Here is a 57,417-nt window from a genome sequence, read left to right as displayed (position 1 = left end):
GGGTACAACGCCGCGACGCGCGCGTCGGCCTCGGCCAGGCGCGCGTCGGCGGCGTCGTAGACGTCCTGGGACAGCCGCACTACTTGATCCGCTCGTACGCGGGCAGCGTCAGGAAGTCCGGGAAGCCGTCGGCCAGCGCGACCTGCTCGAACAGCTCGACGGCCGGCTCCAGCTGCTCCGGCTTGATCTCCGCGGCCAGCTCGCCGCGGACCTCGGCCAGCACGCCGCGCACCAGCTCGGACGTCACGACGTCGCCGGTGTCCAAAGTGGTCCCGTTCTTGACCCACTGCCAGACCTGCGAACGCGAGATCTCCGCCGTCGCCGCGTCTTCCATCAGGTTGTGGATCGCCGCCGCGCCGTTGCCGGACAGCCAGGACGCGATGTAGCGGATGCCGACGTCCACCGCCGCGCGCAGGCCGGCCGCCGTCGCGCCACCCGGCGTCGAGGCGACGTCGAGCAGCTGGTCGGCGGTGACGCTCACCTCGTCGCGGGTGCGGTCGAGCTGGTTCGGCTGGTCGCCGAGGACCTTGTCGAACTCCTCGCGGCAGATGTCGACCATGCCCGGGTGCGCGACCCAGGAGCCGTCGAAGCCGTCGCCGGCCTCGCGGCTCTTGTCGGCGCGGACCTTGTCGAGCGCGGCCTTGGTGACGTCGGGATCGTTGCGGTTCGGGATGAACGCGGCCATGCCGCCGATCGCGAACGCGCCGCGCTTGTGGCAGGTGCGCACGAGCAGCTCGGTGTAGGCACGCATGAACGGCGCGGTCATGGTGACGGAGTTGCGGTCCGGCAGCACGAACTTCTCGCCCGCGTCGCGGAAGTACTTGATCATGCTGAACAGGTAGTCCCAGCGGCCCGCGTTGAGGCCCGAGGCGTGCTCGCGCAGCTCGTAGAGGATCTCCTCCATCTCGAACGCGGCCGGGATGGTCTCGATCAGCACGGTCGCGCGGACGGTGCCGTGCTCGATGCCGAGCGTCTTCTCGGCGTGGGTGAAGACGTCGTTCCAGAGCCGCGCTTCGAGGTGGCTCTCCATCTTCGGGAGGTAGTAGTACGGGCCCTTGCCGCGGCTGAGCGACTCCTTCGCGTTGTGGAAGAAGTGCAGGCCGAAGTCGATCAGCGCGCCGACGGCCTGGCGCCCGCCGAAGGACAGGCCGCGCTCGTCGAGGTGCCAGCCGCGCGGGCGGACGACGATGGTGGCGTGCTCGACGTCGTCCTTCAGCGCGTAGCTCTTGCCGCCGCTCTCCAGCGTGATGTCCTCGCGGACGGCGTCGTACAGGTTGACCTGCCCGGACACCACGTTGGCCCAGTGCGGGGTGTTGGCGTCTTCGAGGTCGGCGAGCCAGACCTTCGCGCCGGAGTTGAGCGCGTTGATGGTCATCTTGCGGTCGGTCGGCCCGGTGATCTCGACACGGCGGTCGCGCAGCGCGGCCGGCGCCTCGGCGACCTGCCAGTCGCCCTCGCGGATCTCCTTCGTCTCCGGCAGGAAATCCAGCTTGCCGGTGGTGCGGGCCTCCTCGCGGCGCTTGCCGCGCGCCTGCAGCAGCTCGTCGCGGCGGCCGGCGAAGGCGTCGTGCAGGCCGGCGAGGAAGGCGAGCGCCTCCGGCGTCAGGATCTCGTCGCCGCGCTCGACCGGGTCGCCCAGCACCTGGACTTCAGAAGACATGTGGAACACCTCGAGGGTTCGGATCTTTGGATAACGGCCCTACGGTTTTCTACCAGCCGGACTATAGTTTCTGCATAGCGGAAGCTCAACGCAGACGTAAGGAGGACCACCGGTGGCAGCGGAGAAGAACGGGCGCGATGGCGGCGTCCAGTCCCTGCAGCGTGCCTTCGAGCTGCTGGAACACCTCGCGGACACCGGCGGTGAAGCCAGCTTGTCCGAGCTCGCGACGCTGTCCGGGCTGCCGATGCCGACGATCCACCGGCTCATCCGCACCCTGGTCGACCTGGGGTACGTCCGGCAGAACACCAACCGCCGGTACGCGCTGGGCGCGCGGCTGATCCGGCTCGGCGAGAACGCGAGCATGCAGTTCGGCGCCTGGGCGCGGCCGCTGCTGGCGGAGCTGGTCGAGGAGGTCGGCGAGACGGCGAACCTGGCGGTCCTGGAGCGCGACGAGGTCGTCTACGTGGCCCAGGTGCCCTCGAAGCACTCGATGCGCATGTTCACCGAGGTCGGCCGGCGGCTGCTGCCGCACGGCACCGGCGTCGGCAAGGCGATGCTGGCCCACCTGCCCGCGGACGACGTGCGGTCACTGCTCTCGCGGACCGGCATGCCGGCTTATACCGAGCACACGTTCACCGACGCGGACGCGCTGGCCGTGGAGCTGGCCCGGATCGCCACGCAGGGGTACGCGCTGGACGAGGCGGAGCAGGAGCTGGGGGTCCGTTGCGTCGCGGTGGCCGTGCCGGGCGCGCCGGTGCCGGCCGCGGTGTCGGTGTCCGGGCCGTCGGGCCGGCTGACCGCCGAGGCGGTGGCGCACATCGCCCCGGCGGTGCAACGGGTGGCGGACGCACTGGGTGCGAGCCTCTCCCAGGCCACGGTCACCGTGTGAGATGAGTGATCGCCGGTGACTCAGAGCTCATGGCGGCCGATACCCTGATCGACGTGTCCGATCCGTGCCGTACCGAGCCGAGCCGCCGAAATCCGGCGCATCTTGAGCTGCCACACCGCACTGCTGAATGACCTGCACGAAACGCAGATCGAACAGTGCAAGCAACTCGACAGCCTCGGCACCGACCTCGGCAGCCTTGGCACAACGATCGACAAAGGTTTTGCCGACCTCAACGCGAGGCTCGAAGGGATGATCCGGCTCCTGCAGCAGGTCGTCGACAAGGACTGACTCACCTCAGTTCCCCCGCCAGCATGTCCATGAGCAGGCCGTCGCGCCAGGTGCCGTCCGGGGCGCGCTCGTAGCGGCGCAGCACGCCGACCGGGCGGAAGCCCAGCTTCGTGTAGACCCGGATCGCCGTCTCGTTGGACGCCGCCGGGTCGATCGTCAGGCGGTGGTGGCCGTTGTCCAGCAGGTGGCGGGCCAGCGTGCGGAGGGCGTCCGTGCCGAGGCCGCGGCCGTGGAAGTCCGGATGCAGCGAGATGTCGATGCCCGCGTGGTGGTACTGCGGCTCCAGCTCCTCGCAGCTCTGGATGATCCCGACGACCAGGCCGTCGAGTTCGATCACGTAGCTGGTGTAGCCGGCCTCGACCTCGTACAGGCCGTCGACCTCGTGGGCCGCGTCGCCCCACCAGCGGGCGACCTCCGGGGTGGCGAGGATTTCGCGGACGCGGGCGCGATCTTTTGCCGAAATGGTACGCAAAAGTACCCGCGCACCGTGGATGATGGGCATGATTGGTCCTCTCTCGCAGCGAATGACGGCTTTGGGACGTCTGGGGCGAGGAGGGGCACGAGCGGACCTGCGTCAACCGGGCATGCCCGGATTCTCCTTCGGCGCGCACCCGCCCGTCATCCGATTTTCGCGGAAGGACGGCATGGACTCCCATACCGGCGGCGCGCTCGCCTGGCTCGCTCAGGGCGCCGCCTCGAACCTGCTCGACCGGCTCGTCGACCGCGCGCTCGACGGGCCGCCGCTACCGCCCTCCTGGCCGCCGCGCCCGGGTGGGTCGGTGCCGGGGACGGTCGAGATCTCGGTGCGGCACCAGCTGACGATCCGGACCCGGACACCGGTGATCCTCACGCTGCAGGAAGACGGCAGCCGCACGGGCACGGTCTTCTCGATCGTCCTCGGCCACACGACCCGCGTGAACCTGCCGGGCGGCGACTACTTCGGCGCCGCGATGATCGTCGACCCGTTGGCGCGCAAGCGCTCCGGCCAGACGCTGCAGGGCATCGGCTGGTCCCGCCTGACGGTCACCGCCCGCCGGACGTCACCCCTGATCATCCCGGCCCACCACCCGTCGGCGCCGGTGCTGCTGCAGCTGGGACTGCGGAAGGCGGACGGCACGCCGTTGTTCCGTTTACCGCCTTCCCGGCTCTAGCCGGTATCCGGCCGCCGTCTCGCGACTCTGAAGGAGAGCGAGAGGGGGCTCGACTTGGAACCGTTCACCGGATCACTCGTCTGGCTGGGTCAGGCCGCGGCTGCGGCGGTCGTCGGCAGGCTCGCCGAACGGGCCGTGGACCGGGCCTTCGACGGTTCACGGCGGGCTGTCACGCTGCCGGATCCCCGGCGCCACCGGATCGGCGACGTGACCAGCGACGTCGACATCGTCGTACGGCACGTGCCCGCCGGACGGCGTCCCGTGCTGCTGGCCTTCCAAACGGCCCCGGCCGGGACCGCCGGGGAACCGCACGGGGTGACGGTGCCGATGCTGCTCGGCGAGACCGCGCACCTGACCCTGGCACGCGACGACTACCTGATCAGCGCGCTGGTCCTCGACGCGCCCGCGCAGCTCGGCGGCAACCCGGTGCTGCACGGCGTCGGCTGGGTCCGCCACTGGGTGGCCAGCAACCGGACCGATCAGCTCGGCATCACCACCGAGGCGCCGACCAAGGAGCTGCTCGAACGGCTCGGCCTGCGCAAGCCGGACGGGACAAGCCCGTTCGAGCTGCCGCCGCGCCCCGACCGGCCGCAGCTGCCGGCCTCATGGGTTCGCGCGCGCCAAGCCGCGCTGCTCGCGGAGCAGCCGGCTGCCTTCACCGCCACGGCGAACGCGCGGTGCCGCGCGAGCGTGGTGCAGCGCGGCTCGCGCTGCACCATGGCGGTTTCCACCTTCAGCGCGAACGGACTGTGCATGCACCACGACAGCCACTTCAAGGCGGGTGGCACCGTCCACGACTGGGCCACCCGGAAACGGATCCGTTAGCCCAGCAACGCGTCCACGAACGCACCCGGCTCGAACGGCGCCAGGTCGTCCGGTCCCTCGCCAAGGCCCACGAGCTTCACCGGGACGCCCAGCTCGCGCTGGACCTGGAACACGATGCCGCCCTTGGCGGTACCGTCCAGCTTCGTCAAGACGATGCCCGTGACGTCGATGACCTCGGCGAACACCCGGGCCTGCATCAGGCCGTTCTGGCCCGTGGTCGCGTCCAGGACCAGCAGGACCTCGTCGACCTTCGCCTGCTTCTCGACGACTCGCTTGACCTTGCCCAGCTCGTCCATCAGGCCGGTCTTCGTGTGGAGCCGGCCCGCCGTGTCGATCAGGACCGCGTCGACGCCCGTGTCCACGCCGCGCTTGACCGCGTCGAACGCGACCGCCGCCGGGTCCGCGCCTTCCTTGCCGCGCACGACCTCCGCGCCGACGCGCTCGGCCCACGTCTGCAGCTGGTCGGCCGCCGCCGCGCGGAACGTGTCCGCCGCGCCCAGGACCACCGTGGCGCCCTGGGCGACCAGCACCCGCGCCAGCTTGCCCGTGGTCGTCGTCTTGCCCGTGCCGTTGACCCCCGCGACCAGCACCACCGCGGGCTGCTTCTGCCCGTCGACGGTGTGCGGCAGCGCGCGCACCGCGCGGTGGCCGTCGGTGGACAGCTCCGCCGTCAGCACCTCGTGCAGCACCTCGCGGGCCTCGGCCGAGTTCCGCACCGCGCGCCGGGACAGCTCGTCGCGCAGCCGCTCGACGATGTGGTTCGTGGTCGCCGCGCCGAGGTCGGCCATCAGCAGCGTGTCTTCGACGTCCTGCCAGGAGTCCTCGTCGAGGTCGCCGGCGCCGAGCAGGCCCAGCAGGCTCTGGCCGAACATCGAGCGGGACTTCGTCAGCCGCCCGCGCAGCCGCTCCAGCCGGCCGGCCGCGGGGTCGATCTCTTCGGCGACGGGCGCCGGCTCGACGACCTCGGTGTCCGGCGATGTGGCGTCGGGCAGCTTGACGTCCCGGACCGTGCGCTGGGCCGAGTCGCGCGGGACCGCGGCGTCGTCGCCGACGGCGGGCTGGCCGTCGGTCTCCGGGCGGTCGTCGACCGGGTGCTCAGCCGGCTCTTCGACCTCGGGCGCCGCGCCGCCGGGCGCGAGCGCGATGCCCCCGCTGGCCGCGTAGCTGCCGCCCTTCGGTTTCGCTTCGACCTCACGCTGGGCGTCCAGGCTGATGCGGCGCTTGCGCGCGATCAGCAGGCCGGTCACCAGCAGGGCGACCAGCACGACGACCGCGATGACTACGAAGATGAACCAGGAGCTCGACACCGCACCATCCTTTCATTGGCCCGCCGCCACCGCGGACCCGCCGTCCACGCAGGCAATTCGTAACGACGTACATCCCGATTGGGCCAAGACTTCACGGCGTGGGTTGCGTCACAGGCAACGCTGCACTAAACCCCTCCGGATGGGGAAACGCGCCAGCCACGGCTTCCGGGTGATCGGGTTGATTTCGGGCACGTCGGTCGACGGCATCGACGTCGCCGCGGCCGACCTGCTCGCCGAAGACGGCACCGTGGTACTGACGCCGCTCGGCGAGCTCGACGTCCCCTACCCCGAACCGCTGCGCGAAGGCCTGCTCGCCGCGCTGCCGCCGAACCCGTGCACCGCCGGGGAGCTGACGCGGCTCGACACCGGCGTCGGCCAGGCGTTCGCCGACGCCGCCCTGCGCGGGGCCGTCGAACTGGCGGGCGGCACCGCGGACCTCGTCGCCTCGCTGGGCCAGACGGTGTTCCACTGGGTCGAGGACGGCAGCGTCCGCGGCACCCTGCAGCTCGGCCAGCCCGCGTGGATCGCCGAACGCACCGGGCTGCCGGTGCTCGCCGACCTGCGCGCCCGGGACGTCGCCGCCGGCGGCCACGGCGCGCCCCTGGCCAGCACCTTCGACCAGCTCTGGTTGCGCGGCCTGGCCGAGGACAGCGGCCGTCCGGTCGCCGCGCTCAACCTCGGCGGGATCGCGAACATCACCGTCGTCGCCGCGGACGCGCCCGCGATCGCCTACGACACCGGGCCCGCCAACGCGCTGCTCGACCTCGCCGCCCACCGCGTCACCGGGCACCGCAGCGACCTCGACGGGCGGCTCGCGCTGAGCGGTTCGGTGCGCGCCGACCTGCTGGTGGCGCTGCTCGCCGACCCGTACTTCACCGCCCCGGCGCCGAAGTCCACCGGCAAGGAGTACTTCAACGCGGCCTACCTCGACGCCGCCCTGGCCGGCCTGCCGCCGGTAGCCGCGGCCGACCTGCTCGCGACGCTGACCGAGCTCACCGCCGTCACGGTCGCCGAGCAGTGCCACCACCACGGCGTGACGACGGTGATCGCGTCCGGCGGCGGCGTCGCCAACCCGGCGGTGATGACGGCGCTCGCGCGGAACCTGCCCTCGGCGGTGCTCAAGACCAGCGACGACCTCGGCCTGCCCGGCGCCGGCAAAGAGGCGTACCTGACGGCGCTGCTGGGCTGGCTCACCTGGTGCGGCGTGCCCGGTACGGTGCCGTCGGCGACCGGTGCGCGGGGACCGCGCCTGCTCGGCGCCCTCGTCCCGGGTGCCGGGCCCTTGACCCTTCCTGCCCCGCTGGGGGGCGCCGTGACGCGGTTGCGCGTCGCGGAGAAGGCCGGATGAGGAGTAGGAGAAGTCCATGCGGGGTGTTGATCTGGCCATCATCGTGGTCTATCTGGCGGCGATGCCGCTGATAGGCGTGCTGGTCGGGCGGAAACAACGGTCGGCCGCCGACTACTTCGTCGGAGAGCGCAGCCTGCCCTGGGGCGCGGTGATGCTGTCCGTGGTGGCGACCGAGACGTCGACGCTGACCGTGATCAGCACGCCGGGCCTGGTGTTCGGCAACGCGTTCCTGTTCCTGCAGCTGGCCTTCGGCTACATCATCGGCCGGGTCATCGCCGCGTTCGTGCTGCTGCCGCGGTACTTCCGCGGCAACCTCGTGAGCGCGTACGCCTTCCTGGGCAAGCGGTTCGGCTCGGGGCTGCAGGGCACCGCGTCGGTGACGTTCGTGGTGACGCGGCTGCTCGCCGAGGGCGTCCGGCTCTTCGCCGGCGCGATCCCGATCAAGGTGATCCTGGGGCACTACAACATCCACCTCGACTACTGGGTGATCGTGGTGATCCTGACCGCGCTCACGCTGATCTACGCCTACATCGGCGGGATCAAGGCGGTCGTCTGGGTCGACGTCATCCAGCTGACCCTGTACCTCGGCGGTGCCGCGGTGGCGGCGATCGTGCTGCTGAACAAGCTGCCGGGCGACTGGGTGAGCCAGGCGTCCGCGGACGGGAAGTTCGCGCTCGTCGACTTCACGAAGAACCTGCTGACCAGCCCGTACGCCTTCGTGACGGCGGTGCTCGGCGGCGCGGCGCTGTCGATGGCCTCGCACGGTGCCGACCAGCTGATCGCGCAGCGGCTGATGGCCACGCGCAGCCTGCGCGACGGCCAGAAGGCGCTCATCGGCAGCGGGCTCATCGTCACCGTGCAGTTCGCGCTGTTCCTGCTGGTCGGGGCGATGCTGTGGGTGTTCAACGGCCGGAAGTCGGTGGCGGAGCTCGGCCTGCAGAGCCCGGACGACGTGTTCTCGAAGTTCATCATCGACGACCTGCCGGTCGGGGTGTCGGGCCTGCTCATCGCCGGCGTGCTCGCCTCGACCATGGGCGCGCTCGCGTCGGCGCTCAACGCGCTCTCGACGTCGACGGTGGCCGACCTCTACCAGCGCTTCACCAAGAAGGCGCCCGAAGACTCGAAGCTGCTCAAGCACGGTCGCATGTGGACGCTGATCTGGGCCGTGGTGTTCGCGGTGTTCGCGTCGCTGTTCTCCACCACGAAGAACTCGGTGATCGAGCTCGGCCTGGCGATCACCGGCTACACCTACGGCGCGCTGCTCGGGGCGTTCCTGCTCGGCCTGCTGATCAAGAAGGCGCGGCAGGTGGACGCGATCGTCGCGTTCGTCGCGACGGTCGTGGTGATGGCGTTCGTGATCCTCGGCCTGAAGTTCAGCGCGAAGAGCGGTTCGCTGATCGGCGTCGACTTCAGCAAGGCGGCCGGCGACCGCGTCGCGCTCGCCTACCCCTGGTACACGCTGCTGGGCGTGGTGATCACGCTGGTCGTCGGCGGGTTGCTCTCGCTGCGCCACCGCACGCCCGACCCGAAGGCCGCGGAGGCCAACGCCGTGGGCGAAGAAGTCACTTCCGCCTGATTCTTCTGAACCGGTTCCGGCGGGCGCCCGTGTTGGTCAACGGGAGCCCGCCGGGAAGCGGCGGGAGGATTCGAAGGTGGGAACATGAAACGGATTTTGGTTGCGCTCGCGGTCGGCTCGCTGGCCCTCGGCGGCGCGGCGACGGCTTCGGCCGCCACGGCGACCCCGAAGGTCCCGGTGGCGATCCAGGTCCCGGACGGCAACCGGCCCCTCGCCACCTACTCCGGTGACGGCGTCCAGATCTACGGCTGCACGAACGGCGCCTGGGCGCTGATCCAGCCCGCGGCCGTGCTGTCGAAACACGGCCAGCCGGTGGCGATCCACAGCAAGGGTCCGGTGTGGACGTCCACTGTGGACGGAAGCACGGTCGGCGCGGCCGCGGCGGCGACCTCGCCGCGTGACGGCGCGATCCCGGAACTGCTCCTCAAGGCGAACCTCAACAGCGGCACCGGGGTGTTCGGCAAGGTCACCTACGTCCAGCGCCTGAACACCCGCGGCGGCGTCGCACCGGCCGGGGCGTGCACGGAAGGCGCGCAGACCGCGGTCCACTACACGGCCGACTACGCCTTCTGGGTGGCCCAGTAGCAAGAGCCCCAAGGCGGCCTCGGTTGCGTGAGACGCACCGAAGGCCGCCTTGGTTCGTTCAGGGCCCGGTGAAAGCTGAGCGCTAGCCGACCGCGACCGGTTCGTCGTCGGCGGTGCGCAGGCGCTGCGAGATCACCTTCGTGATGCCGTCGCCCTGCATGCTCACGCCGTAGAGCGCGTCAGCGATCTCCATCGTCGGCTTCTGGTGGGTGATGATGATCAGCTGGGACGAGTCGCGCAGCTGCTCCAGCAGGCCGATCAGCCGGCGCATGTTGGTGTCGTCCAGCGCCGCCTCGACCTCGTCCATGACGTAGAAGGGTGAGGGGCGGGCGCGGAAGATCGCGACCAGCATGCCCACCGCGACCAGCGACTTCTCGCCACCCGACAGCAGCGACAGCCGCTTGACCTTCTTGCCCGGCGGGCGCGCCTCGACATCGACGCCGGTGGCGAGCAGGTCGTCCGGCTGGGTGAGGACCATCCGGCCCTCGCCGCCGGGGAAGAGCACGCTGAACACCGTCTCGAACTCGCGCGCCACGTCCGCGTAGGCGCCGGCGAAGACCTCGAGGATCTTCTCGTCGACCTGCTTGATCACGGCCTCGAGGTCCTTGCGGGTGTCCCGGAGGTCCTCGAGCTGCGTGGAGAGGAACTTGTACCGCTCCTCCAGCGCCGCGAACTCCTCCAGCGCGAGCGGGTTCACCTTGCCCAGCAGGGAAAGGTCCTTCTCGGCGCGCTTGGCGCGGCGGGTCTGGGTGTCGCGGTCGAAGGGCATCGGCGGCGGCGGGGTGACGTCTTCGCCGCGCTCCTTGGCCGCCTCGTACTCGGCCATCTCGCCCGCGCTCGGCGGCACCGGGACGTCCGGGCCGTACTCCTGGACCAGGTCGGCGAGGCCGATGCCGAAGTCCTCGGCGATCTTGGCTTCCAGGGTCTCCAGCCGCAGCCGCTGCTCGGCGCGCTGGACCTCGTCGCGGTGGACGGCGTCGGTCAGCTTCTCCAGCTCGCCGGTCAGCTCGCGGACCTTGGCGCGGACGCCGGTCAGCGCGGATTCTCGGCTCTGACGGCGGGACTGGACCTGGTCACGTTCGGTGGCCGCGCGCTGGACCGAGCGCTCGATGCGTTCGAGCGCGATCTCACCGCCGTCGACGACGGCGTCGGCGATCCGCGCGCCGTGCTTGCGGGCCGCGGCGGCACGCTCGGCGCGTTCCCGGGCCTGCTGCTCGGCGTGGGCGGCGCGGCGGAGGCCTTCGGCGCGGCCCGCGATGCTGCGCGCCCGCTCCTCGGCGGTGCGCTGCGCGAGCCGCGCCTCCATCTCCTCCTGCCGGACGACGGCCAGCTCTTCGACGGCCTGGTCGCGCTCGGCGGTGTCCGGGTCGTCCTCGACGGGCTGCTCGGCGACGGCGGCGAGGCGTTCCTCCAGCTCGGCGAGCTGGGCCAGCGCCTGGATGCGGCTGTGCTCGACCTTCGCGCGCTGCCCGGTGAGGCGTTCGACCTCGGCCTGCGCGGAGCGGGCGGCCTGCTGCAGCCGGTTGAGCCGCTCCGACGAGCGGGCCTTGCGCACCTTGGCGTCGCCGAGGGCGTCCTTGGCCTGGGAGACCTCTTCGCGGCGGGCCTGCTGCTCGGCGCGGGCGCCTTCCAGCTCGGCCGTGTACTGCTCCACCTGGCGTTCGGCCGTGCGCAGCCGCACGGCGGCCTCGTCGACGGCGGCCTGGACCTCGATCACGCTCTCGCGGGCGCCGGAGCCGCCGATCGCCCAGCGGGCGCCGAAGACGTCACCCTCGGCGGTGACCGCGCGGACGTCCGGGTGCGCGGCGACCAGGTGCCGGGCCGACTCGAGGTCGCGGACCAGGGCGAGCTTGTCGAGCGCCTGCTCGACGGCGGGCCGCAGCTGGGCCGGCGCGGAGACGACCTCGCGGGCCCAGCGCGCGCCTTCCGGCAGCGCGGGCCAGGAGTAGGTGTCCACAGTGGATTCGGACGCGCCGAGCACGATGCCCGCGCGGCCGGAGTCCGTGTCCTTCAAGTACTTCAGGGCGCGCAGGGCGTCTTCGCCGCCGCTGACGGCGACCGCGTCGGCCACCGGGCCGAGCGCCGCGGCCAGCGCGACCTCGTGGCCGGGCTCGACGGTCAGCAGCGCGGCGACCGAGCCGAGCAGGCCCGGCAGCTCGTGGGACGCGCCGAGCAGCGCGCCCGCGCCGTCCTTGCGCTTGAGCCCCATGGACAGCGCCTCGACGCGGGCCTTCTCCGACGCGATCTCGCGCTCGGCGGTGCGTTCGGCCTTGACCAGCTCTTCGACGCGCGCCTTGGCCGCGTTGTTGGCCTCGACCGCGCGGTCGTGGTGGGCCATCAGGCCGGAGTCGTCGGACTCCTCGACGCCGCCCTCGGCCTTGGCCTCTTCGAGCTCTTCGTTGGCGAGTTCGGCGCGCTCGGCGGACTCTTCGATGGAGACGCTGAGCCGGTCGATCTCGTCGGTGGTCGCACCGTTCTTGCTGCGCAGCGCCTCGACCTGGCCGGTCAGCTTGGCCATGCCCTCGCGGCGGTCGGCGATGGCGCGGACGGCGGCCCAGTGCGCGCGCTCGGCGGCCTGGACGCGCTGTTCGAGGTCTTCGCGCCGCAGCACGGTCTGGGCCAGCAGCTCCCGGGCCTCCATGACGGCCTCGTTGAGCTCTTCCTCCTGCTCGGCGACGCGCTCGGCCTCTTCGAGCAGCTCTTCGGGGTCACGCCCGCCGGTGTGCGCGGCGACGTCGGCCGAGAGGTGCCGCTGCCGCTCGATGGCGAGGCGGACGGTGCCGCGCAGGCGCTCGGCCAGCGCGGACAGCCTGTACCAGGTCTCCTGGGCGCTCTGCAGCAGCGGCGCGTCCTCGGCCAGCGACGACTCCAGCTCGGTCTCCTCGGCGGAGACGATCTCGAGGGTCTGCTCGACCTCGGCGCGGCGCTGGCGCGCGACCTTCTCGTCGGCCTCTTCCCGCGCGATCGAGCCGCGCTGGCTGACCAGGTCGTCGGCGAACAGGCGCAGCCGGGAGTCGCGCAGCTCGGACTGGACGTACTGGGCCTTGCGGGCGATCTCGGCCTGCTTGCCCAGCGGCTTGAGCTGACGGCGCAACTCGGTGGTGAGGTCGCCGAGGCGGTCGAGGTTGCCCTGCATGTTGGCCAGCTTGCGCAGGGTCTGTTCCTTGCGCTTGCGGTGCTTGAGGACGCCGGCGGCCTCTTCGATGAAGGCGCGGCGCTCCTCGGGCTTGGACTCGAGGATCGCCGAGAGCTGGCCCTGCCCGACGATGACGTGCATCTCGCGGCCGATACCGGAGTCCGAGAGCAGCTCCTGGACGTCCATCAGGCGGCAGCGGTCGCCGTTGATCTCGTACTCGCTGGCGCCGTCGCGGAACATCCGGCGGGTGATCGACACCTCGCCGTACTCGATCGGCAGCGCGCCGTCGGCGTTGTCGATGGTGAGGGTGACCTCGGCGCGGCCGAGCGGGGCGCGGCCCGCAGTGCCGGCGAAGATGACGTCCTCCATCTTGCCGCCGCGCAGGTCCTTGGCGCCCTGGGTGCCCATGACCCAGCGCAAGGCGTCCAGCACGTTCGACTTGCCGGAGCCGTTCGGGCCGACCACGCAGGTGATGCCCGGTTCGAAGCGCAGCGTGGTGGCCGAGGCGAAGGACTTGAAGCCCTTGAGCGTCAGGCTTTTCAGGTGCACTGGGTGCTGACCCCTCTGGCTGCCGGTTCGGGCGTTTCAATCGTCCCAGGCTACCTGGGGGTGTCCCGGGACCGCGGGACGCGCCCCCTCTCCGGCGCGCCTTAGCACAGCGTGATCGGCGTCGGCAACCTCCTGCGTCACACCCGCCCCGGAAGTACCAAGGCCCGGGCTACCGCTCGGCGAAGCCGCTGAGCCCCCCTTTCGGGTCGGACCAGCGCTCGACGACCGTCTCCACACTTCCGGGTGATTCTCCGGAACGGAGAGCGGCCAACAGCCGCTCACAGTGGTCGCGATCACCCTCCGCTATGACCTCGACACGACCGTCGGGCATGTTGCGAGCACTGCCGACGAGCCCGAGCTCGAGCGCCCGGCTGCGCGTCCACCAGCGGAAACCGACGCCCTGCACCCGCCCGCGGACCCACGCCGTCATCCTGGTGTTCGTTTGTCCCTCACTCACACGTTCATCCTTTCCGGACAGTTTGACTGCGCTCAGTGATCACGCAGGCTCCCTACCTGGGCGAATGCGGCACTGACGGTGATAATCTCCCCGCCGAGGTCGCCCTCCCGGGTTCCCCCGCTCGGGCAAGCAGTGATCGTTCGACGACCTCGAGCCGCAGGTTTTGGAGTCACCCCGATCTTCTAGGAGCCTCTATGCCCCGCCCCGACGGGTCGGATTCGAGCTCACGCATCACCAGGATCGACACCACCGCACCGCCGAAGAGCAGCAAACCGAACCGCGCCGGGTACGTCGTGCTCGGGGTGGCCGGGCTGGTCGTCGCGACGGCGTTCGCGGCCGTCGCCGAGCTCGCCGGACCGGCCCCCGCGACCACCGCGGGCGGCACCGGCGCCCCGGGCGGCCAGGGCACCTCGCCCGCCGGCGTCCAGACGGTGTCGGGCACCCCGACCCCGGGCGGCCCGTCCACCCTCGGCGGCCCGCCGCCGCCGACGGAGACGCAGTCGTCGAGCGCACCGACCACGGTGGTCTCGGTCAGCCCGGACGGCAAGACGACCACCACGGTCGTCACCCAGGCCCCGCCGCCCCCGTACACACCCCCGCCGGGCGGCCCGGGCAGCACACCGCCACCGGTGACCAAGACGACGACTAAGACCCCGCCGCCGGTGACGACCACTCCGACGACGCCGCCGCCGACCACGACGTCGCCGCGGACCGACCCGCCGACCGACACGACCACGCCGGCCGGCGGCGGCGGCAGCTCGTCGGGCGCGCCGTCGGTGAGCACGACCGGCACGTCGCCGACGACCAAGTAAGCGCGAAGTCCCCGAAGGCCACCGCCACGGCGGTGGCCTTCGACGTTTCCGGCCTCCGCACGCACGGCTCACCTAGCTGCACCGGCCGGGGGTCGTGAGTGGCAATGAGGGTTAGAACCCTCATTGCCACTCACGACCTGCGCGTCAGGCCTCGAAGCGGTAGCCCATGCCCGGCTCCGTCAGCAGGTGGCGGGGCCGCGACGGTTCCGGCTCCAGCTTGCGCCGCAGCTGGGCCAGGTAGACCCGCAGGTAGTGGGACTCAGTCTCGTACGACGGGCCCCACACCTCGTGCAGCAGCTGCTTCTGCGCGACCAGCCGGCCGCGGTTGCGGACCAGCAGCTCCAGCACGCCCCACTCCGTCTTGGTCAGGTGGACCTCGTGGCCGTCGCGGCGGACCTTCTTCGCCGCCAAGTCGATGCTGAACGACGCCGTGTCCACCACCGCGTCCACGTCGTCGGCGCCCGCCACCGCCGAGCGGCGGACAGCGGCGCGCAGCCGCGCCAGCAGCTCGTCCATGCCGAACGGCTTGGTGACGTAGTCGTCGGCGCCCGCGTCGAGCGCCTGGACCTTGTCCGCCGAGTCGCCGCGGGCGGACAGGACGATGATCGGGACCGTCGTCCAGCCGCGCAGGCCGGCGATGACCTCGGTGCCGTCGAGGTCGGGCAGGCCGAGGTCGAGCACGACGACGTCCGGCTTCGTCTCGGCGACGGCCTTGAGCGCGGCCGTGCCGTCGTGGGCGGTGATCACCTTGTAGCCGCGCGCGGTGAGGTTGATCCGCAGTGCCCGCACGATCTGCGGCTCGTCGTCCACCACCAGCACGGTGGCCCCGATGTCGGTCATCGCACCCCCTCTTCGACTTTGTACGTGACGCTCTCAGCGGGCAGCGAGACGACGACCGTGAGCCCGCCGCCCGGGGTGTCCTCGGCGCGGATCGTGCCGCCCATCGCCTCGGTGAACCCCTTCGCCACCGACAGCCCGAGCCCGACCCCCGGCGTCGCGTCCCGGTCGCCGCCGAGCCGCTGGAACGGCGCGAACGCCGAGTCCGCCGTCCCCTTCCGCAGGCCCTTGCCGTGGTCGACGATCCGCAGCTCGACGTGGCCGGAGTGGGCGCTGGCCCGGGCCGACACCCGGCCCCCGCCGTGCCGCAGCGCGTTGTCCAGCACGTTCGCCACCACCCGTTCCAGCAGGCCCGGGTCGGCGAGCACCGACGGCAGCTGGTCGTCGACCGCGACGACCACCGCGTCCGAGGCGTCCACATTGGACAACGCGTGCGCGACGACCTCGTCGTAGCCGACCGGACGCAGGAGCGGCACCACCGCGCCGGTGGCCAGCCGCGACGAATCCAGCAGGTTGTCGATCAGCCCGGCCAGCCGGTCGGCGGACAGTTCGATGGCTTCCATCAGCTCCGCGGTGTCCTCTTCGGACAGTTGCAGGTCGGGTGCGCGCAGGCTGCCGATGGACGCCTTGATCGACGTCAACGGCGTCCGCAGGTCGTGCCCGACGGCCGAAAGCAACGTCGTGCGCAGCTCGGTGGCCTCGGCCTTGCGCTCGGCTTTCGCCGCGGCGTCGGCACTGCGCTGCTGCCGCAGCGAAAGCAGCGCTTGCCCGGCCACGGCCTCCAGCACCCGCCGGTCCGCCGCGGGCAGCGCGCGCCCCCGCAACGTGAGGTGGACGTCGGCGGTGACGGCGATGTCGACGTCGGCCTCGTCCGGGTCGGCGCACGGGTGCTCCCCCGCCGTCGCCACGCCCCGCCACTCGCCTTCGCGCTTTTCCAGCAGTGTCACCGAAGTCAGCGCGAAGTTCTCGCGGACCTTCTCCAGCAGCCGCTCGATCGGGTTCGCGTGGGTCAGCACGGTCCGCGCGTAGGAGGCGAGCAGCGCCGCCTCGGTCCGCGCCCGCGCCGCCTGCGTCGCCCGGCGCGCGGCCGCGTCGACGACCAGCGCGACGAGCACCGCGACCACGACCATCGCGATCAGCGTCACGAGGTTCTGCGGGGTGTGCACGGTGAGCGTGTACAGCGGCGGCGTGAAGAAGAAGTTGAGCAGCCCGGCCCCGAGCACGGCCGCGACCAGCGCCGGGCCGAGGCCGCCGACCAGAGCGACGACGACCGTGGCCAGCACGTAGGAGATGACGTCGGTGGCGAAGTCGAACCCGGTGCGCACGAATAGCCCGATGACCGTCACCAGCACCGGCAGCACGACGCTCAGCACCCAGCCCGCGACCAGCCGCGAGAACCCCAGCGGGCTCGCGCCGAGCCGGGCGCGCAGCCGGCCGCCGGCTTCGGCGTGGGTGACCATGTGGACGTCGATCGGACCGGACTGGCGGACCACCGTCGCGCCGATGCCCTCGTCGAACAGCCGCGCCACGCGCGAACGGCGTGACGTGCCGATCACCAGCTGGGTCGCGTTGACGCCACGGGCGAAGTCCAGCAGCGCGGTCGGGACGTCGTCGCCGACGACCGTGTGGAACGTCGCGCCGACCTCCTCGGCGAGGGTGCGGCAGCGGGCGATCGCGGTGGGGCCGAGCCCGGACAGGCCGTCGCCGCGCAGGATGTGCAGCACCTGCAGCTCGGCGCCGGCGCGGGTGGCGATCCGGCTGGCGCGGCGCATCAGCGTCTCGCTCTCCGGCCCGCCGGTGATGGAGACGACGACGCGTTCGCGCGTCTCCCACGTGTCGGTGATCTGCTGCTCGGCGCGGTAGCGCTGCAGCGCGACGTCGACCTGGTCGGCCACCCACAGCAGGGCCAGCTCGCGCAACGCCGTGAGGTTGCCGGGGCGGAAGTAGTTGCCGAGCGCGGCGTCGATCCGCTCGGCCGGGTAGACGTTGCCGTGCGCGAGCCGCCGCCGCAGCGCCTCGGGCGTGATGTCGACCAGCTCGAGCTGCTCGGCGCGGCGGACGACCTCGTCGGGCACGGTCTCCTGCTGCGTGACGCCGGTGATGCGCTCGACGACGTCGTTGAGGCTCTGCAGGTGCTGCACGTTGACCGTCGACAGCACATCGATGCCGGCTTCCAGGAGTTCCTCGACGTCCTGCCAGCGCTTGGCGTTGCGCGAGCCCGGCACGTTGGTGTGCGCCAGCTCGTCGACGACGGCGACCTCGGGCGCGCGGGCGAGGATGGCGTCGACGTCCATCTCCTCGAAGGCGCGACCGCGGTGCTCGGCGTGCCGGCGCGGCACGATCTCGAGGTCCTCGAGCAGCACCGCGGTCTTCTCGCGGCCGTGCGTCTCCACCAGCCCGGCGACGACGTCGGTGCCGCGGTCGAGCCGGCGCCGCGCCTCGCCGAGCATGGCGAAGGTCTTGCCGACGCCCGGAGCCGCGCCGAGGTAGATCCTCAGCTCCCCCCGGCGCGGCTTCTTCGTACTGGTCACGCTGTCAGTGTGCCCCTCCGGCCGCACCTTGCACGGCCAAGTTGAGCTGGAGCACATTCACCCCGGGGACACCGATCCCGGCGCCCGACGTGTTCGCTTCGACGAGCTGCTTCACCCGATCCGCCGGCAACCCCGTCACCCGGGCGACGCGGGCGATCTGGAGGTCGGCGTAGGCCACGCTGATCGCCGGGTCGAGCCCGGAACCCGACGCCGTCACCGCGTCCGGCGGTACCTGATCGGGTGACACGCCTTCCCACTTCGCGATGGCGTCCTTCCGCTCGCCGATGGTCTTCACGAGGTCCTCGTTGTACGGGCCCTTGTTGGACGCGCCGGACGTCGACGGGTCGCCGGGGCCGAGCGCGTCCTTCGAGAGCGCCGAAGGCCGGTTGTGGAACCACGGGTCCTTCGCCGGGTCGGCGGGCACCGGGTCGACGCCGATGAGCGACGACCCGACGGCCTGGCCGTTCTGCGTGACGACCGAGCCTTCGGCGTTGCCCTCCAGCCCCGGGATGCGGGCGATCGCCCACACGGCCAGGGGGTAGATCACCCCGAGCAGGACCGTCATCACGATCAGCACGCGCAGGCCGGCCCAGGTCTGCTTGACGAGAGTGTTCACGAGTTCACCCGATTCCAGGGATGAGGCGCACGAGCAGGTCGATCAGCCAGATCCCGAGGAAGGGGCTGACGATGCCGCCGAGGCCGTAGACGAGCAGGTTGCGGCGCAGCAGGGCCGAGGCCGACGACGGCTTGTACCGCACGCCGCGCAGGGCCAGCGGGATGAGCACGACGATGATCAGCGCGTTGAAGATGACGGCGGAGAGGATCGCCGACTTCGGTGTGGCCAGATGCATGATGTTCAACGCGCCGAGCTGGGCGAAGATGCCGGTGAACATCGCCGGCAGGATCGCGAAGTACTTCGCGAGGTCGTTCGCCACGCTGAACGTCGTCAGCGCGCCGCGGGTGATCAGCAGCTGCTTGCCGATCTCGACGATCTCGATCAGCTTCGTCGGGTCGCTGTCGAGGTCGACCATGTTGCCGGCCTCCTTCGCGGCCGACGTGCCGGTGTTCATCGCGACGCCGACGTCGGACTGCGCGAGCGCGGGCGCGTCGTTGGTGCCGTCGCCGGTCATCGCGACCAGGCGGCCGCCTTCCTGCTCCTTCTTGATGAGCGCCATCTTGTCTTCGGGCTTGGCCTCGGCGAGGTAGTCGTCGACGCCGGCGTCCGCCGCGATGGCCTTGGCGGTGAGCGGGTTGTCGCCGGTGATCATCACCGTCTTGATGCCCATTGCCCGCAGTTCCTTGAAGCGCTCCTTCATGCCCGGCTTGACGACGTCGGACAGCCGGATCACGCCGTGCACCACGGTGTCTTCGGCGACCACCAGCGGCGTGCCGCCCTGGGCGCTGATCTCGTCGACCACACGCTCGGTCTCGTCGGGGAACTGCCCGCCGTTGTCACGCACCCACGCGCGCACGGCACTCGCCGCACCCTTGCGGATCCGCCGGTCACCGACGTCGAGCCCGCTCATCCGGGTCTGCGCGGTGAAGGGCACGAACTCGCCGTGCACGTCGTCACCCGCGTGGGCCTCGGTCAGCTCGACGACGCTGCGTCCTTCGGGCGTTTCGTCGGCGAGGCTCGCCAGCCGGGCCGCGCGGGCGAGGTCGTCCGGAGTGGACGATCCCACCGGGATCAGCTCGGTGGCCCGGCGGTTGCCGAAGGTGATGGTGCCGGTCTTGTCGAGCAGCAGCGTCGAGACGTCGCCCGCGGCCTCGACCGCGCGGCCGGACGTCGCGAGGACGTTGCGCTGCACCAGCCGGTCCATCCCGGCGATGCCGATGGCGGACAGCAGCGCGCCGATCGTCGTCGGGATGAGGCAGACCAGCAACGCCGTCAGCACGATCACCGACTGCTCGGACCCGGAGTAGCCGGCCATCGGCTGCAGCGCCACGACGGCGAGCAGGAAGATGATGGTCAGCGTGGCCAGCAGGATGGTCAGCGCGATCTCGTTCGGCGTCTTCTGCCGGGAAGCGCCTTCCACCAAAGCGATCATGCGGTCCACAAAGGACTCGCCCGGCTTGGTCGTGATCTTCACGACGACCCGGTCGCTCAGCACGGTCGTCCCGCCGGTGACGGCGCTGCGGTCGCCGCCGGACTCGCGGATGACCGGCGCGGACTCGCCGGTGATGGCCGACTCGTCGACGGTCGCGATGCCCTCGACGACGTCGCCGTCACCCGGGATCACCTGGCCGGCCTCGACGACCACGAGGTCGCCGACGCGCAGTTCGGCGCCGGGCACCTGCTCCTCGTCGCCGTTCGCGGTGAGGCGCCGCGCGACGGTCTCCTTCTTCGACCGCCGCAGGCTTTCCGCCTGCGCCTTGCCGCGCCCTTCGGCGACGGCCTCGGCGAGGTTCGCGAAGATGACCGTGAACCACAGCCAGATCGCGATGAGGATGGTGAAGACGCTCGGGTCGGTGACGGCGAAGACGGTGGTCAGCGCCGAGCCGACCCACACCACGAACATCACCGGGTTGGCGAGCTGGTGCTTCGGGTTGAGCTTCTTGAAGGCATCCGGCAGCGACGTCCAGAGCTGGCGGGGGCTGAAGACCCCGGCGCCGACGCGACCGGTGTGCTCTTCGTGGGTCACCTGAGGTCGTTCTTCGGTGACGGTCATGCGAGTGCCTCCGCGATGGGCCCGAGCGCGAGCGCCGGGATGAACGTGAGGGCCGCGACGAGCACCACCGTGCCGGTGAGCATGGTGGCGAACAGCGGCCCGGTGGTGGGCAGCGTCCCCGCGGTCTCGGGGACCTTCCGCTGCGCGGCCAGGGATCCGGCCAGGCAGAGCACGGCGACGATCGGGATGAACCGGCCGAGCGCCATGGCGACGCCGAACGACGACTGGAACCAGTCGCTCGTCGCGGTCAGGCCGCCGAACGCACTGCCGTTGTTGTTGCCGGTCGAGGCGTAGCCGTAGAGGATTTCGGACAGCCCGTGCGCGCCGCTGTTGCCGAGCGCGCCCGCCGTGCCCGGCAGCATCAGGGCGATCCCGCTGCCCAGGAGCACGACCAGCGGCATGGCCAGCATCGAGATCGCCGCGCAGGTGACCTCGCGCTTGCCGAGCTTCTTGCCCAGGTACTCCGGCGTCCGCCCGACCATCAGGCCGGCCAGGAACATCGCGATGATCGCCATCACGAGGATGCCGTAGAGGCCGGTGCCGACGCCGCCCGGCGAGATCTCGCCGTAGAGCATGTTGAGCAGCGGACCGCCGCCGCCGAGGCCCGAGAGGCTGTCGTGGGCGCCGTTGATCGCGCCCGTGGACGTGCCGGTGGTGGTGTCGGCGAAGATCGACGTGCTCGAGATGCCGAACCGCTGTTCCTTGCCCTCCATGCTCGCCCCGGCGGCCAGCGCGGCCGGGTTGCTCGCCTTGGCCTCGGAGAACCAGATGATCGCCAGCGACGCGGCCCACAGCAGGCTCATCACGCCGAGCAGGACGTACCCCTGCTTGGGCTTGCCGACGAGCTTGCCGAACGTGCGGGTCAGGCTGACCGGGATCACCAGGATCAGGAACAGCTCGATCAGGTTCGTCCAGACGTTGGGGTTCTCGAACGGGTGCGCCGAGTTGGCGTTGAGGATGCCGCCGCCGTTGGTGCCGAGCTCCTTGATCGCCTCCTGGCTCGCCGCCGGGGCCAGCGCGATGGTGCTCTGGCTGCCGTCGGGGTTGGTGACGGCGACGCCCGCCTTGAGGCTCTGCACGACGCCGAGGGCGATCAGCACGAGCGCGAACACGAAGGCCATCGGCAGCAGGACGCGGACGGTGCCGCGCGTGAGGTCCACCCAGAAGTTGCCGAGCCGGTCGGTCCGCGAGCGGATGAACCCGCGGGTCAGCGCGATGGCGACGGCCAGCCCGACGCCCGCGGACAGGAAGTTCTGCACGGTCAGCCCGGCCATCTGCACGAAGTGGCCCATCGTCGTCTCGGGGACGTAGGACTGCCAGTTCGTGTTGGTGACGAAGGAGATCGCCGTGTTGAACGCGACGCCGGGGCTCACCGAGCCGCGGCCCAGGCTCCACGGCAGGATCGGCTGCAGCCGTTGCAGCAGGTAGAGCAGGACGACCGAGACGAACGAGAAGCCGAGCACGCCGGCGGCGTAGGTCGGCCACCGCTGCTCGGAGTCCGGGTTGACGCGGAACAGCTTGTAGAGGCCCTTCTCGAGCTTCAGGTGCTTCTCGGTGGAGAAGACGCGCGCCATGTAGTCGCCGAGTGGTTTGTAAACCACGGCGAGCGCGACGAGGAGGAGACCGAGCTGGACCAGCCCGGCCGCGGTGTCGGACATCAGAATTTCTCCGGCCTGATCAAGGCGACGAACAGGTAGACGAGAAGGCCCAGCGCCAGCAGTCCGCCGACGACGTTGGCCACGGTGCCCGCGCCGCTCACAGCTTCTCCAAGCCACGCAGCGCCAGCGCGATAACGACGAAAATGCCGATCAGGAGAACGGCGTACAGCAAGTCGGCCACTAGGCACCTCTCAGGACAGGTCACCGCTTTCGGTGACCAGGGACGAGGCCAACTGTGCGGCCGTTCCGGCCCGCCGCGGAGGGTGGCTGACGGCGCGTTAACGCCGTCCTGATGCGCATTTACGCCGTCTTTATGGCGGGTGGCGCCGGTCACGCAAGCGTTTGCCTTTACCTCGGCGCGACCGTGGTTGGTGAGTGACTCACGGCACACTGCGTGATCGAATGAGCGCGGAACGCGCAATTCGGGCAGACAAGATGTTCTCCCCGTGTTACACCTGTGTTACCGATAGTTGTACTAGCTAAGTAAAAGCTTGGAGGGGTCCGTATGTGCGGTATCGCCGGCTGGGTTTCCTACGACGCCGACCTCACGCGCCGGCAGGACGTCGTGGACGCCATGACGGAGACCATGGCCTGCCGTGGTCCGGACGGCGTCGGCACCTGGGTGCGCACGCACGTCGCGCTCGGCCACCGGCGCCTCGCCATCATCGACCTGCCCGGCGGCCGGCAGCCGATGTCCGTGCACACGCCGAACGGCGACGTCGCGATGGTCTACAGCGGCGAGGCGTACAACTTCACCGAGCTGAAGGACGAGCTCACGAAGCTCGGCCACAAGTGGGAGACCGACAGCGACACCGAAGTGGTGCTGCACGGCTACCTGCAGTGGGGCGACGCCGTCGTCGACCACCTCAACGGTATGTACGCCTTCGCGATCTGGGACGAGCGCGACGACCGGCTCGTGATGATCCGCGACCGGATGGGCATCAAGCCGTTCTACTACTACCCGACGGCCGACGGTGTGCTGTTCGGCTCCGAGCCGAAGGCGATCCTCGCGAACCCGCTCGCCCGCAAGGTGGTCGACACCGACGGCCTGCGCGAGCTGATGGCGTTCACCAAGCGCCCCGGCTGGTCGCTGTGGAAGGACATGGAGGAGGTCCAGCCCGGCACGATCGTCACCGTGTCGCGCGAGGGCATCCGCACCCGCACGTACTGGAAGCTCGACGCCAAGCAGCACACGGACGACCAGGAGACCACGGTCGAACGCGTCCGCGAGCTGATGACCGACATCGTGCACCGCCAGCTCGTCGCCGACGTCCCGCGTTGCGTGCTGCTGTCCGGCGGCCTGGACTCCAGCGCCGTCACCGGCCTCGCCGCGCCCCACCTCGCCGAGCAGGGCGAGCAGCTGCGGACGTTCTCCGTCGACTTCTTCGGCCAGGAGGAGAACTTCAAGCCGGACGAGATGCGCGACACCGCGGACTCGCCCTACATCCGCGACGTCGCCGACCTGGTCGGGTCCGCGCACCAGAACGTCATGCTGAACCCGGCGGAGCTGAGCGACCCGGCGGTGCGGCGCGCGGTGCTGAAGGCCCGTGACATCCCGGCCGGCCTCGGTGACATGGACACGTCGCTGTACCTGCTGTTCAAGGCCATCCGCGGCGAGTCGACGGTGGCCCTGTCGGGCGAGTCGGCCGACGAGGTGTTCGGCGGCTACCGCTGGTTCCACGACGAGAAGGCCGTCAACGCCGACACGTTCCCGTGGCTGGCGTTCCGGAACTCGATGATGGAGGACCGGGCGTCGCTCTACACGCCCGAGCTGGTGCGCAAGCTCAACCTCGAGACCTACATCGCGGACCAGTACGCGACGGCGGTCTCGTCGGTGGACCACCTCGACGGCGAGTCCGCGCAGGAAGCGCGGATGCGGACGATCTGCAACCTGCACCTGACGCGGTTCGTGCGGATGCTGCTCGACCGCAAGGACCGCGCGTCGATGGCGGTGGGCCTGGAGGTCCGCGTGCCGTTCTGCGACCACCGGCTGGTCGAGTACGTCTACAACACGCCGTGGTCGCTCAAGACGTTCGACGGCCGCGAGAAGAGCCTCCTGCGGCACGCGACCAAGCACGTCCTCCCGGAGTCGGTGGCTCAGCGGGTGAAGAGCCCGTACCCCTCGACGCAGGACCCGGGCTACGCGGCGGCGCTGCAGCAGCAGGTCAAGGAGGTCCTCGCGGAGCCGAACCACGCGGTGTTCGGCCTGGTCGACAAGGCCTGGGCGCACCGGGTGTCCGAAGTGGACTCGGCCACCATGGACCCGGGCGCCCGCATCGGCCTGGACCGGCTGCTCGACCTGTACCACTGGATCGAGATGTACTCCCCGGAGCTGCAGCTCGACTGAGGTCTTGACCTGGGTCTTGACCTCAAGCGCCCTTGAGGTTGGACGCTGGGCGGCATGAACGTGCTGCTGTTCGGCCGCAACCCGGCCACGGTCTCGAGGGTGACGGCGGCGCTGTCCGCGGCGGGTTTCGCCGCGGACGGCGTCGCTTCGGAGGAAGCGGCGCTGTCCCGCCTGGGCGTCGTGGACGCGCTGGTGCTGGGCGCCGGAGTGGTGGGCCCGCTGCGGGAGCGCCTCACGGCCGCGGCGGCCCGGCACGGGGTGCGGTGGGTGCAGGGGCCGCACATCCTCCCGGAGCGGGACGCCCTGGAGTACGTCCGCACGGAGATCCTGCCCCGGCTGAAGTCAGCTCAGCGGTAGTTCCGCCGCCACGTCGTCGCCTTCCGTGGCCAGGCTCGCGCCGATTCCGCTCAGCAGGGTCCGGGCTCCGCGGTTGTCCGCGGTGGTCGAGGCGACGAACCTCGTCGCGTCGCTGTCCTTCGCCAGGTCCAGCAGCGACGCCGTCACCTGCTTGCCGATCCCCCGGCCGCGGACGTCGCGGCTCAGCCAGATGCCCGCCTCCACCGCGTCGCCGTGACGTTCGAGGCGGGCCGCGCCGACCGCGGTTCCCTCGACGTCGACCACCCACGTGCGCTCCACCGCCGTCTCCGGGCGCAGCGACCTGGCCCGGTGGAACTCCAGGAACGCCGCGCGGCGCTGAGCCGTCCAGCCGGGCGGGCCGTCGGCCGGGGGCATCACCTCCAGCGGGTCCGCGCCGGCGACGGCGGCCTCCAGCAGCCGCGCCAGTGCGGGCTCGTCCAGTGGTGTCAGGATCACGCCCGGAGTGTGGCGGACGGCCGTGGCGACCGCGACCGGTTTCGGGCCAGTGCGCGCAGGAAACGGACGTAGCGCGACCACTTCACCGGCCGGGACACCCGGCCGGTCACGGCCAGTTCGGCGCGGTCCAGCAGTTGCTCCAGGAGCGCGTCATGCAGGGGGCGGAACACCAGTGGCCAGCTCAGGCGGGTCCAGCCGTGCAGGGTGCCTTCCAGGACGTGCGTCAGCGCGTCACCCGAAATCGTGAACTCGTGGTAGCCGTGCAGGCCTGTCGGCGCCGTGAAGCGGAACCGCAGGCGATCGGGCGCGACCTCTTCGAGGACGTACCGGACCGGGCCGTGACCGGCGGTCGTGCCCGGGACGGGCGGGCCGTCGAGGCGGGTGGGCGGCCAGTCGGCGACCGGCCAGAGACGGTCGTCGTCCGTGCCGAGCGTGGCCAGCAGCTCCGGCGGCACCGGCCGCGGGAACCTCCGGGTGTGGACGTTGCGGATCATGGCACAACCCTCCGTTCTGGAGACTGTCCTCCAGAACGTATCAGAGGATAGTCTCCAGAACCATGGGCCGGCCGGCGACGCACACCACAGCGCAGTTCCTCGACGCCGCGACGACGTTGTTCGCCGAGGGCGGTGCCCGCGCGGTCACGATGGCCGCGACGGCCAAGGCCGCGGGCGCGCCGAACGGCTCGATCTACCACCGCTTCCCGGACCGCCCGGCACTGCTGGCCGCGCTCTGGCTCCGCACCCTGCGCGACTTCCAGGACCTGTTCGTCGAGACCCTCGGCGACGCGGCCTCGGTGGACGCGGCGGTCGAGGCCGCGACGAGCGTCGTCCGCTGGTGCCGCAAGCACCCCGACGGCGCCCGGGTCCTCGACGCGGGCAAGCAGGCCTTCGGCCCCGCCGACTGGTCCCCCGAAGCCGCCACGGCTCTGACCGCCGCGGAGGAGGAACTCCGCACGGCCCTGAAACAGGCGACGCTCTCGCTGCCCCCGCTCACCGGCTGTACCGACGAGGACGTCGTGCTGGCCCTGGTCGAGATCCCGCGCGCGATCGTCCACCGCTACCTCTCGACCGGCCGCACTCCCCCGCCGAAGGCCGCCGACCTGGTGGAACGCACAGTCCGCAAGCTCCTCCGCCCGTGATCAGAAGGCCGGCACGCGTGATTGAGAGGTCAACTCGCGTGATTGAAGCGACGACACGACCAGCTCGCGGCGTGTCGTCCCCCCAATCACGCGTGTCGGCTTTGCAATCACGCGTGTCGGCTTTGCAATCACGCGTGTCGGCTCCTCCATCACAACGTCAGCGGCGGACCTCCGTCAGCTTCACCGGGCGGCGCTCGCGGCGCGAGACTTCGCACGCTTCGGCGATGTAGAACGCTTCGAGCGCGTCGGCCGCGACGCACGGTGATGGCGCGCGGCCGGCGACGACGTCGAGGAACGCGCGCAGTTCGGTTGTGTACGCGGGGCGGAAGCGTTCCATGAAGCCCGGGTACGCCGGACCGGGCAGCGGCGGGACCCCCGGCTCGACCGAGCGCAGCGGCGCCCGGTCGTCCAGGCCGACGACCACGCCGGAGACCGAACCGAGCGCCTCCAGGCGGACGTCGTAACCCGCGCCGTTGTAGCGGGTCAGGGACACCGTCGCCAAGGAGCCGTCGTCCAGGGTCAGGGTGGCCGCCGCCGTGTCGACGTCGCCCGCGTCGGCGAAGAACCGCTCGCCGCGGTTGGCGCCGATCGCGTAGACCTCCTCGATCTCGCGGCCGCTCACCCAGCGGATGATGTCGAAGTCGTGGACGCCGCAGTCGCGGAACAGCCCGCCCGAGTGCGCCACGTACTCCGCCGGCGGGGGCGCCGGGTCGAACGTCGTCGCGCGCAGCGTGTGCAGCCAGCCCAGCTCACCCGACGCGACGGCCGCCCGCGCCGCCGCGTAACCCGCGTCGAACCGGCGCTGGAAGCCGATCTGGACCGGGACGTCGGACGCGCCGATCCGGTCGATCACCGCCAGGGTGCCCGGGATGTCGGCCGCGACCGGCTTCTCGCAGAACACCGGCAGGCCCGCGTCGACGGCCGCGATGATCAGCCCCGGGTGGGCGTCGGTGGCCGCGGTGACGACCAGCCCGTCGAGGCCCGCGGCGAACAGCCCCTCGATGCTCGCCGCGACCTCCACTCCCAGCTTCGCGCCCGCGGCCTGAGCGCGCGCGGTGTCGACGTCGGCCACCAGGACCGACTCGACCTCGTCGAACCCCTTGAGCGTCTCCGCGTGCGCGGTGCCGATCCGCCCGGTGCCCGCCAATCCCAGCCTCATCGTCGTAAACCCTCCTGTGTGCGAAAGTCGGAAACTCAGCGGTGCGTCGGAAAGCCCAGGTCGACGCCCTGCGCTTGCCGCGGCCAGCGCGACGTCACGGCCTTCGCCCGCGTGTAGAACCGGACGCCCTCGGCGCCGTGGACGTGGGTGTCGCCGAACAGCGAGTCCTTCCAGCCGCCGAAGGAGTAGTAGGCCATCGGGACCGGGATCGGGACGTTGATGCCGACCATGCCCACCTGCACACGGCGCTCGAACTCGCGCGCGGCCTGGCCGTCGGTGGTGAAGATCGCCGTGCCGTTGCCGTACGGGTTGGCGTTCACCAGCGCGAGCGCCTCCTCGAAGGTGCCCGCGCGCACGACCACCAGCACCGGGCCGAAGATCTCGTCGGTGTAGACCGACATGTCGGTGGTCACGTGGTCGAACAGCGTCGGCCCGACCCAGAACCCGGCGCCGGGCCCCGCGAAGGTCCGGCCGTCGACGACCAGGGACGCGCCGGCCTGCTCGCCCGCGTCCACATAGGACACGATCCGGTCGCGCGCGGCGCCGGTGACGACCGGCCCCATCTGCGACGTCTCGTCGGTACCCGGCCCGGTCCTCAGCTCACGGGTCCGGGACGCGATCGCGGCGACCAGGTCGTCACCGCGGTCGCCGACCGCCACCACGACCGAGATCGCCATGCACCGCTCCCCCGCGCTGCCGTAGCCCGCGGACACCGCGGCGTCGGCCGCGCCGTCGAGATCCGCGTCCGGCAGCACGATCATGTGGTTCTTCGCGCCGCCGAGCGCCTGGACGCGCTTGCCCGCGGCCGTCCCGGTCTCGTAGACGTGCCGCGCGATCGGCGTCGAGCCGACGAACGACACCCCGGCGATGTCGGGGTGCACGAGCAGCGCGTTGACCGCCTCGGCGTCACCCTGGACGACGTTGAGCACGCCCGGCGGCAGCCCGGCCTCGGCGAACAGCTCGGCGAGGCGGACCGACGCCGACGGGTCGCGGTCGGACGGCTTGAGCACGAACGTGTTGCCGCAGGCGATGGCGATCGGGAACATCCACATCGGCACCATCACCGGGAAGTTGAACGGCGTGATGCCGGCGACGACGCCGAGCGGCTGGCGCAGCGAGTACGCGTCGATGCCGCGGGAGACCTGGTCGGAGTGCTCGCCCTTGAGCACCTGGGCGATGCCGCAGGCGAACTCGACGACCTCCAGGCCGCGCTGCACCTCGCCCGCGGCGTCCGACAGGACCTTGCCGTGCTCGGCGGTGATCAGCGCGGCCAGCTCGTCGCGGTGCGCGTCGACCAGCTCGCGGAACTTGAACAGGATGCGGGTGCGGGCGGACAGCGAGCTGTCCGACCAGTCGAGCGACGCCTTGACGGCCGACGCCACCGCGGCGTCCACATCGGACGGTCCGGCCAGGACGACCTGCCTGGCCACCTCCCCGGTCGCGGGCTGGTAGACGTCGCCGCGGCGGGACGACACCCCGGCCGTGCGGGCGCCGTCGATCCAGTGCTGGACGAGTTCGGACACGGAGTCTCCTATGCGTGTGCGGTGGTCGACCGGACCACCAGGGACGGGTGCAGCAGGTGCCGGACCGGCTCGGTGCGCTCCCCGCGCACGCGTTCGAGCAGGGCTTCGAAGGCCAGCCGCGCCATGTCCTTGCGCGGCTGGTCCACCGTGGTCAGGGAGAGGTGGCGCAACGCGGCGAGCGACGTGTTGTCGTAGCCGACGACCGACACGTCCTCCGGCACGCGCAGCCCGGCTTCCTCGAGGGCCGAAATCGCCCCCACGGCGTTGAAGTCGTTGCCGGCGACCAGCCCCGTCGGCAGTTCCGGGCGCGCGTACGCGGTGAGCAGCTCCCGCACGGCGTTCTCGCCGCCGATGTCGGTGTGTTCGCTGCGCACGACGATCGGCTCGAGACCGTGCCCCCGCATGGCGGCCTCGAAGCCGCGCCGCCGCTGCGCCGCCCCGGCCGCACCACCGCCGTCGAGGTGGGCGATGCGCCGGTGCCCCAGGCCGACCAGGTGGCCGACGGCCAGCGCGGAGCCCGCCTCGCCGTCGTCGTTCACCGTGTCCACTGTGGACGCGCGGGCGGTGCGCGAGACCAGCACGACCGGGCACTGCTTGGCCGCGACCTGGATCGCCGAGGCCGGCACGACCGGCGACAGCAGGACGATGCCCGCCGGCCGGAAGGAAAGCAGGTTGTGCAGGGCGTTCCACTCGCGCGTGGGACTGCGGCCGCCCGTGTTGAGGATGAGGTCGAAGCCCGCCGCCTGCGCGGCGCTGTCCAGCTCTTCGACGATGTCCGCGAAGAACGCGTTGCGCAGGTCGTTCACCATCACGCCGAGCACCGTCGAGGTCCGGCTGGCCAGCGACCGCGCCATGATGTGCGGCTGGTACCCGAGTTCCTCGGCCGCGCGCAGGACGGCGGTGCGCCGCGCGTCGGAGACCTTCGGTGAATTCCTCATCACCAGGGAGACCAGTGCGCGGGAAACCCCCGCTCGCGCGGCCACGTCCTCCATGGTCGGACGCACCATCGCCGCACCTCCCCGCCTGTGGGTTACGGGCCGGAAACAAGCCCTTGACTTTGCTGTGACGGACGCTACAAGATTAGAGCGCTCTAATCAATAGAGCGCTCCAACGGACCAACGGAGGCCCTCTGTGTCAGCGACGATCCGCGTCGCCGCCGCCCCGATCTCCTGGGGCGTCTGCGAAGTCCCGGGCTGGGGCCGCGTGCTGGACGCGCCGACCGTGCTGCGCGAGATGGCGGAACTCGGCGTCCAGGCAACGGAGCTGGGCCCGCCCGGGTACCTCCCCCGCGACCCGGCCGAGCTGCGCGCGCTGCTCGGGGAGCACGACCTGACGCTCGTGGGCGGGTTCCTCGCCGTCGTGCTGCACGCCGACCGGGAAAAAGCGCTCGCCGAAGCCGAGGAGTCCGCCGCGCTGTTCGCCGCGTGCGGGGGCGACGTCCTCGTGCTCGCCGCCGCGACCGGGCTCGACGGTTACGACGAACGCCCGGCGCTCACCGACACCGAATGGGCGACACTCGTCGACACCGCCGGCAGGATCCGGGACATCGCCGGTGGTCACGGCCTGCGCACCGTGCTGCACCCGCACATCGGGACGCACGTGGAGCAGCAGGCCGAGGTCGAGCGGTTCCTGCGCGACTCCGATCTGGGGTTGTGCCTCGACACCGGACACCTGATGATCGGCGGGACCGATCCGGTCGAGCTGGCGAAGCGGTTTCCCGAGCGGGTGGCGCACGTGCATCTGAAGGACGTCAAGGGGGACCTGGCCGCCGAGGTGCGCGCGGGGCGGCTCGGCTACACCGAAGCGGTCGGGCGGGGCCTCTACGTCCCGCTCGGCGAGGGGGACGTGGACGTGGCGTCGATGGTGCGCTCCGTCCAGGCGGCGGGTTACGACGGCTGGTACGTCCTCGAACAGGACACCGCCCTCGGCGAGGCGAGCCCCGACGACGTGCCTCGCCGCGACACCGAGCGCAGCCTCACGGAACTCGCGAAGATCGTGCAAGCCCTCTAACTGGTCCCAAAGGAGTGACTGTGTTTTCGTTCAAGAGAAGCTTCGCCGTGGTGGCGGCCGTCGCCGCCACCGGCCTGGTGCTCGCCGCCTGCAGCGGCCCCAGCGCCGACAACTCGACCAGCAGCTCCGGCGCCAACTCGTCCGCCGCGGCGCCGCCGAGTTCGAGCGGCCCGCTCCAGGTCGCCGTGGTCACCCACGGCAGCGCCGGTGACGCGTTCTGGAACGTCGTCAAGAACGGCGCCGAGCAGGCCGGCAAGGACCTCAACGTGGGCGTCGACTACTACTCCGACGGCGACCCCGGCAACCAGGCCAAGCTGATCGACAACGCCGTCGCGCAGAAGGTCGGCGGCCTGGTCGTGTCGATGGCGAACCCGCAGGCGCTGCAGACGTCGATCCAGAACGCCGTCAAGGCCGGCATCCCGGTCGTCACGATCAACTCGGGCGAGGACCAGAGCGCCGCGTTCGGCGCGATCGCGCACGTCGGGCAGAGCGAAGGCCTCGCCGGCCAGGGTGCCGGGCAGCGGCTCAAGGCGGCCGGCAAGACCAAGCTGCTCTGCGTGATCCACGAGGCCGGCAACATCGGCCAGAACCAGCGCTGTGACGGCGCGAAGCAGACCTTCGGCACCGTCTCGACACTGCAGGTCGACATCTCCAACCCGACCGACGCGCAGGCGCGGATCCGCGGCGCGCTGCAGGCCGACCCGTCGATCGACGCGGTCCTGGCGCTGAACTCGCAGGTCGCGGCCCGCGCGGTGGACGCGGCGAAGGAAGCCAGCTCGAAGGCGCAGGTGGCGACGTTCGACCTGAACGCCGACGTCGTGGCCGCCATCAAGGCGGGCACCATCCTCTTCGCCGTCGACCAGCAGCAGTACGAGCAGGGCTACCTGCCCATCGTGTTCCTCAAGCTCTACAAGGAGAACGGCAACACCATCGGTGGCGGCCACCCGGTGCAGACCGGTCCGGGCTTCGTCGACAAGACCAACATCGACACCGTGGCCCCGTACGCGCAGCGCGGCACCCGCTAAGGGGAGTGAAATGACCGCAGCGATCCAGGCAGAACCGGACGAACGAATAGCCAAGAAGAGCCTGACCGACCGGCTGGTCGTCCGGCCGGAGATCGGGGCGCTGCTGGGCGCCGTCCTGGTGTTCGTCTTCTTCTCGGTCGTCACCGGCCAGTTCCTCAGCCCGCTCGGCGTGGCGACCTGGCTCGACGACTCGTCGACGCTGGGCATCATGGCCGTGGTGGTCGCGCTGCTCATGGTCGGCGGCGAGTTCGACCTGTCGGCGGGCGTGATGACGGCGTCGACGTCGCTGGTCACCGCGATCCTGGCGACGCAGGCGGGCTGGAACGTCTGGCTCGCGCTGCTGGTCTCGCTGGTGTTCGCGCTCGGCGTCGGCGCGTTCAACGGGTGGCTGGTCATGAAGACCGGCCTGCCCAGCTTCATCGTCACGCTGGGGTCGTTCCTGGCGTTGCAGGGGCTGAACCTCGGCGTGACGCGGCTGGTCACCGACACCGTCCAGGTGTCGGGGATGCGCTCGGCCAGCGGGTACGAGTCGGCCGGCGGGTTGTTCGCGTCGACGTTCGACATCGGCGGCACGGAGTTCCAGTCGTCGATCGTGTGGTGGATCGTGGTGACGGCGATCGCCGCGTGGCTGCTGCTGCGGACCCGGTTCGGCAACTGGATCTTCGCGGTCGGCGGGTCGCAGGTGTCGGCCCGCTCGGTCGGCGTGCCGGTGGTGCGCACGAAGATCCTGCTGTTCATGGGCACCGCCGCCGGCGCGTGGCTGGTCGGCTCGATCAACATCCTGCGCTTCGCCAGCGTGCAGGCCAACCAGGGCATCGGGCTGGAGTTCCAGTTCATCATCGCCGCGGTGATCGGCGGCTGCCTGCTCACCGGCGGCTTCGGCTCGGCGGTGGGCGCGGCGATCGGCGCGCTGATCTTCGGCATGGCCCGCCAGGGCATCGTGTTCGCCCAGTGGAACAGCGACTGGTTCATGCTGTTCCTCGGGGTCATGCTGCTGGCCGCGGTCTTGGTCAACAACGCCTTCCGGCGGCGCGCGGAAAGGGTGCGGCGATGAGTCCTCTTCTCGAGGTACGGGACATCGGCAAGACCTACGGCAGCGTCATCGCCTTGCGCGATGTGTCCACTGTGGTCAACGCGGGCGAGGTCACCTGTGTGCTCGGCGACAACGGCGCCGGGAAGTCCACGCTGATCAAGATCCTGGCCGGGGTGCACCAGCACGACCGCGGCGAGTTCCTGGTCGAGGACACGCCGGTGAAGTTCGCTTCGCCGCGCGAGGCGCTGGACCACGGCATCGCGACCGTGTACCAGGACCTCGCGGTGGTGCCGCTGATGAGCGTCTGGCGGAACTTCTTCCTCGGCTCGGAGCCGACGGTCGGGTTCGGCCCGTTCAAGGCCCTGGACCGCAAGAAGGGCCGCGAGACGGCCAAGCAGGCGCTGTCCGACATGGGCATCGACCTGCGGGACGTCGAGCAGCCGGTCGGCACGCTCTCCGGCGGTGAGCGCCAGTGCGTCGCGATCGCGCGAGCGGTCTACTTCGGCGCGAAGGTGCTGATCCTCGACGAGCCGACGGCGGCCCTGGGTGTCAAGCAGGCCGGCGTGGTGCTCAAGTACGTCGCCCAGGCGCGCGATCGCGGCCTCGGCGTCGTGCTGATCACGCACAACCCGCACCACGCGTTCCCGGTCGCGGACCGGTTCCTGCTGCTCAAGCGGGGTGCGCCGCTCGGTTCGTACGAGAAGAAGGACATCGACATCAACGAGCTGACCCGGCAGATGGCGGGCGGTGCGGAACTGGAAGCGCTCGAACACGAACTGCGGCAGGTGGAGAAGAAGTGAGGCCCGCCGACGCACTCTTTCCCGCGGAGGCGAAATGACTATTGAAGCGTTGACGATCGGCCGGGTGGGCGTCGACCTCTACCCCGAGCAGAGCGGCGTCCCCCTGGCCGGCGTCAGTACCTTCGCCAAGTCGCTCGGCGGGACCGCGACCAACGTCGCGGTCGCCGCCGCGCGGCTCGGGCGGTCGGCGGCGGTGCTGACCAAGGTCGGCCCGGACGGCTTCGGCGACTACGTCCGGCAGGCCCTGAGCGGCTTCGGCGTCTCACCGTCCTATGTGGGCACTTCGCCGGACCTGCTGACGCCGGTGGTGTTCTGCGAGCTGAACCCGCCCGCGGACCCGCCGCTGCTGTTCTACCGCTCCCCCGTCGCGCCCGATCTCACGCTCACCGAGGCGGACGTGCCGTGGGACGTCGTGGAGTCGGTGCCGCTGCTGTGGGTCACCGGCACGGGCGTCTCGGTCGAACCGGCCCGGGCGACCCAGCGGAAGATCCTCGAAACCCGGGGCCGCCGCGAGCACACCGTGCTGGACCTGGACTACCGGCCGATGTTCTGGACGTCGGTCGAGCAGGCCCGCGAAGAGATCGGCTCAATGCTGGACCACGTCACGGTCGCGGTCGGCAACCGAACCGAGGTGGAGGTCGCCGTCGGCACCGCGGACCCGGACGAAGCGGCGGACCGGATGCTGGAGCGCGGGCTGCGGCTCGCGGTGATCAAGAAGGGCGCGGACGGCGTGCTGGTGGCCACCCCGGACGGCCGCTGGACCGTGCCGCCGCAGCGCATCGACGTCGTCTGCGGCCTCGGCGCGGGTGACGGCTTCGGCGGCGCCCTGATCCACGGGCTGCTGTCCGGCTGGGACCCGGTGCGGATCGCCGAGTACGCGAACGCGGCGGGCGCGCTGGTCGCGTCCCGGCTGGCGTGCGCCGACGCGATGCCGACCGCCGCCGAGATCGAGGAGCTGCTGTGACGACCTTGCTGACCGACGACCGCTGGCGCGAGCTGCTGCACACCCGGGCCACGAACCCGGGCGCGGTCCGCCAGGCCTACGCGACGCGCAAACGGCGTTCCAAGCTGCTGTCCGACACCGGGACGCTGTTCCTGGTCGCGGCCGACCACCCGGCCCGCGGCGCGCTCGGCGTCGGCGAGGACCCCCTCGCCATGGCCGACCGGCGGACGCTGCTGGACCGGCTGCTCGTCGCGCTGGCGAACCCGGCGGTCGACGGGCTGCTCGGCACCCCGGACGTCGTCGAGGAGCTGCTGCTGCTCGGCGCGCTGCACGACAAGGTCGTGATCGGCTCGATGAACCGCGGCGGCCTGGCCGGCGCGGACTGGGAGATCGACGACCGGTTCACCGGCTACGACGCCGCGAGCCTGATCGACTGCGGCCTCGACGGCGGCAAGATGCTGCTGCGGCTGGTCGACTCCGACCCGGGCACGATCCCGACACTGCAGGCGTGCGCGACCGCCGTCACCGAGCTGGCCGCGTACGGGCTGATGGCGATGGTCGAGCCGCTGCCCTACACCCGCGAAGGCGGGAAACTGGTGCTGCAGAAGGATCCCGCGTCGCTGGCCCGAGCGGTGACGGTCGCGTCCGGCATCGGGACGACGTCGGCGCACACCTGGCTGAAGCTGCCGTCCACCGACTCGCCCGAGGTCCTCGGCGCGACGACGCTCCCGGTCGTCATCCTCGGCGGCGTGCCGTCCGGTGATCCGGCCGGCGACCTGGCGTCGTGGGGCCGGACGCTGCGCCACGACGTCGTCCGCGGCCTGGTCGTCGGCCGTACCCTGCTCTACCCGCCCGGCGGCGACGTCGGCTCGGCCGTCGATGCCGCCGCGAAGGTTCTGGAGGCCGCGAAGTGAGCGCGTTGCACCGTCCACACGGGACACTGTCCGAGGACTCCGACCCGATCGTGCTGACGCCGGAAGCGGCGGGCTGGGCGTACACCGGGTTGCAGGTGCTCAAGATCGGCCGTCGGCTTCCCCGCACGATCGAGACCGGCGAGTTCGAGGCGTTCGTGCTGCCGCTGTCCGGCTCGCTCACGGTCCGCGTCGACGACGAGGAGTTCGAGCTGGAAGGCCGTGACTCGGTGTTCAGCCGCGTCACGGACTTCGCCTACGTCCCCCGCGACGCCGAGGTCGAGCTGACGTCGGCCACCGGCGCGGTGGTAGCCCTGCCGATGGCCCGCTGCACCCGCCGGCTCGAACCTAAGTACGGTCCGGCGGAAGACGTCCCGGTCGAGGTCCGCGGGAGCGGCCAGGCGACGCGGCAGGTGACCAACTTCGGCGTGCCCGGGGTGTGGGACCACGCGGACAAGCTCAACGCGTGCGAGCTGATCACGCCGGGCGGCAACTGGTCGTCGTACCCGCCGCACAAGCACGACGAGGCGTCCGAGTGCGAGGTCGTCAACGAAGAGATCTACTACTTCCGGATCGCCGGGCGGGACGGCGTGACACCATCACGCGAGGGCTTCGGCCTGCACCGGACGTACACCGCGGACGGCGAGCTGGACGAGGACGTCGCGGTCCGCGACGGCGACGTCTTCCTGATCCCGCGCGGTTATCACGGCCCGTGCGTCGCGGCGCCCGGTTACCCGATGTACTACCTGAACGTCCTCGCCGGACCGGCGGACGAGCGCTCGATGGCGTTCTGCGACGACCCGGCGCACAGCTGGATCCGCGACACCTGGAAGCCCGAGGACCTCGACCCGCGCTGCCCGGTCACCGACCACGAAGGGCGGGTCCGGTGAAGCTGACGACGGCTCAAGCGCTGGTCAAGTGGATCCTCGCGCAGCGTTCGGAAACCCTCGACGGCCGTGAAGTGCCGCTGTTCCCGGGGGTGTTCGCGATCTTCGGGCACGGCAACGTCCTCGGGCTCGGCACCGCGCTGGAGGAGCACCGCGGCGAGATCCCGGTCTGGCGCGGGCACACCGAGCAGGGCATGGCCCTGGCCGCGGTCGGCTACGCGAAGGCGACGCACCGGCGGCAGGTCGGCGTCGTGACGTCGTCGATCGGGCCGGGCGCGCTGAACATGGTCACCGCCGCCGGGGTCGCGCACGCGAACCGGCTGCCGGTCCTGCTGCTGCCGGGCGACACGTTCACCAGCCGCGCGCCGGACCCGGTGCTGCAGCAGATCGAGCCCTTCGGCGACGGCACCGCGACGGTCAACGACGCCTTCCGCGCGGTCAGCCGCTACTTCGACCGCATCACCCGGCCCGAGCAGCTGCTCTCGGCGTTGCCGCAGGTCGCGCGGGTGCTCACGGACCCGGCCGACGCGGGCCCGGTCGTCCTGGCGCTGCCGCAGGACGTCCAGGCGGAGACGTACGACTTCCCCGAGGCGCTGTTCGAGCCGGTCACGCACCGGCCGCTGCGGCCGCGCCCGGACCGCCGGGCCGTCACCGAGGCCGCGGGCGTGCTGCGCGCGTCCAAGCGGCCGCTGCTGGTGCTCGGCGGCGGCGTCCGGTACTCCGGCGCCGGGCGGCGCGCGCTGGACTTCGCCGAGCGGCACGGCATTCCCGTCACCGAGACCACCGCGGGTCGCACCCTGGTGCCGCACACGCACGACCTCAACGCCGGCCCGCTGGGCATCACCGGCTCGACGTCGGCGAACGTCGTCGCGGCCGAGGCGGACGTCGTCCTGGCCGTCGGCACCCGGCTGCAGGACTTCACCACGGCGTCCTGGACGGTCTTCTCCCCCGACGTCCGGCTGGTCACGCTGAACGCGGCGAGGTTCGACGCGGTCAAGCACGGCGCGCTGTCGGTGGTCGGCGACGCGGACGCGGGCCTGGCCGACCTCGGCGCGCAGCTGGAGAGCTGGCGGGTCGACCCGTCGTGGACGTCGCGAGCGGCGACCGAGCGCGCGAAGTGGGACGCGCACATCGACTCGCTGCGGTCGGCGGTGTCGGAGGTCCCGTCGTACGCCCAGGTCGTCGGCGTGGTGAACGACCTGTCCGCGGCGGATGACTACGTCATGACGGCGTCGGGCGGGATGCCGGGCGAGCTGATCGGCGGCTGGCGCGGGTCCGGCTCGGTGTCGATGGACGTCGAGTACGGCTTCTCGTGCATGGGCTACGAGCTGTCCGGCGCGTGGGGCGCGGCGATCGCCCACGACGGCCTGGTCACGACGTTGCTGGGCGACGGCTCGTACCTGATGCTGAACTCGGAGCTGTTCTCGGCGGCGTTCGCCGGGCACCCGTTCGTCGCGGTGGTGTGCGACAACGACGGCTACGCGGTGATCGCGCGGCTGCAGCAGGGACAGGGCGGGAAGCCGTTCAACAACTTCTACGCCGACTGCACGACTTCACACGCCTCACCCCCGCGCGTCGACTTCGCGCGCCACGCGGAGTCGTTGGGCTGCTCGGTCTTCACGGCGTCCACAGTGGACGACGTCCGCTCGGCGTACGCCCAAGCCCGCGAGGCCGCGGTGGCCGAGAAGCGCCCGGCGGTCGTGGTCGTCAAGACCCAGCCGTCGACGTGGACCGAAGCCGGGGCCTGGTGGGAGGTCGGCGTGCCCGAGCACCTCGCCGGGCGCGACGAGTTCGAGCGGTCCAAGGGCACGCAGGTGCGCTACCTGCGGTCCTGAGCCGGGACGAAGCTCACGCCGTCGCGGTCGCTCGATCCCGCACCCGGGGGCGCAAGGTGAAGCCGCTCGGCTTGAGCGTCAAGGATTCCACGATCTTGAGCTCGTACGCCGGGTCGGCCTCGAAGTCGTAGCGCTGCAACACCATGCCGAGGGCTAGGACGGCTTCGTGCAGCGCGAACTGGCGGCCGATGCAGGCGCGCTCGCCCGTCCCGAACGGCTTGTACGCCTGCGCCGGCCGCTTCTTCACGGCCGCGGGCTCGAAGCGGTCCGGGTCGAACGCCTCGGGGTCCGGGCCCCAGGCCGCCGGGTCGCGGTGCACCAGCGGCAGCGGCACGATCACCCAGTCGCCCTTGCGCAGCCGGTACTTCCCGCCGAGGACGACGTCTTCGCGGGCTTCGCGCGAGTAACCCGGCGCGGTCGGCCAGAGCCGCATCGCCTCGTCGAGCGCGCGGCGCACGTAACGCAGCTTCGCGACGTCGCCGAAGGCGGGCTCGCGGTCACCCCAGACGGCGTCGACCTCGGCGCGGGCCTTCTCCAGCAGCTCGGGGTGTCGCGTCAGGTAGTACAACGCGAACGAGAGCGCGCCCGACGTCGTTTCGTGGCCGGCGACGACGAACGTGATCGCCTGGTTGCGGATGTTGATCGGGTCCAGCCGCTCGCCGGTCGCCGGGTGACCCTCGGTGAGCATCAGGCCGAGCAGGTCGCGGCTCTCCTCACCGCTGGTCCGACGCCCTTCGATGACCTCGTCGACGAGGTCGGTCATCATGGCGATGTCGGCCAGGTTCTGCTCGGCCGTCCCGGCGAACGCGCGCCGGACGAACGGCAGCTTGACGTTCTGCAGCTGCGCGAACCGCAGCGAACGCAGCATCGCCGTGACGAACGGGTGCGGTTCGGCGCGCTCGAACGAGCCGAAGCGGTAGCCGAACCCGGCGAGGCCGATCGTCTCCAGCGTCAGCCGGGTCATGTCGGCGGCGACGTCGACCGGCCCGGTCGCGGCGTCCCAGCGCGCGACGAGCTCACGGGCGACGTCCAGCATGACGGGGTGGTAGCGGCGCATCGCCTCGGCGGAGAAGGCCGGCTGCAGGATGTCGTGCGCCAGCCGCCAGTTCGGCTCGTGGGTGTGGGCGGTGAACAGGCCGTCGCCGGCGACCGCGCGCAGGTTCTCGATGCCCATGCCGACGTGCTTGCCGAACTTCGTCTCGTCGTTCAGCTCGGTGACCAGGTCGACGCCGCCGACGAAGACGATCTCGAAGCCGAAGACCTTGCGCGTGAAGACCGGCCCGATCTTCCGGCCGATGCGCAGGGTGTCCTGCAGCGGCGTGCGCGGGTTGGCTCCGATCAGGTCGCCGATCACCGGCAGGCGGCCCGGCCGGTGCGGAATGCCGGTGGTGTCCACGACGTCCCCCTATTGAATTCGAATCCAATAACGTCACGATCCCCCGCTACTGAACCCGTGTCAAGTAAGCTCGCGGGATGCGGACGAGGCTGAGCACCGAACAGCGGCGCGAGCAGCTCCTGACGATCGGGGCCGGGTTGTTCGCGAAGCGGCCGTACGACGAGGTCTGGATCGAGGAGGTCGCCGAGATCGCGCAGGTCTCCCGCGGCCTGCTGTACCACTACTTCCCGACCAAGAAGGACTTCTTCGCCGAGATCGTCCGCGGCCAGCGCGACCAGCTGCTGGAGATGAGCGAGCCCGACCCGGCGCTGCCGGTGACCGAGCAGCTGCGGGCCGGGCTCGACGTCTACCTCGAGTTCGCGCGCACGCACCCGGACGGCTACCGGATCGTGCACCGCGCCACCGGCGGCGCCGACGGCGAGATCCGGGAGATCCGCGAAGCCGGGATGGCCGCGAACGCGTCGCGCATCCTGGACGCGCTCAGCCTGCTGACGCCGATCACCGAGACCACCCGCCTGGCCGTCCGCGGCTGGCTGACGTTCGTCGCGACGGTCATCCTCGACTGGCTCGACCAGCCGAAGGTCACCCAGGAGGAGCTGCGCGACCTGTGCGTGCGGACGCTGTTCGCGGCGGTCGACGTCACCCCGTGACGGCGGGCGAAGCGGCGTCCCCGACCAGCTTTTCCGGGCGCCCCGAGCCGTCCGCCGGGACCGCCCAGACGGCGCCGTCCAGCCCGTAGAGGACCCGGTCACCCAGCCAGAGCGCCTGGTCGTCGACGCTGCGCGGCTCCGCGAGTTCGGTCTCCTCCAGCGTCTTGAGGTCGAGCACGGACAACCGCCAGCCGCCGTCGCCGACCTTCTTCTTGAACGCGACCCGGGTGCCGTCCGGGGACAGCGACGGGCATTCGACGTTCTCGCGCAGGGTTTTGCCGCGGAAGCGCGCGTAGTCGGCTTCGACGAGGTACGTCTTGCCCTTGCTGCCGAGCGTCGCGTAGAAGCGGTTGCCGTCCGGGGCGAAGGTGATGCCCCAGTAGTTGACGTCGGCGGCGAAGTAGCGCTGCCCGTCGGCGAACACCGGCAGTTCCTCGATCGTCTTGACCAGCCGTCCGGTGTCGACCTCGTAGACGCCGACCCGGGTCGAGAAGCCGGTGGCCGCGTAGGAGTCGCCGGTGACGAAGACCGTCCAGTCGACGCGCTTGCCGTCCGACGACACCCGCGCGCGGCTCGGCGTGCCGGCCACGGCTTCGGAGTGCCGGACGGCGAGGTGGTCGTCGAGGACCAGGACGTCGGTCACCGGCGGGAGCGTCCCGGGCCGCACGGCCAGGCAGACGGCGGTGGTCCCGGCCACCGCGAACCGGTCGCATTTCAGGCCACTGACCTGCGGTTTCGCTCCCGGCTCGACCAGCGGGACGGCGGCGACGCGGCCGGTCGACACCTGCCGGAACAGCAGCTGACCGGGACCGAGCGTGAGCTGCGCGGCCGGTCCCGCCTCGGCGGCGCCGGGGCGGGCGTTGACGGTGTAGGTGACGGCCGCGGCGATCAGGAGCGCGGTGCCGGCCAGGGCGAGGACGAGTTTCTTCACGGCCGCACCGGCTTCGCGACCGCGGCCGCGAGGACGACGGCCACCAGGCAGCCCGCGGCGACGAGCACCGCGGGCCGCAGGTCCCAGAACGTCCAGGCGAGTCCGAAGAGGACGGACGAGAGCATCCGCGCCCCGGCCTGTCCGGTCTGCACGACGGCCAGCCCGGTCGCCCGGAGATCCCGCGGGATGAGCGGGCCGGCCGCGGCCATCAGGACGCCGTCGGTGGCCGCGTAGAACACACCGTGCAGGCCGAGCGCGACCACGGCGAAGAGCAGCGCGGCCGGCCCGCAGAGCAGGACCAGCGCCAGGCCCAGCGCGGCGTGCCCGCCGAGGAACACCGGCCATCGCCCGATCCGGTCGGCCAGCTTGCCGAGCGGAACGGCCAGGAGCAGGTAGACGCCGGCGGTGCCCAGCGGCAGGAGCGGGAAGTACGTCGCCGCGATGTCCCAGCGCCGTTGGAGCACGAGGTAGACGAACGAGTCGCCGATGGTCACCAAGCCGAGCAGCGCGGCCCAGAGCGTGACGCGCCGGAAGTCCGCGTCGCGCAGCAGACCCGTCGCGGCCCGCATCGACACGGCGGCGTGGTCCACCGTGCCGGGCCGGTCGCGAACGAACAAAGCCAGCACCAGCACGGCGATCGCGGCGATGCAGAAGCTGGTGAAGAACACGCTCGTGTAGCTGCCGAGGCTCAGCGCGAGCACGGCCATCGCGACGAGCGGGCCGAGGAACGCGCCGACGGTGTCGAGCGCGCGGTGCACCCCGAACGACCGGCCGAGCGTGCCGGGTTCGCTGCTCAGCGAGATGAGCGCGTCGCGCGGGGCGGTGCGCACGCCCTTGCCGGTGCGGTCCGCGGCGAGCACGACGCCGATCGCGGGGACCGAAGAACCGGCCGCCACCAGGCCGAGCTTGCACACCGCGGACAAGCCGTACCCGAACCCGGCGACCGCCTTGAGCCGCCGCCACCGGTCCGCGAGGTGCCCGCCGAGGACCCGCACGAGGGCGGTGGCGCCCGCGTAGAGGCCGTCGAGCAGCCCGAACTGCAGCGGGTTCAGGCCGAGGCCGAGCACCAGGTAGAGCGGGAGGACGGCGGTGACCATCTCCGAAGAGACGTCGGTGACCAGGCTGACCATGCCGAGAGCCACGACGTTGGCGGACACTCGTTTCAGCGCCGGCTTCGGGTGGGTGCCGGCCGCGAGGTCCGAGGTACGGCTTGCCGCGATGTACATGCCCGGTCCCCTTCTAGTGGCAGGTGTAGGTCGGGCTGCTGTCCAGGACCTTGCCGTCGACGCCGATCAGCTGCGTCTGGAACGACGTGTCCGTCATGGACAGCTTCAGGACGCCGAAGGTCTTCAACAGCTTCGCGGTCGTCGCGTGCGCCGGGCTCAGGTCGTAGAGGTTCGCGCCGCCCGAGCCGCCGACGATCTCGACGGGACCGTTCGCGTCGGCCTTGCCGTCGGCGTTCTGCGGCACGAACCGTTCGTAGTCGTGGTCGTGACCGTTGAGGACGAGGTCGACCTTGCTCGCCGTCATGATGTTCCACAGCTCGACGCTGTCCTTGTTGTCGCCGTGGTCGCCGGAGCTCCACCGCGGGTGGTGGTAGTACGCGGCGACGCAGCCCTTCTTGTTCTTGGCGAGGTCCTGCTTCAACCAGGTGATCTGCGGCGGCTCGGCGAAGTCGTCGTGGGTGACGAAGTCGTTGGAGTCCAGGGCGATGAAGTGCCAGTTGCCCATCTCCCAGCTGTAGTAGCGCTGACCCTGGGGCTTCGCGATGGCGCCGAAGTAGTCCTCGTAACCCTTGAACCTCGGCTCGTCGTACGACTCGTGGTTGCCCGGGATCGGGTGGGTGATGTTCTTGAACTTGCCCCAGGTCTTGTCGTAGTAGGCCTTGAAGTCGGCGAGGTGGGCGTCGTCGTACTGGTTGTCCCCCATGGTGATCACCGCGGCCGGCGCCATCTGCTCGACGAGTTTCGCGGTCTTGACGTGCGCGCAACCGGAGTCGCTCGCGGTGCAGCGTTCGGCGATGTCCCCGGCGGCGGCGAGGACGAAGCCGTTGGCACTGCCCGCTTTGGTCTTGACGGTGACGGGTGCGCTCGCCGGCGAGACGTTGCCCGCCGCGTCCCGGGCGCGGACGGTGTAGGTGTAGCCGGTGTCGGGCGAGAGCCCGGTGTCGGTGTAGGACGGCGTCGCACTGGTGGCGACGGCCCGGCCGTCACGCAGGACGTCGTACCCGGCGACCCCGACGTTGTCGGTCGCGGCGTTCCAGGTCAGGCCCACGCTGGTGGCCGTCGTGGTCGCGGGCGCGAGCCCGGCGGGGGTGCTCGGCGCCTGGGTGTCGCCGGCGGAGTCGGGCGTGCCGTAGGCCTGGAGCTCCCAGAGCGAGTAGCCGTACTTCGTGGCGCGCGTGACGCCGACGAAGCGCAGGAAACGGCCGTGGGCCTGGAGTCCGGTGAGGTCGTCGGTCTTGCCGTCGCCGTTGTCGACGTTCGTGACGGTGGTGAACTGCGTACCATCGTCGGAGACCTCGAGCCGGTACTTCTTGGCGTAGGCGGCTTCCCAGGTGAGCTTGACCTGGTGGACGGTGGAAGGTTGCCCGAGATCGACCCGCAGCCACTGCGGATCGGCACTGACAGCGCTGGCCCACCGCGTCTGCGTGTTCCCGTCGACGGCCTTGTCGCCGGTGAGCGACGAGCTTTCCGTAGTGGACGTGGCGACGGGCTTCCCTTGGGAGAGAAGGACATCGGCTTGGGCGGTAGTGGCGGCGGCGATCGCGGAAGGCAGCAGGACGACGACGGCGATCGGCGGCGCCAGCCGTGCGAATGGACGAAGACGGAAGGGGGACACGTCGCGCTCCTAGGGGCCGGACAGTGGCGGGTCTGCTCTGGGCTGGGCTGCGGCGTAGGTGTACTTTGTTCGAACAGTTAAGAAACTTTCCTAACTAAGAAGACTGTAGCGAGCCACGGTTTCGGCTGACAAGACTTGTCCCGTCCTTGAATCGGTCAAGAGGGTGAGATTGGCATTGTTCCCGCAGGTCAGATGATGTTTCACTGAGCGGCACATTGCTCCGACACCTGGGACTGCCCGAGTTTCGCTCGCACGCCACCCGGACTCGAGCGCCGTTTCCCCACCACCAAACCGTGCCCCGACCGGGTGCGCCGCGACACCAACTCCTCCGGCGACCAGCAGCGCGGTGCCACCGATCTCCGCTCGAATCGTCCGGCTCACACTGACGCCAATTCCGTTGCGTTCAGCGAATTCGCCCGCCATCACGGCACCCGATTCGACCACCGCCACCCGACCGGCACTGGCCGGACTTCGCCGCCGATCCGCCTCATCTCGCAAGGGGCACGACCTCACACGCGCCACGGCTTCCTCGCAAACCACCACACCGCGGAAGCACTCCCCCAGTCGCTCCCGTACCGATTTTGTCGGTCCCCACCGGTAGCCTGGAATTCGGGGGCTTCTCGCGCCCGCCGACAGCGATTTCCATTACACAGCAACAGAAATAGCACGCCGGTCCCGCGCCCAAGTTTCACCCGATTCAGCGATGATCTTCGCACGCGTGTTCGGTAACGTAAGGGCCATGACCTCGACCGACGAGTTTCCCGTTACCCCGCACCGAAGACCCATGGCGTCAAGAATCCGCGCGCAGCTGCTTCCGGATCTCCGCCACGGCGGCCCGCCCGGCGCGGTTCGCCCCGACCGTGCTGGCCGAAGGCCCGTACCCCACCAGCTGCAACCGCGGCTCGAGCACGACCCGCGTCCCGTCCACCCGGATCCCGCCACCCGCCTCGCGGATGTGCAGCGGCGCGAGGTGGTCGATCGCCGCGCGGAAGCCTGTCGCCCAGAGGATGACGTCCGCGTCGAAGCGCGAGCCGTCCGCCCACTCGACTCCCGAAGGGACGATCCGGGCGAACATCGGCCGACGCTCCAGGATGCCCGCCGCCCGCGCGGCCCGCACCTCCGGCGTCACGGCCAGGTCCGTCACGCTGACCACGCTCTCCGGCGGCAGCCCGGCGCGCACACGTTCGTCGACCTTCGCGACGACGTTGCGTCCCCAGTCCTCGCTGAAGGGCTCATCCCGCCACACGGGCGGCCGCCGCGTCACCCAGGCCGTAGCGCGCGCGAACGGCGCGAACTCCATCAGCAGCTGCACCGCCGACGCCCCGCCGCCGACGACCACGACCCGCTTGCCCCGGAACGCTTCCGGCCCGGTGTAGTCAGCCGTGTGTACCTGCTCGCCCGCGAAAGTCTCCTGGCCCGGGTAGTGCGGCCAGAACGGCCGGTCCCAGGTGCCGGTGGCGCTGATCACCGCGCGCGCCGCCCACGACTCGGCCGGACTCGCCACCACGAGCCAGTCCCCGTCGCGCGTCACGGACCGGACGTCGACCGGGCGCATGACGGGCAGGTCGTACACACGCTCGAAGCGCGCGAAGTAGTCGGACACGACTTCGGAGGCCGGCCGCGTGACGTCCGGGGTGCCGAAGGCCATGCCGGGCAGGTCATGAATGCCGTGCACCTTCCCGAGCACCAGCGACGGCCACCGGTACTGCCAGGCACCCCCGGCCCGCTTGCCGTGGTCGAGCACCACGAACCCGGAACCGTTCGCGAACCCGGCGCGGCGCAGGTGGTAGGCCGCCGACAGTCCCGCTTGGCCGGCCCCGACCACCACCACGTCCGTTTCGTGGTCCGCGCTGCTCATGTCGTGTTCAACGGCTGGCCGCGCCGGGTATTTCGCGCCCTGCATCACATGGCGACCCGGTGGCGGCGCGCATCGTCGGCCAGGTACAACGCCGTCGTAGCCGTCCGTCACACGGCGACGCGGTTGCGCCCCGCGTCCTTGGCCCGGTACAGCGCCGCGTCCGCCGAGCGCAGCACGTCATCCAGCGCCGGCCCCGTGTCCGGGAACCGCGCGACCCCGATCGAGACCGAAAGGCCACTCACCCGGACCGTCCCGCCTCCCGTCGAGATCACGACGTTCAGCTCCCCCACCGCCACCCGCACCCGCTCGGCGATGCCCAGCACGTCGGCGCGGCCGAGGCCGGGCAGCAGCACGACGAACTCCTCACCACCGAACCGGCCGACGGTGTCGCCCTGACGCACCGCGCCGGAGATCGCCACCGCGACCGCGGCCAGCACGTCGTCGCCGGTGAGGTGGCCGTAGGTGTCGTTGATCCGCTTGAAGTGGTCGAGGTCGATCATCAGCACCGCGAACTCGCCGACGGCCCCGCGCCGCAACGCGCGGGCGTGCTCGCGGACGGCTGACTCGTGCCAGCCCGCGGTGTTGAGCAGCCCGGTCTTCTCGTCGGTGACGGCGGCGACCTGCAGCTGCTGCTTGAGCAGCAGGTAGCGGTGCAGCAACAACAGCGGCGCGATGACGAACAGGACCAGCACCGGCTGCTCGACCAGGGCCAGCGCGGCGAGCCCGCCGAGGCAGAGCGTCGCCACCTCGAACGCGTTGTCCTCCCAGGTGCCGACGAGGTCCGCGGCCGACCGCTGGCTCGTGTAGAGGTAGATCCCGGCGGCGACCAGCCCGACGTTCACCAGCTCGAACACCACGGCGGCCAGGCAGAGCGCGACCAGCCCGCGCGGCGTCTGCACCGGCGTCCCGTGCAACCCCGACCACGTGAGGACGGACGACGCGGCGAAGCAGGAGAGCATCGCCCACGCGGTACTCGCGACGAATCGGTGCGCGGGCCGTGTGCGCACGTGGCGCCAGACCCGCACCCACAGGTGCGCGTAGAGCACGACAGCCAGCAGCGCCACCCAGGCAGGAGGGAGCAGAACGACACCGGCGAGGTACCAGACGGAGGTCACGTTGATGTGCGTCTGCCCGCTCATCCACCGGCGCAGCCGTTCGATGCGGCGGGACATCTCGGCCTGCGCGACGCCGAGCGCGACCAGCACGGCGAACCAGACCGGCCGCACGGGTCCCCCGAAGCCGGTGGCCAGCGCGGCCCCGGTGGTCGCGACGGCGGCCAGCTCACAGCAGAGGGCGTAGGTGATCCAACGGCGCTTCGCCCCGGTCCACATGACCCACCGCGAGGGCCACCCCGTCCAGGTGGAAAGAGCTTCCCGTCGCACGGCGGCCTCGGCTCTCAAGCGCCGCGACCACGGAGGTGACGGACCGGCATCGTGACGTACCCCTTGCGCGAGTTCGGCCGACCAGGTAGCCCAGCGTAGCCGTTCCGGCGAGCCGCGTCGCCAGTCCGGGCGAATTACGGCGAAGCTACCGGCCCGCGGACCCGCTCTGGGTAGGTCTGCCCTGCTCACAGCTTCCACGGTGATCACCGATGCAGGAATCCGCGGCGAGAACAGCAGGCCGAACTCCGGCCCGCGTCTCCCGAAGCCGGAAACGGCCACCGGAATACCACCATCGCGGAAACCCGCCCCGACGCTCTCAGCGCGCAGGCGCTCTCAGCGCAGGCTGTTCGGCGCTGAGCAGAGCGGGCTTCTTCGCGCGGAGACATGACTCAGTCGACCTGGGCGCAGTCGGCTCAGGGGGTAGTCGGCTCAGGCGGTAGTCAGGTCAGGGCGCAGCCAGGCCGGGATGAGCGACAGGTTTCGAACCCGCGACCTCCACCGGGCGCTCTAATTGCCGGGCAAGGTCACTTGCGCCGCGCGCGGATGACCGCCACTAACCCGACGACCGCCGCGATGCCGAGCACCACTGGGGCCAGCCGCTTCAGCACGGAGGCTCCCGCGTAGTCGAGGAGGTCGATCGCCTCGGTCTCCGGGACGGCCGGGACGCTGTGCAACGCTGGCCGTTCGGCGGCCGGCTTGGGTTCAGTGTTGATCTCCGCCGTGGTCGGCGCCGGCTTGACCGCCGGCTCCGGCTTCGCAACCGGCGCAGCCTTTGCCGCCGATCCGGACTGCGCTGCCGATACCGACTGGGCGGCAGAGCCCGATTGGGCCGCCAGTCCCGACTGCGCCGCCGGTCCCGGCTGGGCCGCCGACCCGGACTGGGCCGCCGATCCCGATTGGGCGGCCGGTCCTGACTGCGCCGCCTGTCCCGACTGAGCTGCCGATCCGGACTGAGCGGCCGATCCTGCCTGGGCAGCTGACCCGGGCTGGGCAGCCCCTCCCGGTGCCTTCTCCCCCGCCGGTGCGGGCTTCGTGGCTGCGGCCGGGGCGGACTTCGCGACCGGCTCCGCCGTCTTCCCGGCCACCGGCGCGGCGGCCTTCTCCGCTACCGGCTCGGCCGTCTTCTCCGGGGCCAGCTTGCCCGACAGGCAGCCCGCGAAGGTGTCGAGGATCTTGCCGCCCACCTCGGTGATCAGGCCGCGGCCGAACTGGGCGGGCTTGCCCGTGATGGACAGGTCCGTCGCGACGGTTCCGTGCGTTCCGCCGTCGGCCTCGGTCAAGGTCAGGGTCACCGTCGCGGCGGCCGTGCCCGCTCCGCGAGAGTCCTTGCCCGAGGCCTTGATGGTGACCTTGTGCGCGGCGTCGTCCTTCTCCAGGAACTCGCCGTTTCCCTTGTACAGCAACGAGATCGGGCCCAGCTTGACCTTCACCGTCCCACTGAACTTGTCGCCTTCGACCTTGGTCAGCGCGGCACCGGGCATGCACGGGGCGACACGCTCGGGGTCGACGACCGCCTGCCAGACCTCGCCGATCGGAGCCGGGACGGTGAATTCGTGGTCGAGCCGCACGGGCCGACCTCCTTTCTGCCAGACCTGGGTGCCTGGTGACCCACCCTAGTCGCACCCGGGAGCCGTGACCCGGCGCGAAAACGCCGGGTCACGGACAGCCACGGATTCAGGCGCCGGCCGCGGCCGTGATCGCGCGACCCGTCAGGACCGTCGCCAGGTGACGGCGGTATTCGACGTCGGCGTTGCCGTCGACCGGTGGGTTCGTGCCCTCCGCCGCGTGCGAAGCCGCCTCGCGGATCGCGTCCGCCGAGGCTCGCGCCCCGACCAGGGCCGCTTCGACGCCCGTCGCGCGGACCGGTGTCGAGCCCATGTTCGTCAGCGCGACCCTGGCCTCCTCGATGACGCCGGCCTCAGTACGAACCGTGACCGCGACGGCGACCATCGACCACGCCTGGGCGACCCGGTTGAACTTCTCGTAGTGCCCCCGCCAGCCCGTGTGCTTGGGCACGCGGACCTCGACCAGCAGCTCGTCCGGCGCCAGCGCGGTGGTGAACAGGTCCCGGAAGAAGTCCGCGGCCGGCACCGTCCGGCGCCCGGACGGCCCGGCCAGCACCAGCTCGGCCTCCAGCGCCACCACCGGCGCGAGCAGGTCGCCCGCCGGGTCGGCGTGCGCGATCGCGCCGCCCAGCGTGCCGCGGTGGCGGATCTGCGGGTCGGCGACCGTGTCCGTCGCCGCTTTCAGCAACGCCGCGTGCTCGGCGACCAGCGAATCGCGCTGGACGTCGTAGTGCGTGGTCATCGCGCCGATCGCCAGGACGTCGCCGTCCTCGCGCACGCCGCGCAGCTCCGGGACGCGTCCGAGGTCGATCAGCGTGGTCGGGGTGGCCAGGCGCATCCGCAGCACCGGCAGCAGGCTCTGCCCGCCGGCCAGGACCTTGGCGTCCTCACCGGCCGCCGCCAGCGCCTGCACCGCTTCGTCCACTGTGGACGGGCGGACGTAGTCGAACGAGGACGGGATCACTGGGCACCTCCGGTGGCGTCGATCGAGCCGAGGCCGCCGCCGGCTTCGTTGCCGGGCCCGCCGGCGTCGGTGGTGCCGTACCGGATGGCGTGCCACACCCGCATCGGCGTCAACGGCATCTCGATGTCGTTCACCCCGAAGTGGCGCACGGCGTCGATCACCGCGTTGACCACGGCCGGGGTGGACGCGATCGTGCCCGCTTCGCCGACGCCCTTGGCGCCCAGCGGGTTGGTCGTCGACGGCGTCTCCGTGCGGTCCGTGGTGAACGACGGCAGGTCGGCCGCCGACGGCAGCAGATAATCGGCGAACGTACCCGTGGTCAGCGTGCCGCTCTCGTCGTGCACGGTGCCCTCGAACAGGGCCTGCGCGATGCCCTGCGCGAGCCCGCCGTGCACCTGGCCCTCGACGATCAGCGGGTTCACCGCGACGCCGACGTCGTCGACGCAGACGTAGGAGCGCAGCGTGACCCGGCCCGTCTCGGTGTCCACTTCGGCCGCGCAGAGGTGCGTGCCGTGCGGGTACGAGAAGTTCTCCGGGTCGAACGTCGCGTCCGAGTCGAGCGAAGGCTCGACGCCGTCGGGCAGGTTGTGCGCCGCGAACACCGCGAGCGCGATGTCGCCGATCGACGTCGACGTGTCGGTGCCCTTCACGGTGAACTTGCCGCCCGCGAACTCCAGGTCGTCCTCGGCGCATTCGAGCAGGTGCGCCGCGATCGGCTTGGCCTTCGCGACCACCTTCTCCGCGGCCTTGACGACGGCGATGCCGCCGACCACCAGCGACCGCGAGCCGTAGGTGTCCATGCCCTTGTGCGACGACTGGGTGTCGCCGTGGATGATCTCGATGTCCTCGAACGCGACGCCGAGCTGGTCCGCGACGATCTGGCTCCACGCCGTCTCGTGACCCTGCCCGTGCGCGGACGCGCCGGTGATGACCTCGACCTTGCCGGTGGGCAGCATCCGGATCGCCGCGTGCTCCCAGCCGCCGGCGCCGTAGTCCAGCGAACCGAGCACCCGCGACGGCGCGAGCCCGCACATCTCGGTGAACGTCGAGATGCCGATGCCGAGCTGCACCTTGTCCTTCGACGCCCGGCGCTTCTCCTGCTCGGCGCGCAGGCCGTCGTAGTCGAAGAGCTGCTTGGCCTTCTCCGTCGCGGCCTCGTAGTTGCCGGAGTCGTACGTCAGCCCGCACACCGTGGTGAACGGGAACTCCTCGTGCTTGATCCAGTTCTTTTCGCGCAGCTCCAGCGGATCCATGCCGAGCTCGTCGGCGAGCTCGTCCATGATCCGCTCGATCGCGAACGTCGCTTCCGGCCGCCCGGCGCCGCGGTAGGCGTCGGTCAGCGTCGTCGTGGTGTACACGTTGGTGCACGCGAAGTGGTACGCCGGGAACTTGTAGATCGCGTTGAACATGAACGCGCCGAGAATGGGCACGCCAGTGCCGACCAGGCCGTTGTACGCGCCGAGGTTGGCGAGCAGCTCGACCTTGAGCCCGGTGACTGTGCCGTCGGCGTTCGCCGAAATGGTGATGTCCTGGATCTGGTCACGGCCGTGGTGCGCGGCGAGCATGGTCTCGGACCGGGATTCGTTCCACTTCACCGGTTTGCCGAGTTTCCGCGCCACCAGCAGCGACATCATCTCTTCCGGCAGCACGCCGATCTTGCCGCCGAAGCCGCCGCCGACGTCCGGGGCGATCACGCGCAGCTTGTGCTCCGGGATGCCGAGTGTCAGCGCCGACATCACCCGCAGGATGTGCGGGACCTGGGTGGCCGACCACATGGTGATCTGGGCACCGGTCGGGTCGACGACGCAGGCGCGCGGCTCCATGAACGCCGGGATCAGGCGTTGCTGGCGGAAGCGGCGCTTGACGACGATCTCCGACGACTTGAGCGCGTCCTCGACGTCGCTGCCGGTGCCGGCCTCGGCGGAGTCGAACTTCCAGACCGCGCTGGTGTTGCTGCCCTGGTCCTCGTGGACCAGCGGCGCGCCGTCGGCGATGGCGGCTTCCATGTCGAGGATGACCGGGAGCTCGTCGTACTCGACGTCGATCTCCTCGAGCGCGTCGTGCGCTTCGGCCGAGGACCGCGCGACGACGACCGCCACGCCCTCACCGGCGAAGTTGACCTGGTCGGCGGCGAGCACCGGCCGGCGCGGCGTCTTCATGTCCGGGGTGATCGGCCACGCGCAGGGCATGCCGATCGAGCTGTCCGGGTCGAGGTCCGTCGCGGTGTAGACGGCGACGACGCCGGACGCGCTCTTGGCCGCCGACGTGTCGATCGAGACGATCTTGGCGTGCGCGAACGGGCTGCGCAGGATCGCCATGTGCAGCATCCCGGGCAGCGTGATGTTGTCGGTCCAGCGGGTGCGGCCGGTGATCAGCCGCTCGTCTTCCTTGCGGCGCCGTGACTTTCCGACTTCCGGTTCGATCGTCGCGGTCATCAGTCACCACCCACGCCGACGTGCTTGGTCTCGGTGATCCGCTCGGCGTCGGGTCCGGCGCCGGGGCTCATGTGCTGAGCGGCGTCGCGGACCGCGCGGACGATGTTCTGGTAGCCGGTGCAGCGGCAGAGGTTGCCTTCGAGGCCTTCGCGGACGGCTTGTTCGTCCGGGTCCGGGTTGTCGGCCAGCAGGTCGATCGACTGCATGATCATGCCGGGGGTGCAGAACCCGCACTGCAACGCGTGGTTCTCGTGGAAGGCTTTCTGCACCGGGTGCAGCTGCCCGTCGCGGCTGAGGCCCTCGACGGTGGTGACCTCGCTGCCGTCGGCCTGCACGGCCAGCACGGAACAGGACTTCACGCTGTGCCCGTCCAGGTGGACGGTGCACGCACCGCAGTTGCTGGTGTCGCAGCCGACGACCGTGCCGACCTTGCCGATCCGCTCTCGCAGGTAGTGCACGAGCAGGGTGCGCGGTTCGACCTCGTCGGTGTACTTCGTCCCGTCGACAGTGACGGTAATGCGCATCAGGCCTCCAAAGCCGGTTCGGGAGCGGCCAGGCCCGACCGTGATCGGGCTCACAAGACCCGAGCGTGCTACGCCTTCCTGGCGCGGACAAGTCCTGATGTCACACGTTCGGCGGCCGTTCCCGCAGCTGCGGGAGAATCCACAGTGGAATCACCGCATCCGCGGAAACGCCGCCCGGGTGAACTTTTCAGCCGTGGATGCGGCCGGACAGTTCGGCGAGCCGCCGTCCGCCGCCACCCCAGCGCAACGCGATGATCTCCGCGGCGATCGACACCGCCGTCTCCTCCGGGGTGCGGGCGCCGAGGTCGAGACCGATCGGCGAGGACAGCCGTTCCAGCTCGGGCTCGGTGACGCCGGCCTCGCGCAGCCGCGAAAACCGGTCGTCGTGGGTCTTGCGGGACCCCATCGCGCCGACGTACCCGACGTCGAGGCGCAGCGCGACCTCCAGCAGCGGGACGTCGAACTTCGGGTCGTGGGTCAGCACCGCGATCGCGGTGCGCCGGTCGATGCGGCCCGCGTCCGCCTCCGCCGTGAGGTACCGGTGCGGCCAGTCGACGACGACCTCGTGCGCGTCCGGGAACCGGCTGCTGGTGGCGAACACCGGCCGCGCGTCGCACACCGTGACCTGGTAACCGAGGTAGGCGCCCATGCGCGCCATCGCGGCGGCGAAGTCGATCGCGCCGAACACCAGGAGCCGGGGCGGCGGCTCGAAGGAGTTGACGAACACCGCCATCCCCTCGCCGCGGCGCTGCCCGTCCGGGCCGTAGTGCAGGGTGCCGGTGCGGCCGCTGGCCAGCAGGCCGCGGGCGTCGTCGGCCACCGCGTCGTCCATCCGCGACGAGCCCAGCGAGCCCTCGGTGCGGTCCGGCCAGACGATCATGTGCTCGCCGACCAGGCCTTCGCGCTCGTGCTCGATGACCGTCACGACCGCGACCGGCTCGCCGCCGCGGACCGACGCGACGACGTCGCCCAGCTCGGGCATCGACTCGCGGTCGACGTGCTCGACGTAGATGTCGATGATCCCGCCGCAGGTCAGACCCACCGCGAAGGCGTCGTCATCGGTGACGCCGTAGCGCTGCAGCACCGGCTTGCGCTCGGTGACGACCTCCTGCGCCAGCTCGTAGACGGCGCCTTCGACGCAGCCGCCGGACACGCTGCCGGCGACGGTGCCGTCCGGGGCCACGACCATCGCCGCGCCGGGGGCGCGGGGGGCCGACGAGAAGGTGGCGACGACGGTGCCCAGCCCGACCGTCTCCCCCGCCGACCAGCGGCGGAACACGTCATCCAGTACGTCACGCATCGGAAATCTCCCCGAGCAGTCGTTCCAAGGTGGCCAGGGTGTGCCCGGCCAGCAGCCGGTCGATGTGGGGCAATGCGGCCACGATGCCCGACTGGACCGGAGCGTACCCCGCACGGCCGACGTGCGGATTCACCCAGAGTACGGCGTGCGCGAGGCGGTGCAGCCGCGCGAGCTGCTCGCCGAGCATCGTGGTGTCGCCGCGCTCCCAGCCGTCAGAGAAGATCGTGACGACCGCGCGCCGGGCCACGCCGCGCTGTCCCCACCGGTCGAGGAAGGCCCGCAGCGTCTCGCCGAGGCGGGTGCCGCCGGCGAAGTCCGGCACCGCGGAACCCGCCGAGAGCATCGCGCGCTCCGGGTCGCGCTGACGCAGCTGGCGCGACACCCGGGTCAGCCGCGTGCCGAGCGTGAACACCTCGACGGACTGGGGCGCGGACCGGGTGAGGACGTGCGCGAACCGCAGCAGCGCGTCGGCGTACGGGCTCATCGAGCCGGAGACGTCGATCAGCAGCACGACCCGGCGCGGCCGCGAACCGCGGCGGGTGTGCGCGAGCCGGACGGGTTCGCCGCCGCTGGCGAGCATCGCGCGCAGCGTGCGGGCCGGATCCAGCCGTCCCCGGCGGGCCGGCGTCCGCCGGGCGGCGCGGCGCCGGGGCGGCACGGGACGCAGGGTGGCCAGCAGCTCACGCAGGTGCTCGCGTTCGGCGGTGGTCAGCTCGGCGAGGTCGCGGTGACGCAGCACCTCCTGGCCGCTCGCGGCGACCTTCAGCTGGTCGGGACCGTCGCCGCCGTCGGCGTCCCCGCCCTCGGTGTCGACGAGCGGTGCGATCCGCGCCTGCTTCGGCGCGGCGGCCTTCGCGCGGCGCGGACCCGGCGGTTCGATCGAAAACCACTGGCTGAAGGCCTCTTCGTAACAGGCCAGGTCGTCGGGGCTCGAGCACAGAGTGAGCCGCCCCGCCCAGTACAGCTGGGTGGGCTCGGCGACGTCGACCTCGCCGACGGCGGCCAGGTAGGCCTGCACGCGGTGCGCGTCGCAGGCCACGCCCGCCTCCCGCAGCGCGGCGGCGAACCCGGCGTACCCGGCGACCGGATCGGAGACCGTGGTCATGTCCCCATTGTGCGCTTGTCGGTGTGTCCCGGCGAGGAGTCGAACCTCGGACCTCGGCGTTCGTAGCGCCGCGCTCTGTCCTGCTGAGCTACCGGGACGGGGCGGCCTGCACACGCCCCTCCCCGGACGGGCGCAGACCGCGCTCTTCGCCGCAGCCGGCCCCGGTAGCGGCGGGGCGGGCGCGAAGAGCCTTCAGAAAGAATTCAGCGGACGGCACGGGAGATCGCGCCGCATCGGAACATCCGGGCTTCGGTCACGATCTCCTCCTCTCGGGTTTCTCGGTGCTGGAGGAAGAATGCCGGACTCTTGGTGGCGCGGCAACGCATTTACGCGGCGTGCGACCATGCACCGGTGAGCTACGACCTGGTTGTGTGGGACGGACCGGCACCGGCGGACGACGCCGGGGCCGCGGCGGAGTACGGCCGCCTCTACATGAAGTACATCGAGCTGTCGGCCGTGCGGCCACCGTGGCCGACGATCACCGAGTACGTCCAGGCCCTGCTCCGCCGGTGGCCCGATCTCGGCGCGCACGATCTCGGCGAAACTTCTCCATGGGCGTCGAGCGGATTGATGTCGAACGCGAGCGGCCCGCTGCTCTACTTCGGCATGGGCCGGGACGTGGCCGGCACGGTCGTTTCCGGCGCCGTCGCCGAAGCCCGGCTCCGGAACCTCGTGGTCTACGACCCGCAGGAACGACGCGTACGGTCTTAGGAGCCGGCCCCGGTTCCCCCGGAACGACGACGCGCCCGCCCCGATCGTCCTTTGTGGACTTTCGAAGCGGGCGCGCCGGCCGGGTCAGGAGACCTTGATGCCGGGCTTGATCGGTGCGCAGGCGCGGAGGCCGGCGGTCTTGTTGAGCTCCAGGATCGGCGGGAGCGTCTTCTGCGCGTACGCCTGCAGTTCCGCGAGCTTCGCGGGGTCGACCAGGTCACGGCGGACGTGGTAGCTGACCCAGTTGCGCGAGTCGACGGTGTCGTCGCCGATCGGGCGGTTCACGAAGATCGTCGCGTAGTCGCGGTCGAACCGCGGGTCCTTGTCGAACTGCAGCGTCGTGATCCACGAGCCGATGAAGGTGATCATCTCCGGCTTCGCGACGTTGAACGTGTAGTCGCGCAGGCCGGCCATGTCCGCCTTGTGCAGGTAGTCGGCGATCGGCTTGTCGCCGAGGCCGGCCAGGTCGAGCACCCGGATGCGGCTGCCCAGCGACGTCCCGCCGAGGTCGATCAGGCCGACCTGGGCCGTGTCGGGAAGTTTCAGGATGTCCGCGAAACCGTTGATGGCCTGGGCGTCGCGCTCGGCGACGATGCAGAACGCCGTTTTCGCGTGGGCGCGGTACGTCGTGCCCTGCGTGTAGAGCCCGCTGACCGAGCTGACCAGCGCGACGACCAGCAGGCAGGCCAGCGCGATCCGGCCGCGCAGCCGGGCCGCGGCCAGCGCCTCGACCACCACGATCGCGCCGCCGAACGCACCGAGCGTCCACACCGGCGTGGCGAACCGCAGCTGGCCCATCCAGTCGTACTCGAGCACGATGAACGCGACCACGGTCAGCCCGAACGGTGCCAGCAGCGCGACCAGGCCGGTGCGCAGCTTCGACGGCCGGACCAGCAGCATCACCAGGCACGCGACGGCGACCGCGACGACCAGCCAGCCGATGTAGTCCACGATCTGGGCGGGCCGGTCGAGGTCGTCGAGGGTGGGCGGGTCCTGCCCCTTCGCGACCGCGGTGTTGGGCACCAGCCGGCCGAACTCGAACCAGCGGAAGAC

The 57,417-nt window shown here is 71.1% G+C and carries 51 protein-coding genes and 1 tRNA gene (2 of these 52 cut by a window edge); 21 read left to right on the top strand and 31 right to left on the bottom strand.

Annotated features, from left to right (window positions below; genetic code table 11):
- Both OHS58_RS47430 and aceB read right to left on the bottom strand, forming a co-directional pair.
- On the bottom strand, positions 1-80 hold the start of the coding sequence (locus OHS58_RS47430; protein ID WP_328646620.1) for a DUF6986 family protein. It extends 1,108 nt beyond the left edge of the window; only the first 80 of its 1,188 coding nucleotides appear in the window; the start codon lies at positions 78-80; its stop codon lies off the left edge, out of view.
- A complete protein-coding gene (aceB, locus tag OHS58_RS47425) occupies positions 80-1,660 on the bottom strand; it encodes a malate synthase A (RefSeq protein WP_328646619.1) in 1,581 nt (526 codons plus the stop codon). The genes OHS58_RS47430 and aceB overlap by 1 nt, the downstream gene beginning before the upstream one ends.
- A gap of 112 nt (positions 1,661-1,772) precedes the next feature.
- Between aceB and OHS58_RS47420 the strand changes: the two genes are divergently transcribed.
- Together OHS58_RS47420 and OHS58_RS47415 are read left to right on the top strand one after the other, a co-directional pair.
- Positions 1,773-2,549: an IclR family transcriptional regulator gene (locus tag OHS58_RS47420; protein ID WP_326955250.1), complete on the top strand. Its 777-nt coding sequence runs from the start codon at positions 1,773-1,775 to the stop codon at positions 2,547-2,549.
- A gap of 102 nt (positions 2,550-2,651) precedes the next feature.
- Positions 2,652-2,837 carry a hypothetical protein gene (locus OHS58_RS47415; RefSeq protein WP_328646618.1) on the top strand — a complete coding sequence of 62 codons (186 nt, stop codon included), beginning with the start codon at positions 2,652-2,654 and terminating at the stop codon, positions 2,835-2,837.
- A gap of 1 nt (position 2,838) precedes the next feature.
- Here OHS58_RS47415 and OHS58_RS47410 read toward each other — a convergent pair whose 3' ends face one another.
- On the bottom strand, positions 2,839-3,339 hold the full coding sequence (locus OHS58_RS47410) for a GNAT family N-acetyltransferase (RefSeq protein WP_328646617.1): 501 nt from the start codon (positions 3,337-3,339) through the stop codon (positions 2,839-2,841).
- 82 nt (positions 3,340-3,421) lie between these two features.
- Here OHS58_RS47410 and OHS58_RS47405 point away from each other — a divergent pair, with 82 nt between their 5' ends.
- Both OHS58_RS47405 and OHS58_RS47400 read left to right on the top strand, forming a co-directional pair.
- The gene (locus tag OHS58_RS47405; protein ID WP_328646616.1) at positions 3,422-3,988 is read left to right on the top strand and encodes a hypothetical protein; all 567 of its coding nucleotides are present in this window, start codon (positions 3,422-3,424) and stop codon (positions 3,986-3,988) included.
- Positions 3,989-4,042: 54 nt separating this feature from the next.
- Complete coding sequence (locus OHS58_RS47400) at positions 4,043-4,813, top strand: hypothetical protein (RefSeq protein WP_328646615.1); 771 nt, start codon at positions 4,043-4,045, stop codon at positions 4,811-4,813.
- On the opposite strand, the gene ftsY is transcribed toward OHS58_RS47400, so the two are convergent.
- Positions 4,810-6,120, bottom strand: coding sequence for a signal recognition particle-docking protein FtsY (ftsY, locus tag OHS58_RS47395; RefSeq protein ID WP_326947127.1), 1,311 nt, complete (start codon positions 6,118-6,120; stop codon positions 4,810-4,812). The two genes, OHS58_RS47400 and ftsY, sit on opposite strands and share 4 nt — an antisense overlap.
- 139 nt (positions 6,121-6,259) lie before the next feature.
- On the opposite strand from ftsY, the gene OHS58_RS47390 reads away from it, so the two are divergent.
- The 3 genes from OHS58_RS47390 to OHS58_RS47380 all read left to right on the top strand — a co-directional run bounded on the left by OHS58_RS47390 (position 6,260) and on the right by OHS58_RS47380 (position 9,629).
- Entirely contained in the window at positions 6,260-7,468 is a 1,209-nt protein-coding gene (locus OHS58_RS47390; RefSeq protein ID WP_328646614.1) for an anhydro-N-acetylmuramic acid kinase, read from the top strand.
- A 16-nt stretch (positions 7,469-7,484) separates the two neighbouring features.
- Positions 7,485-9,044 carry a sodium:solute symporter gene (locus OHS58_RS47385; protein WP_247062308.1) on the top strand — a complete coding sequence of 520 codons (1,560 nt, stop codon included), beginning with the start codon at positions 7,485-7,487 and terminating at the stop codon, positions 9,042-9,044.
- Between the two features lie 84 nt (positions 9,045-9,128).
- Positions 9,129-9,629, top strand: a complete 501-nt coding sequence (locus tag OHS58_RS47380; protein ID WP_326955257.1) for a DUF3455 domain-containing protein — start codon at positions 9,129-9,131, stop codon at positions 9,627-9,629.
- Positions 9,630-9,711: 82 nt separating this feature from the next.
- Here OHS58_RS47380 and smc read toward each other — a convergent pair whose 3' ends face one another.
- Entirely contained in the window at positions 9,712-13,314 is a 3,603-nt protein-coding gene (gene smc / locus OHS58_RS47375) for a chromosome segregation protein SMC (protein WP_328646613.1), read from the bottom strand.
- 169 nt (positions 13,315-13,483) lie between these two features.
- Entirely contained in the window at positions 13,484-13,744 is a 261-nt protein-coding gene (locus OHS58_RS47370) for an acylphosphatase (RefSeq protein ID WP_328646612.1), read from the bottom strand.
- Between the two features lie 221 nt (positions 13,745-13,965).
- Between OHS58_RS47370 and OHS58_RS47365 the strand changes: the two genes are divergently transcribed.
- Entirely contained in the window at positions 13,966-14,583 is a 618-nt protein-coding gene (locus tag OHS58_RS47365; RefSeq protein ID WP_326947121.1) for a hypothetical protein, read from the top strand.
- A gap of 144 nt (positions 14,584-14,727) precedes the next feature.
- On the opposite strand, the gene OHS58_RS47360 is transcribed toward OHS58_RS47365, so the two are convergent.
- The 6 genes from OHS58_RS47360 to kdpF are packed head-to-tail and all read right to left on the bottom strand — an operon-like array spanning position 14,728 to position 22,379.
- A complete protein-coding gene (locus OHS58_RS47360; RefSeq protein ID WP_247062303.1) occupies positions 14,728-15,423 on the bottom strand; it encodes a response regulator in 696 nt (231 codons plus the stop codon).
- Positions 15,420-17,951: a sensor histidine kinase gene (locus OHS58_RS47355; protein WP_326947120.1), complete on the bottom strand. Its 2,532-nt coding sequence runs from the start codon at positions 17,949-17,951 to the stop codon at positions 15,420-15,422. The genes OHS58_RS47360 and OHS58_RS47355 overlap by 4 nt, the downstream gene beginning before the upstream one ends.
- A 4-nt stretch (positions 17,952-17,955) precedes the next feature.
- Positions 17,956-18,567 carry a potassium-transporting ATPase subunit C gene (locus tag OHS58_RS47350; RefSeq protein ID WP_328646611.1) on the bottom strand — a complete coding sequence of 204 codons (612 nt, stop codon included), beginning with the start codon at positions 18,565-18,567 and terminating at the stop codon, positions 17,956-17,958.
- Positions 18,568-18,571: 4 nt separating this feature from the next.
- Positions 18,572-20,620, bottom strand: coding sequence for a potassium-transporting ATPase subunit KdpB (gene kdpB, locus OHS58_RS47345; protein WP_328646610.1), 2,049 nt, complete (start codon positions 20,618-20,620; stop codon positions 18,572-18,574).
- Positions 20,617-22,278 carry a potassium-transporting ATPase subunit KdpA gene (gene kdpA, locus OHS58_RS47340; protein ID WP_328646609.1) on the bottom strand — a complete coding sequence of 554 codons (1,662 nt, stop codon included), beginning with the start codon at positions 22,276-22,278 and terminating at the stop codon, positions 20,617-20,619. The genes kdpB and kdpA overlap by 4 nt, the downstream gene beginning before the upstream one ends.
- Positions 22,278-22,379: a K(+)-transporting ATPase subunit F gene (gene kdpF / locus OHS58_RS47335; RefSeq protein WP_247062298.1), complete on the bottom strand. Its 102-nt coding sequence runs from the start codon at positions 22,377-22,379 to the stop codon at positions 22,278-22,280. The genes kdpA and kdpF overlap by 1 nt, the downstream gene beginning before the upstream one ends.
- Before the next feature lie 404 nt (positions 22,380-22,783).
- Here kdpF and asnB point away from each other — a divergent pair, with 404 nt between their 5' ends.
- Entirely contained in the window at positions 22,784-24,625 is a 1,842-nt protein-coding gene (gene asnB, locus OHS58_RS47330; protein WP_326947115.1) for an asparagine synthase (glutamine-hydrolyzing), read from the top strand.
- A gap of 54 nt (positions 24,626-24,679) precedes the next feature.
- Positions 24,680-24,982 (top strand): hypothetical protein, encoded by a 303-nt coding sequence (locus OHS58_RS47325; RefSeq protein WP_328646608.1) that lies wholly within the window; start codon positions 24,680-24,682, stop codon positions 24,980-24,982.
- Here OHS58_RS47325 and OHS58_RS47320 read toward each other — a convergent pair.
- Both OHS58_RS47320 and OHS58_RS47315 read right to left on the bottom strand, forming a co-directional pair.
- A complete protein-coding gene (locus tag OHS58_RS47320; protein WP_328646607.1) occupies positions 24,968-25,438 on the bottom strand; it encodes a GNAT family N-acetyltransferase in 471 nt (156 codons plus the stop codon). The two genes, OHS58_RS47325 and OHS58_RS47320, sit on opposite strands and share 15 nt — an antisense overlap.
- Complete coding sequence (locus OHS58_RS47315; RefSeq protein ID WP_328646606.1) at positions 25,435-25,932, bottom strand: SRPBCC family protein; 498 nt, start codon at positions 25,930-25,932, stop codon at positions 25,435-25,437. The genes OHS58_RS47320 and OHS58_RS47315 overlap by 4 nt, the downstream gene beginning before the upstream one ends.
- Before the next feature lie 62 nt (positions 25,933-25,994).
- Here OHS58_RS47315 and OHS58_RS47310 point away from each other — a divergent pair, with 62 nt between their 5' ends.
- Entirely contained in the window at positions 25,995-26,576 is a 582-nt protein-coding gene (locus OHS58_RS47310) for a TetR/AcrR family transcriptional regulator (protein ID WP_326947111.1), read from the top strand.
- A 157-nt stretch (positions 26,577-26,733) separates the two neighbouring features.
- Here OHS58_RS47310 and OHS58_RS47305 read toward each other — a convergent pair whose 3' ends face one another.
- From OHS58_RS47305 to OHS58_RS47295, 3 genes are read right to left on the bottom strand one after another with little or no spacing between them, the layout of a single operon-like run.
- Complete coding sequence (locus tag OHS58_RS47305; RefSeq protein WP_326947110.1) at positions 26,734-27,735, bottom strand: Gfo/Idh/MocA family protein; 1,002 nt, start codon at positions 27,733-27,735, stop codon at positions 26,734-26,736.
- A 35-nt stretch (positions 27,736-27,770) separates the two neighbouring features.
- Positions 27,771-29,258 (bottom strand): CoA-acylating methylmalonate-semialdehyde dehydrogenase, encoded by a 1,488-nt coding sequence (locus tag OHS58_RS47300; RefSeq protein WP_328646605.1) that lies wholly within the window; start codon positions 29,256-29,258, stop codon positions 27,771-27,773.
- A gap of 8 nt (positions 29,259-29,266) precedes the next feature.
- Positions 29,267-30,265: a LacI family DNA-binding transcriptional regulator gene (locus OHS58_RS47295; protein ID WP_328646604.1), complete on the bottom strand. Its 999-nt coding sequence runs from the start codon at positions 30,263-30,265 to the stop codon at positions 29,267-29,269.
- A 124-nt stretch (positions 30,266-30,389) separates the two neighbouring features.
- Between OHS58_RS47295 and OHS58_RS47290 the strand changes: the two genes are divergently transcribed.
- Genes OHS58_RS47290 through iolD form a run of 8 tightly spaced genes read left to right on the top strand, consistent with a single transcriptional unit; the run spans position 30,390 to position 38,702 of the window.
- Complete coding sequence (locus OHS58_RS47290; protein WP_328646603.1) at positions 30,390-31,268, top strand: TIM barrel protein; 879 nt, start codon at positions 30,390-30,392, stop codon at positions 31,266-31,268.
- Between the two features lie 20 nt (positions 31,269-31,288).
- Entirely contained in the window at positions 31,289-32,293 is a 1,005-nt protein-coding gene (locus tag OHS58_RS47285) for a sugar ABC transporter substrate-binding protein (RefSeq protein WP_328646602.1), read from the top strand.
- 10 nt (positions 32,294-32,303) lie between these two features.
- On the top strand, positions 32,304-33,347 hold the full coding sequence (locus tag OHS58_RS47280; protein ID WP_247062287.1) for an ABC transporter permease: 1,044 nt from the start codon (positions 32,304-32,306) through the stop codon (positions 33,345-33,347).
- Positions 33,344-34,126, top strand: a complete 783-nt coding sequence (locus tag OHS58_RS47275; protein WP_328646601.1) for an ATP-binding cassette domain-containing protein — start codon at positions 33,344-33,346, stop codon at positions 34,124-34,126. Before OHS58_RS47280 ends, OHS58_RS47275 begins: the two co-directional genes overlap by 4 nt.
- Positions 34,127-34,160: 34 nt before the next feature.
- On the top strand, positions 34,161-35,090 hold the full coding sequence (iolC, locus tag OHS58_RS47270; protein ID WP_328646600.1) for a 5-dehydro-2-deoxygluconokinase: 930 nt from the start codon (positions 34,161-34,163) through the stop codon (positions 35,088-35,090).
- Positions 35,087-35,983 carry a Cgl0159 family (beta/alpha)8-fold protein gene (locus OHS58_RS47265; RefSeq protein WP_328646599.1) on the top strand — a complete coding sequence of 299 codons (897 nt, stop codon included), beginning with the start codon at positions 35,087-35,089 and terminating at the stop codon, positions 35,981-35,983. The genes iolC and OHS58_RS47265 overlap by 4 nt, the downstream gene beginning before the upstream one ends.
- Positions 35,980-36,870 carry a 5-deoxy-glucuronate isomerase gene (iolB, locus tag OHS58_RS47260; protein WP_326955275.1) on the top strand — a complete coding sequence of 297 codons (891 nt, stop codon included), beginning with the start codon at positions 35,980-35,982 and terminating at the stop codon, positions 36,868-36,870. Before OHS58_RS47265 ends, iolB begins: the two co-directional genes overlap by 4 nt.
- Complete coding sequence (iolD, locus tag OHS58_RS47255; protein WP_328646598.1) at positions 36,867-38,702, top strand: 3D-(3,5/4)-trihydroxycyclohexane-1,2-dione acylhydrolase (decyclizing); 1,836 nt, start codon at positions 36,867-36,869, stop codon at positions 38,700-38,702. Before iolB ends, iolD begins: the two co-directional genes overlap by 4 nt.
- A gap of 13 nt (positions 38,703-38,715) precedes the next feature.
- Here the strand turns inward: iolD and OHS58_RS47250 are convergent, their stop codons facing one another.
- The gene (locus OHS58_RS47250) at positions 38,716-40,098 is read right to left on the bottom strand and encodes a cytochrome P450 (protein WP_328646597.1); all 1,383 of its coding nucleotides are present in this window, start codon (positions 40,096-40,098) and stop codon (positions 38,716-38,718) included.
- A 77-nt stretch (positions 40,099-40,175) separates the two neighbouring features.
- Here OHS58_RS47250 and OHS58_RS47245 point away from each other — a divergent pair, with 77 nt between their 5' ends.
- Positions 40,176-40,748: a TetR/AcrR family transcriptional regulator gene (locus OHS58_RS47245; protein ID WP_328646596.1), complete on the top strand. Its 573-nt coding sequence runs from the start codon at positions 40,176-40,178 to the stop codon at positions 40,746-40,748.
- On the opposite strand, the gene OHS58_RS47240 is transcribed toward OHS58_RS47245, so the two are convergent.
- The 12 genes from OHS58_RS47240 to OHS58_RS47185 all read right to left on the bottom strand — a co-directional run bounded on the left by OHS58_RS47240 (position 40,738) and on the right by OHS58_RS47185 (position 55,751).
- On the bottom strand, positions 40,738-41,679 hold the full coding sequence (locus OHS58_RS47240) for a hypothetical protein (RefSeq protein WP_328646595.1): 942 nt from the start codon (positions 41,677-41,679) through the stop codon (positions 40,738-40,740). The genes OHS58_RS47245 and OHS58_RS47240 overlap by 11 nt on opposite strands.
- A complete protein-coding gene (locus tag OHS58_RS47235) occupies positions 41,676-42,905 on the bottom strand; it encodes an MFS transporter (protein ID WP_328646594.1) in 1,230 nt (409 codons plus the stop codon). The genes OHS58_RS47240 and OHS58_RS47235 overlap by 4 nt, the downstream gene beginning before the upstream one ends.
- Positions 42,906-42,918: 13 nt before the next feature.
- A complete protein-coding gene (locus OHS58_RS47230) occupies positions 42,919-44,520 on the bottom strand; it encodes a discoidin domain-containing protein (RefSeq protein WP_328646593.1) in 1,602 nt (533 codons plus the stop codon).
- Between the two features lie 790 nt (positions 44,521-45,310).
- Positions 45,311-46,378 (bottom strand): NAD(P)-binding domain-containing protein, encoded by a 1,068-nt coding sequence (locus OHS58_RS47225; protein ID WP_328646592.1) that lies wholly within the window; start codon positions 46,376-46,378, stop codon positions 45,311-45,313.
- Between the two features lie 107 nt (positions 46,379-46,485).
- Positions 46,486-47,709, bottom strand: a complete 1,224-nt coding sequence (locus tag OHS58_RS47220; RefSeq protein ID WP_326947095.1) for a GGDEF domain-containing protein — start codon at positions 47,707-47,709, stop codon at positions 46,486-46,488.
- Positions 47,710-48,284: 575 nt separating this feature from the next.
- Positions 48,285-49,328, bottom strand: a complete 1,044-nt coding sequence (locus OHS58_RS47215; RefSeq protein ID WP_328646591.1) for an SRPBCC domain-containing protein — start codon at positions 49,326-49,328, stop codon at positions 48,285-48,287.
- A gap of 106 nt (positions 49,329-49,434) precedes the next feature.
- The gene (locus OHS58_RS47210) at positions 49,435-50,289 is read right to left on the bottom strand and encodes an FAD binding domain-containing protein (RefSeq protein ID WP_328646590.1); all 855 of its coding nucleotides are present in this window, start codon (positions 50,287-50,289) and stop codon (positions 49,435-49,437) included.
- Positions 50,286-52,724, bottom strand: coding sequence for a xanthine dehydrogenase family protein molybdopterin-binding subunit (locus OHS58_RS47205; RefSeq protein WP_326947092.1), 2,439 nt, complete (start codon positions 52,722-52,724; stop codon positions 50,286-50,288). Before OHS58_RS47205 ends, OHS58_RS47210 begins: the two co-directional genes overlap by 4 nt.
- A complete protein-coding gene (locus OHS58_RS47200) occupies positions 52,724-53,248 on the bottom strand; it encodes a (2Fe-2S)-binding protein (RefSeq protein ID WP_247062268.1) in 525 nt (174 codons plus the stop codon). Before OHS58_RS47200 ends, OHS58_RS47205 begins: the two co-directional genes overlap by 1 nt.
- Before the next feature lie 187 nt (positions 53,249-53,435).
- On the bottom strand, positions 53,436-54,548 hold the full coding sequence (locus OHS58_RS47195; protein WP_328646589.1) for an XdhC/CoxI family protein: 1,113 nt from the start codon (positions 54,546-54,548) through the stop codon (positions 53,436-53,438).
- A complete protein-coding gene (locus tag OHS58_RS47190) occupies positions 54,541-55,653 on the bottom strand; it encodes a vWA domain-containing protein (RefSeq protein ID WP_328646588.1) in 1,113 nt (370 codons plus the stop codon). Before OHS58_RS47190 ends, OHS58_RS47195 begins: the two co-directional genes overlap by 8 nt.
- 24 nt (positions 55,654-55,677) lie before the next feature.
- A tRNA-Arg gene (locus tag OHS58_RS47185) sits at positions 55,678-55,751 on the bottom strand.
- Between the two features lie 253 nt (positions 55,752-56,004).
- On the opposite strand from OHS58_RS47185, the gene OHS58_RS47180 reads away from it, so the two are divergent.
- Positions 56,005-56,364: a hypothetical protein gene (locus OHS58_RS47180; protein WP_247062265.1), complete on the top strand. Its 360-nt coding sequence runs from the start codon at positions 56,005-56,007 to the stop codon at positions 56,362-56,364.
- 84 nt (positions 56,365-56,448) lie between these two features.
- Here the strand turns inward: OHS58_RS47180 and OHS58_RS47175 are convergent, their stop codons facing one another.
- Positions 56,449-57,417, bottom strand: partial view of a hypothetical protein gene (locus OHS58_RS47175; protein ID WP_326955287.1) — the 3' portion only. Its footprint extends 798 nt past the window's final position; 969 of the gene's 1,767 nt are visible here — the last part of the coding sequence; its start codon lies beyond the right edge, outside the window; it ends in the stop codon at positions 56,449-56,451.

It is taken from the genome of Amycolatopsis sp. NBC_00348, assembly GCF_036114655.1.
GTDB lineage: Bacteria > Actinomycetota > Actinomycetes > Mycobacteriales > Pseudonocardiaceae > Amycolatopsis.
The sequence above is the reverse complement of the archived record's forward strand: the minus strand, read 5'-3'. Positions and strand labels throughout refer to the sequence as shown.

Bases quoted from the DNA above. Each gene is read 5' to 3' on its own strand.
- OHS58_RS47370 (WP_328646612.1), bottom strand. From the start codon at position 13,744: ATGACGGCGTGGGTCCGCGGGCGGGTGCAGGGCGTCGGTTTCCGCTGG.
- OHS58_RS47365 (WP_326947121.1), top strand. From the start codon at position 13,966: ATGCCCCGCCCCGACGGGTCGGATTCGAGCTCACGCATCACCAGGATC.
- OHS58_RS47280 (WP_247062287.1), top strand. From the start codon at position 32,304: ATGACCGCAGCGATCCAGGCAGAACCGGACGAACGAATAGCCAAGAAG.
- OHS58_RS47245 (WP_328646596.1), top strand. From the start codon at position 40,176: ATGCGGACGAGGCTGAGCACCGAACAGCGGCGCGAGCAGCTCCTGACG.
- OHS58_RS47385 (WP_247062308.1), top strand. From the start codon at position 7,485: ATGCGGGGTGTTGATCTGGCCATCATCGTGGTCTATCTGGCGGCGATG.
- OHS58_RS47390 (WP_328646614.1), top strand. From the start codon at position 6,260: ATGGGGAAACGCGCCAGCCACGGCTTCCGGGTGATCGGGTTGATTTCG.
- OHS58_RS47200 (WP_247062268.1), bottom strand. From the start codon at position 53,248: ATGCGCATTACCGTCACTGTCGACGGGACGAAGTACACCGACGAGGTC.
- OHS58_RS47410 (WP_328646617.1), bottom strand. From the start codon at position 3,339: ATGCCCATCATCCACGGTGCGCGGGTACTTTTGCGTACCATTTCGGCA.
- OHS58_RS47325 (WP_328646608.1), top strand. From the start codon at position 24,680: ATGAACGTGCTGCTGTTCGGCCGCAACCCGGCCACGGTCTCGAGGGTG.
- OHS58_RS47190 (WP_328646588.1), bottom strand. From the start codon at position 55,653: ATGACCACGGTCTCCGATCCGGTCGCCGGGTACGCCGGGTTCGCCGCC.
- kdpA (WP_328646609.1), bottom strand. From the start codon at position 22,278: ATGTCCGACACCGCGGCCGGGCTGGTCCAGCTCGGTCTCCTCCTCGTC.
- iolC (WP_328646600.1), top strand. From the start codon at position 34,161: ATGACTATTGAAGCGTTGACGATCGGCCGGGTGGGCGTCGACCTCTAC.
- OHS58_RS47315 (WP_328646606.1), bottom strand. From the start codon at position 25,932: ATGATCCGCAACGTCCACACCCGGAGGTTCCCGCGGCCGGTGCCGCCG.
- OHS58_RS47380 (WP_326955257.1), top strand. From the start codon at position 9,129: ATGAAACGGATTTTGGTTGCGCTCGCGGTCGGCTCGCTGGCCCTCGGC.
- OHS58_RS47310 (WP_326947111.1), top strand. From the start codon at position 25,995: ATGGGCCGGCCGGCGACGCACACCACAGCGCAGTTCCTCGACGCCGCG.
- OHS58_RS47305 (WP_326947110.1), bottom strand. From the start codon at position 27,735: ATGAGGCTGGGATTGGCGGGCACCGGGCGGATCGGCACCGCGCACGCG.
- OHS58_RS47360 (WP_247062303.1), bottom strand. From the start codon at position 15,423: ATGACCGACATCGGGGCCACCGTGCTGGTGGTGGACGACGAGCCGCAG.
- OHS58_RS47405 (WP_328646616.1), top strand. From the start codon at position 3,422: ATGCCCGGATTCTCCTTCGGCGCGCACCCGCCCGTCATCCGATTTTCG.
- asnB (WP_326947115.1), top strand. From the start codon at position 22,784: ATGTGCGGTATCGCCGGCTGGGTTTCCTACGACGCCGACCTCACGCGC.
- aceB (WP_328646619.1), bottom strand. From the start codon at position 1,660: ATGTCTTCTGAAGTCCAGGTGCTGGGCGACCCGGTCGAGCGCGGCGAC.
- OHS58_RS47235 (WP_328646594.1), bottom strand. From the start codon at position 42,905: ATGTACATCGCGGCAAGCCGTACCTCGGACCTCGCGGCCGGCACCCAC.
- OHS58_RS47205 (WP_326947092.1), bottom strand. From the start codon at position 52,724: ATGACCGCGACGATCGAACCGGAAGTCGGAAAGTCACGGCGCCGCAAG.
- OHS58_RS47220 (WP_326947095.1), bottom strand. From the start codon at position 47,709: ATGTGGACCGGGGCGAAGCGCCGTTGGATCACCTACGCCCTCTGCTGT.
- OHS58_RS47275 (WP_328646601.1), top strand. From the start codon at position 33,344: ATGAGTCCTCTTCTCGAGGTACGGGACATCGGCAAGACCTACGGCAGC.
- OHS58_RS47195 (WP_328646589.1), bottom strand. From the start codon at position 54,548: ATGCGTGACGTACTGGATGACGTGTTCCGCCGCTGGTCGGCGGGGGAG.
- OHS58_RS47295 (WP_328646604.1), bottom strand. From the start codon at position 30,265: ATGGTGCGTCCGACCATGGAGGACGTGGCCGCGCGAGCGGGGGTTTCC.
- kdpB (WP_328646610.1), bottom strand. From the start codon at position 20,620: ATGACCGTCACCGAAGAACGACCTCAGGTGACCCACGAAGAGCACACC.
- OHS58_RS47225 (WP_328646592.1), bottom strand. From the start codon at position 46,378: ATGAGCAGCGCGGACCACGAAACGGACGTGGTGGTGGTCGGGGCCGGC.